At 58.1% G+C, this 56,642-nt stretch carries 56 protein-coding genes and 1 pseudogene (2 of these 57 only partly in view); 28 read left to right on the forward strand and 29 right to left on the reverse strand.

Annotation, left to right across the window (positions count from 1 at the left end; all coding sequences use genetic code 11):
• Positions 1-3,044 carry the 3' portion of an alpha-2-macroglobulin family protein gene (locus BM320_RS04850; protein ID WP_090197128.1) on the forward strand. 2,299 nt of this gene lie to the left of the window's left edge, so only the last 3,044 of its 5,343 coding nucleotides appear in the window; its start codon lies off the left edge, out of view; its stop codon occupies positions 3,042-3,044.
• The gene (pbpC, locus tag BM320_RS04855) at positions 3,044-5,062 is read left to right on the forward strand and encodes a penicillin-binding protein 1C (RefSeq protein ID WP_090197130.1); all 2,019 of its coding nucleotides are present in this window, start codon (positions 3,044-3,046) and stop codon (positions 5,060-5,062) included. Before BM320_RS04850 ends, pbpC begins: the two co-directional genes overlap by 1 nt.
• On the opposite strand, the gene BM320_RS04860 is transcribed toward pbpC, so the two are convergent.
• Positions 5,059-5,610 carry a pseudouridine synthase gene (locus BM320_RS04860; protein ID WP_090200367.1) on the reverse strand — a complete coding sequence of 184 codons (552 nt, stop codon included), beginning with the start codon at positions 5,608-5,610 and terminating at the stop codon, positions 5,059-5,061. The two genes, pbpC and BM320_RS04860, sit on opposite strands and share 4 nt — an antisense overlap.
• Before the next feature lie 254 nt (positions 5,611-5,864).
• Here BM320_RS04860 and BM320_RS04865 point away from each other — a divergent pair, with 254 nt between their 5' ends.
• The gene (locus BM320_RS04865; RefSeq protein ID WP_090197133.1) at positions 5,865-7,142 is read left to right on the forward strand and encodes a DUF3422 family protein; all 1,278 of its coding nucleotides are present in this window, start codon (positions 5,865-5,867) and stop codon (positions 7,140-7,142) included.
• A 60-nt stretch (positions 7,143-7,202) separates the two neighbouring features.
• Complete coding sequence (locus BM320_RS04870) at positions 7,203-8,510, forward strand: cytochrome-c peroxidase (RefSeq protein ID WP_090197136.1); 1,308 nt, start codon at positions 7,203-7,205, stop codon at positions 8,508-8,510.
• Here BM320_RS04870 and BM320_RS04875 read toward each other — a convergent pair.
• A complete protein-coding gene (locus tag BM320_RS04875) occupies positions 8,507-9,748 on the reverse strand; it encodes an ROK family transcriptional regulator (RefSeq protein ID WP_090197139.1) in 1,242 nt (413 codons plus the stop codon). The two genes, BM320_RS04870 and BM320_RS04875, sit on opposite strands and share 4 nt — an antisense overlap.
• 193 nt (positions 9,749-9,941) lie before the next feature.
• On the opposite strand from BM320_RS04875, the gene xylB reads away from it, so the two are divergent.
• From xylB to BM320_RS04915, 8 genes are all read left to right on the forward strand, one after another.
• Positions 9,942-11,381, forward strand: coding sequence for a xylulokinase (gene xylB / locus BM320_RS04880; protein WP_090197142.1), 1,440 nt, complete (start codon positions 9,942-9,944; stop codon positions 11,379-11,381).
• Positions 11,378-12,679, forward strand: coding sequence for a xylose isomerase (gene xylA, locus BM320_RS04885; protein WP_090197144.1), 1,302 nt, complete (start codon positions 11,378-11,380; stop codon positions 12,677-12,679). The genes xylB and xylA overlap by 4 nt, the downstream gene beginning before the upstream one ends.
• Positions 12,680-12,755: 76 nt before the next feature.
• Positions 12,756-13,709: a hypothetical protein gene (locus tag BM320_RS04890; RefSeq protein WP_090197147.1), complete on the forward strand. Its 954-nt coding sequence runs from the start codon at positions 12,756-12,758 to the stop codon at positions 13,707-13,709.
• Complete coding sequence (locus tag BM320_RS04895) at positions 13,706-14,923, forward strand: SLC5/6 family protein (protein ID WP_090197150.1); 1,218 nt, start codon at positions 13,706-13,708, stop codon at positions 14,921-14,923. Before BM320_RS04890 ends, BM320_RS04895 begins: the two co-directional genes overlap by 4 nt.
• Entirely contained in the window at positions 14,916-16,103 is a 1,188-nt protein-coding gene (locus tag BM320_RS04900; protein ID WP_090197152.1) for a glycerate kinase type-2 family protein, read from the forward strand. Before BM320_RS04895 ends, BM320_RS04900 begins: the two co-directional genes overlap by 8 nt.
• Before the next feature lie 20 nt (positions 16,104-16,123).
• Positions 16,124-17,032: an exonuclease/endonuclease/phosphatase family protein gene (locus tag BM320_RS04905; protein ID WP_090197155.1), complete on the forward strand. Its 909-nt coding sequence runs from the start codon at positions 16,124-16,126 to the stop codon at positions 17,030-17,032.
• Between the two features lie 93 nt (positions 17,033-17,125).
• Positions 17,126-18,121: a tRNA dihydrouridine(20/20a) synthase DusA gene (dusA, locus tag BM320_RS04910; RefSeq protein ID WP_090200369.1), complete on the forward strand. Its 996-nt coding sequence runs from the start codon at positions 17,126-17,128 to the stop codon at positions 18,119-18,121.
• An 8-nt stretch (positions 18,122-18,129) separates the two neighbouring features.
• Positions 18,130-18,948, forward strand: a complete 819-nt coding sequence (locus BM320_RS04915; protein ID WP_090197157.1) for a sulfite exporter TauE/SafE family protein — start codon at positions 18,130-18,132, stop codon at positions 18,946-18,948.
• On the opposite strand, the gene BM320_RS04920 is transcribed toward BM320_RS04915, so the two are convergent.
• Together BM320_RS04920 and BM320_RS04925 are read right to left on the reverse strand one after the other, a co-directional pair.
• The gene (locus BM320_RS04920) at positions 18,949-19,977 is read right to left on the reverse strand and encodes a hypothetical protein (protein WP_090197159.1); all 1,029 of its coding nucleotides are present in this window, start codon (positions 19,975-19,977) and stop codon (positions 18,949-18,951) included.
• A 55-nt stretch (positions 19,978-20,032) separates the two neighbouring features.
• On the reverse strand, positions 20,033-20,704 hold the full coding sequence (locus BM320_RS04925) for a helix-turn-helix transcriptional regulator (protein ID WP_090197162.1): 672 nt from the start codon (positions 20,702-20,704) through the stop codon (positions 20,033-20,035).
• 244 nt (positions 20,705-20,948) lie between these two features.
• Between BM320_RS04925 and BM320_RS04930 the strand changes: the two genes are divergently transcribed.
• From BM320_RS04930 to BM320_RS04945, 4 genes are read left to right on the forward strand one after another with little or no spacing between them, the layout of a single operon-like run.
• Positions 20,949-21,161, forward strand: coding sequence for a twin-arginine translocase TatA/TatE family subunit (locus tag BM320_RS04930; protein ID WP_090197163.1), 213 nt, complete (start codon positions 20,949-20,951; stop codon positions 21,159-21,161).
• A 23-nt stretch (positions 21,162-21,184) separates the two neighbouring features.
• A complete protein-coding gene (gene tatB, locus BM320_RS04935; RefSeq protein ID WP_090197166.1) occupies positions 21,185-21,598 on the forward strand; it encodes a Sec-independent protein translocase protein TatB in 414 nt (137 codons plus the stop codon).
• Entirely contained in the window at positions 21,595-22,467 is an 873-nt protein-coding gene (gene tatC / locus BM320_RS04940; RefSeq protein ID WP_090197168.1) for a twin-arginine translocase subunit TatC, read from the forward strand. The genes tatB and tatC overlap by 4 nt, the downstream gene beginning before the upstream one ends.
• A gap of 41 nt (positions 22,468-22,508) precedes the next feature.
• On the forward strand, positions 22,509-23,306 hold the full coding sequence (locus tag BM320_RS04945; RefSeq protein WP_090197171.1) for an ATP-binding protein: 798 nt from the start codon (positions 22,509-22,511) through the stop codon (positions 23,304-23,306).
• A gap of 36 nt (positions 23,307-23,342) precedes the next feature.
• On the opposite strand, the gene BM320_RS04950 is transcribed toward BM320_RS04945, so the two are convergent.
• The 15 genes from BM320_RS04950 to pyrC form a co-directional block, all read right to left on the reverse strand.
• The gene (locus tag BM320_RS04950) at positions 23,343-24,509 is read right to left on the reverse strand and encodes a M23 family metallopeptidase (protein ID WP_090197173.1); all 1,167 of its coding nucleotides are present in this window, start codon (positions 24,507-24,509) and stop codon (positions 23,343-23,345) included.
• Positions 24,510-24,573: 64 nt separating this feature from the next.
• A complete protein-coding gene (locus BM320_RS04955) occupies positions 24,574-25,215 on the reverse strand; it encodes a protein-L-isoaspartate(D-aspartate) O-methyltransferase (protein ID WP_090197177.1) in 642 nt (213 codons plus the stop codon).
• Positions 25,212-25,997 (reverse strand): 5'/3'-nucleotidase SurE, encoded by a 786-nt coding sequence (gene surE, locus BM320_RS04960; RefSeq protein ID WP_090200370.1) that lies wholly within the window; start codon positions 25,995-25,997, stop codon positions 25,212-25,214. The genes BM320_RS04955 and surE overlap by 4 nt, the downstream gene beginning before the upstream one ends.
• 158 nt (positions 25,998-26,155) lie before the next feature.
• Positions 26,156-26,797 (reverse strand): SDR family NAD(P)-dependent oxidoreductase, encoded by a 642-nt coding sequence (locus BM320_RS04965; protein ID WP_090197179.1) that lies wholly within the window; start codon positions 26,795-26,797, stop codon positions 26,156-26,158.
• 38 nt (positions 26,798-26,835) lie between these two features.
• Positions 26,836-27,096, reverse strand: coding sequence for a hypothetical protein (locus tag BM320_RS04970; RefSeq protein ID WP_090197183.1), 261 nt, complete (start codon positions 27,094-27,096; stop codon positions 26,836-26,838).
• A 106-nt stretch (positions 27,097-27,202) separates the two neighbouring features.
• Complete coding sequence (gene arsC / locus BM320_RS04975) at positions 27,203-27,607, reverse strand: arsenate reductase (glutaredoxin) (protein ID WP_090197186.1); 405 nt, start codon at positions 27,605-27,607, stop codon at positions 27,203-27,205.
• A 2-nt stretch (positions 27,608-27,609) separates the two neighbouring features.
• Positions 27,610-29,073 (reverse strand): amidophosphoribosyltransferase, encoded by a 1,464-nt coding sequence (purF, locus tag BM320_RS04980; RefSeq protein WP_090197189.1) that lies wholly within the window; start codon positions 29,071-29,073, stop codon positions 27,610-27,612.
• A gap of 205 nt (positions 29,074-29,278) precedes the next feature.
• Entirely contained in the window at positions 29,279-29,842 is a 564-nt protein-coding gene (locus BM320_RS04985; RefSeq protein WP_090197192.1) for a CvpA family protein, read from the reverse strand.
• A 21-nt stretch (positions 29,843-29,863) separates the two neighbouring features.
• Positions 29,864-31,228, reverse strand: coding sequence for a DNA repair protein RadA (gene radA, locus BM320_RS04990; RefSeq protein WP_090197197.1), 1,365 nt, complete (start codon positions 31,226-31,228; stop codon positions 29,864-29,866).
• A 39-nt stretch (positions 31,229-31,267) separates the two neighbouring features.
• Positions 31,268-31,705 (reverse strand): paraquat-inducible protein A, encoded by a 438-nt coding sequence (locus tag BM320_RS04995; RefSeq protein WP_090197201.1) that lies wholly within the window; start codon positions 31,703-31,705, stop codon positions 31,268-31,270.
• Positions 31,706-32,743: an alanine racemase gene (gene alr / locus BM320_RS05000; RefSeq protein ID WP_090197204.1), complete on the reverse strand. Its 1,038-nt coding sequence runs from the start codon at positions 32,741-32,743 to the stop codon at positions 31,706-31,708.
• A gap of 236 nt (positions 32,744-32,979) precedes the next feature.
• Positions 32,980-33,378 (reverse strand): hypothetical protein, encoded by a 399-nt coding sequence (locus BM320_RS05005; protein ID WP_131802287.1) that lies wholly within the window; start codon positions 33,376-33,378, stop codon positions 32,980-32,982.
• Positions 33,379-33,469: 91 nt separating this feature from the next.
• Entirely contained in the window at positions 33,470-34,957 is a 1,488-nt protein-coding gene (locus BM320_RS05010; RefSeq protein WP_090200372.1) for a replicative DNA helicase, read from the reverse strand.
• 193 nt (positions 34,958-35,150) lie between these two features.
• Positions 35,151-35,819 carry an orotate phosphoribosyltransferase gene (locus tag BM320_RS05015; protein WP_090197210.1) on the reverse strand — a complete coding sequence of 223 codons (669 nt, stop codon included), beginning with the start codon at positions 35,817-35,819 and terminating at the stop codon, positions 35,151-35,153.
• A 57-nt stretch (positions 35,820-35,876) separates the two neighbouring features.
• Positions 35,877-36,929, reverse strand: a complete 1,053-nt coding sequence (pyrC, locus tag BM320_RS05020) for a dihydroorotase (protein WP_090197213.1) — start codon at positions 36,927-36,929, stop codon at positions 35,877-35,879.
• A 118-nt stretch (positions 36,930-37,047) separates the two neighbouring features.
• Here pyrC and BM320_RS05025 point away from each other — a divergent pair, with 118 nt between their 5' ends.
• Both BM320_RS05025 and BM320_RS05030 read left to right on the forward strand, forming a co-directional pair.
• The gene (locus BM320_RS05025; protein WP_090197217.1) at positions 37,048-37,332 is read left to right on the forward strand and encodes a hypothetical protein; all 285 of its coding nucleotides are present in this window, start codon (positions 37,048-37,050) and stop codon (positions 37,330-37,332) included.
• A 104-nt stretch (positions 37,333-37,436) separates the two neighbouring features.
• A complete protein-coding gene (locus BM320_RS05030) occupies positions 37,437-37,661 on the forward strand; it encodes a hypothetical protein (RefSeq protein ID WP_090197220.1) in 225 nt (74 codons plus the stop codon).
• Here BM320_RS05030 and BM320_RS05035 read toward each other — a convergent pair.
• On the reverse strand, positions 37,658-38,587 hold the full coding sequence (locus BM320_RS05035) for a hypothetical protein (RefSeq protein WP_090197223.1): 930 nt from the start codon (positions 38,585-38,587) through the stop codon (positions 37,658-37,660). The two genes, BM320_RS05030 and BM320_RS05035, sit on opposite strands and share 4 nt — an antisense overlap.
• 500 nt (positions 38,588-39,087) lie before the next feature.
• On the opposite strand from BM320_RS05035, the gene BM320_RS05040 reads away from it, so the two are divergent.
• The 3 genes from BM320_RS05040 (at position 39,088) to BM320_RS05050 (ending at position 41,407) form a co-directional block, all read left to right on the forward strand.
• Complete coding sequence (locus tag BM320_RS05040; RefSeq protein WP_090197226.1) at positions 39,088-40,053, forward strand: XdhC family protein; 966 nt, start codon at positions 39,088-39,090, stop codon at positions 40,051-40,053.
• Positions 40,054-40,127: 74 nt separating this feature from the next.
• Entirely contained in the window at positions 40,128-40,613 is a 486-nt protein-coding gene (locus tag BM320_RS05045) for a (2Fe-2S)-binding protein (protein WP_090197228.1), read from the forward strand.
• Between the two features lie 8 nt (positions 40,614-40,621).
• Complete coding sequence (locus tag BM320_RS05050) at positions 40,622-41,407, forward strand: FAD binding domain-containing protein (RefSeq protein WP_090197230.1); 786 nt, start codon at positions 40,622-40,624, stop codon at positions 41,405-41,407.
• Between the two features lie 57 nt (positions 41,408-41,464).
• Here the strand turns inward: BM320_RS05050 and infC are convergent, their stop codons facing one another.
• On the reverse strand, positions 41,465-42,019 hold the full coding sequence (infC, locus tag BM320_RS05055; RefSeq protein WP_311135501.1) for a translation initiation factor IF-3: 555 nt from the start codon (positions 42,017-42,019) through the stop codon (positions 41,465-41,467).
• A gap of 181 nt (positions 42,020-42,200) precedes the next feature.
• Between infC and BM320_RS05060 the strand changes: the two genes are divergently transcribed.
• Positions 42,201-42,944 carry a hypothetical protein gene (locus BM320_RS05060; RefSeq protein ID WP_090197235.1) on the forward strand — a complete coding sequence of 248 codons (744 nt, stop codon included), beginning with the start codon at positions 42,201-42,203 and terminating at the stop codon, positions 42,942-42,944.
• 75 nt (positions 42,945-43,019) lie between these two features.
• Here BM320_RS05060 and BM320_RS05065 read toward each other — a convergent pair whose 3' ends face one another.
• From BM320_RS05065 to cysG, 6 genes are all read right to left on the reverse strand, one after another.
• Entirely contained in the window at positions 43,020-43,868 is an 849-nt protein-coding gene (locus tag BM320_RS05065) for a ferredoxin--NADP reductase (protein WP_090197238.1), read from the reverse strand.
• Between the two features lie 69 nt (positions 43,869-43,937).
• On the reverse strand, positions 43,938-44,345 hold the full coding sequence (locus BM320_RS05070; protein ID WP_090197241.1) for a DUF934 domain-containing protein: 408 nt from the start codon (positions 44,343-44,345) through the stop codon (positions 43,938-43,940).
• The gene (locus BM320_RS05075) at positions 44,342-45,061 is read right to left on the reverse strand and encodes a phosphoadenylyl-sulfate reductase (protein ID WP_090197243.1); all 720 of its coding nucleotides are present in this window, start codon (positions 45,059-45,061) and stop codon (positions 44,342-44,344) included. The genes BM320_RS05070 and BM320_RS05075 overlap by 4 nt, the downstream gene beginning before the upstream one ends.
• Positions 45,051-46,721: a nitrite/sulfite reductase gene (locus BM320_RS05080; RefSeq protein ID WP_090197245.1), complete on the reverse strand. Its 1,671-nt coding sequence runs from the start codon at positions 46,719-46,721 to the stop codon at positions 45,051-45,053. Before BM320_RS05080 ends, BM320_RS05075 begins: the two co-directional genes overlap by 11 nt.
• A 2-nt stretch (positions 46,722-46,723) precedes the next feature.
• A complete protein-coding gene (locus BM320_RS05085; protein ID WP_090197248.1) occupies positions 46,724-47,023 on the reverse strand; it encodes a DUF2849 domain-containing protein in 300 nt (99 codons plus the stop codon).
• Complete coding sequence (gene cysG, locus BM320_RS05090) at positions 47,023-48,414, reverse strand: siroheme synthase CysG (protein WP_090197251.1); 1,392 nt, start codon at positions 48,412-48,414, stop codon at positions 47,023-47,025. Before cysG ends, BM320_RS05085 begins: the two co-directional genes overlap by 1 nt.
• A gap of 135 nt (positions 48,415-48,549) precedes the next feature.
• Here cysG and BM320_RS05095 point away from each other — a divergent pair, with 135 nt between their 5' ends.
• The gene (locus BM320_RS05095) at positions 48,550-49,011 is read left to right on the forward strand and encodes an Lrp/AsnC family transcriptional regulator (RefSeq protein WP_090197252.1); all 462 of its coding nucleotides are present in this window, start codon (positions 48,550-48,552) and stop codon (positions 49,009-49,011) included.
• Positions 49,012-49,085: 74 nt separating this feature from the next.
• Here the strand turns inward: BM320_RS05095 and BM320_RS05100 are convergent, their stop codons facing one another.
• On the reverse strand, positions 49,086-49,811 hold the full coding sequence (locus BM320_RS05100) for a hypothetical protein (RefSeq protein ID WP_090197255.1): 726 nt from the start codon (positions 49,809-49,811) through the stop codon (positions 49,086-49,088).
• A 66-nt stretch (positions 49,812-49,877) separates the two neighbouring features.
• Complete coding sequence (locus BM320_RS05105; RefSeq protein WP_090197257.1) at positions 49,878-51,047, reverse strand: cytochrome P450; 1,170 nt, start codon at positions 51,045-51,047, stop codon at positions 49,878-49,880.
• A 59-nt stretch (positions 51,048-51,106) separates the two neighbouring features.
• Between BM320_RS05105 and BM320_RS05110 the strand changes: the two genes are divergently transcribed.
• The 5 genes and pseudogenes from BM320_RS05110 to BM320_RS16595 all read left to right on the forward strand — a co-directional run.
• Positions 51,107-52,870, forward strand: coding sequence for a sensor histidine kinase (locus BM320_RS05110; protein WP_090197260.1), 1,764 nt, complete (start codon positions 51,107-51,109; stop codon positions 52,868-52,870).
• Positions 52,867-54,096 carry a sigma-54-dependent transcriptional regulator gene (locus BM320_RS05115; RefSeq protein ID WP_090197263.1) on the forward strand — a complete coding sequence of 410 codons (1,230 nt, stop codon included), beginning with the start codon at positions 52,867-52,869 and terminating at the stop codon, positions 54,094-54,096. The genes BM320_RS05110 and BM320_RS05115 overlap by 4 nt, the downstream gene beginning before the upstream one ends.
• 246 nt (positions 54,097-54,342) lie before the next feature.
• Positions 54,343-55,359, forward strand: coding sequence for a DctP family TRAP transporter solute-binding subunit (locus tag BM320_RS05120; RefSeq protein WP_090197266.1), 1,017 nt, complete (start codon positions 54,343-54,345; stop codon positions 55,357-55,359).
• A 96-nt stretch (positions 55,360-55,455) separates the two neighbouring features.
• On the forward strand, positions 55,456-56,136 hold the full coding sequence (locus BM320_RS05125) for a TRAP transporter small permease (protein ID WP_090197269.1): 681 nt from the start codon (positions 55,456-55,458) through the stop codon (positions 56,134-56,136).
• A gap of 3 nt (positions 56,137-56,139) precedes the next feature.
• Positions 56,140-56,642: pseudogene (locus BM320_RS16595) on the forward strand (TRAP transporter large permease); its annotated part runs 304 nt beyond the window's last position; the annotation flags it as partial.

Consider the following 56,642-nt stretch of genomic DNA (forward strand, 5'->3'; position numbering starts at 1 on the left):
TGCGGGTCACGGCGCGGGTCAAGGAAGGCTCCGGTCGCCCTGTTGAGCGCCAGATCACCGCGCCCGTGCTGCCCGATAGCCCGATGATCGGGATCAAGCCGCTGTTTGACGGTGTCATTGGCGAAGGCAGCACAGCGCTGTTTGAGCTGATCGCGCTGAATCCCGATATGACGGGCGCTGATATGCGCGTGCAATGGACCGTCAACAAGGTCACGACCCGCTATCAATGGTATCGCTTGCACGACCGCTGGTATTGGGAGCCCACTACAACCCGCACGCGTGTCGCCACCGGCGAAGCCAAGCTGGGCAGCACGCCGACCCGCGTCGAAGCCGATGTCACATGGGGCCAGCATGAAATTGTGGTCGAAGCAATTGGCGGGGCCTATAATGCGGCTTCTGATGAATTCTACGCAGGCTGGTACGCGCCTGCCTCTGCCGACGATACGCCCGATTTGCTTGAGGCGTCTTTGGATGCGCCCGCCTATGCAGTGGGTGACACGGCAACTTTCCGCATTGTGCCGCGCTACGCTGGGCAAGCGGTGGTGACAGTGATGTCGGATCGTTTGATCAGCCTCAAAACCGTACCCGTGGTTGAGGGCGAAAACCTGATCACCTTGCCCGTAACCGAAGAATGGGGGGCGGGCGCCTATGTCAGCGCCGCCGTCATTCGCCCCATGTCGGTTGCCGAAAACCGCAACCCGAGCCGCGCGCTCGGGCTTGGTTATGCGCAGGTGGATCCGGGCGATAAGGCGTTGCAAGTTTCCTTGCAGGCGCCTGCCACAATGCAACCGCGTGGGCCGATGGATGTGGGTATTCAAATCGACGGGATCGCTGCGGGCGAAACCGCCTATGTCACGCTTGCCGCGGTTGATCTGGGTATTCTGAACCTGACAGGCTTCCAAAGCCCTGATCCACACGCCTATTACTTTGGACAACGCAAGCTCGGGGTCGAGATGCGCGATGTTTACGGCCGGTTGATTGACGGGCTGAACGGCGCGATGGGCACGGTGCGTTCAGGCGGGGATGCGATGGCCAACGCAGGCATGCAAAGCCCGCCACCCACCGAAGAACTGGTCACCTATTTCACAGGTCCTGTGCAGGTGGATGCCCAAGGGCGCGCGCAGGTCCGGTTTGATCTGCCCGCCTTTAACGGAACCATCCGGCTGATGGCGATTGCATGGTCCGACAGTGGTGTCGGCCAAGCCGAACAAGACGTGATCGTGCGCGATCCGGTGGTGCTGACCGCCTCTGTGCCGCGTTTCTTGGCGCCGGGTGATCAAAGCCGCGTGCTGCTGGAAATCGTTCATGCGGACGGGCCAGCAGGGGATATGGGGTTGAGTGTGCAAGCTGCTGGTCTGGCGCTGGTGTCGCAAATTCCGGCGTCTTTCAATTTGGCGCAAGGCGGCAAGCAGGTGTTCGAATTCCCCTTTGCCGCCTTTGACGTGGGCAATCACAGCATTGATATTACCCTGACCACACCTGACGGGCGCGCGCTGGTTAAATCGCTGAACGTGCCTGTTGTGGTCAATGACCCCGCAATCAGCCGGATCAGCCGGTTTACGCTTGGGGCGGGGCGCACGTTTACCTTTGATGATGATGTATTTGCGGGGCTGGTTGCGGGCACCGGGCAGGCCGCGCTTTCGGCGGGGCCGCTGGCGCGGTTTGATGCGCCGGGGCTGCTGAACGCGTTGGATCATTACCCCTATGGCTGCACCGAACAGATCACATCGCGCGCGATGCCGCTTTTGTATTTGGACGGCGTGGCAACGGCGATGGGGCTGGCCACGCGCGACAATATCCAGGACCGGATCACGCAGGCAATTGCCGAAATTACGGCCAATCAAGCCGCCAATGGCGCGTTTGGTCTGTGGCGGCCAAGCTCGGGGGATATGTGGCTTGATGCCTATGTCACCGATTTCCTGACCCGCGCGCGGCTTGCGGGCTATGCGGTGCCCGATGTTGCCTATGACAATGCGGTGGCGAACCTGCGCAATGCGGTGAACTACTATCCCGACTTTGACCAAGGCGGGGCTGATCTGGCCTATGCGCTGTTTGTGCTTGCCCGCGAAGGCGAGGCCGCGTTTGGCGATCTGCGCTATTATGCGGATCAAAAGGCGGATGCGTTTACCTCGCCTTTGGCGCTGGCACAGTTGGGGGCCGCACTTGCGCAATATGGCGACCAACCGCGTGCAGATGCGCTGTTTGGGCGGGCAGGGCGCGTGTTATCCGCCCGCTTTGCCGAAGCCGAAGCCCGCTATTGGCGCAGCGATTACGGCACTTACCGGCGCGACACTGCCGCTGTGCTTGCGCTCGCGGTTGAGGCGGGCAGCACCGCAATTGACCGCGACATGCTGGTGCAGCGGATCGCAAGCGAGGCAAGCCATGCCTCTACCCAAGAAGCGGCGTGGACCTTGCTTGCGGCGAATGCGCTGGTTGATGATCTGCGCCACACGGGGCTGACCATTGACGGGGCATTGCCCGACGGGCCGGTGGTGCAGTTCCGCGATGCGCAAACCCGATCCGCACCCGTGCAGATCACAAACACCAGCGCGCAACCCACTGAGATCACAGTCACAACCTTTGGGGTGCCAAGCACGCCAGAACCCGCCGGCGGCAATGGATACGCAATCGAGCGCATCTATTTGACAACCGAAGGGCAGGCCGTCGATCCGGCGAATGTCGCCGTAGGAACGCGGCTTGTCACGCTGCTGACCGTCATCCCCTTCGGGCGGCAAGAGGCGCGGCTGATGGTCAACGATCCGCTTCCTGCAGGCTTTGAGATCGACAATCCGAACCTGCTGGCAGGAGGTGATATCCGCGCGCTGGATTGGGTGGAATCGACCTATACCGAAAATGCCGAATTCCGGACCGACCGGTTCTTGGCCGCCGTGGACTGGCGGTCGGACGAACCGTTCCAGCTGGCCTATATCGTGCGCGCCGTCTCGCCGGGGTATTTCCATCATCCCGCCGCATCTGTCGAGGATATGTACCGCCCGCAAATGCGTGCGCGCACGGATGCGGGGACTGTGACGATCACCCCGTGATGCGCGCGGTCCTTGCCATTGCATTCTGCCTTTGGGCAGGGGCTGCGGCGCGCGACGGCGTGGACGCTTGGGTGGATGCAACGCAACTGCCGACGCTTGACGCGGATATCAGCACCGAGGTGCGCGATCGCAATGGCGACCTGCTGCGCGTCTACACCAATGCGCAGGGGCGCTGGCGGCTGCCCGTGACGCTGGCAGAGGTCGATCCGACCTATCTGCGGATGCTGATCCGGTTCGAAGACAAGCGGTTTTATGACCACAACGGCGTTGATTTTATTGCCGCTTTGCGCGCGATCGGGCAGGCCGTGCGGCATGGGCAGGTGGTGTCGGGCGGCTCCACGTTGACCATGCAAGTCGCGCGCCTTCTCGAAGACGGCAGCACGGGCCGCTGGCGTGGTAAGCTGCGACAAGTGCGGCTGGCTTGGGCACTTGAGCGGCAGTTCAGCAAGGATGAAATTCTTGCGCTTTACCTGAACCACGCGCCCTTTGGTGGCAATATCGAAGGCGTGCGCGCGGCATCCTATGCCTATTTTGACCGCCCGCCGCGCAGGTTGACTGCAGCGCAATCGGCGCTTTTGGTGGCGATCCCGCAAGCCCCTGAAGCCCGCCGTCCGGACCGCGCCGCAGGTTCTGCAACCGTGGCGCGCGATGCGGTTCTGGCGCGGCTTTTGCGCGACGGTCTTTTTGATCAGGCAACATATGCAAGCGCGGTACGGCTGCCGGTGCCGCCAACCCGCCACCTTTTGCCAGCCAACGCGCCGCAAGTGTCCGACCGTGCCGTGGCTGCGACCCCGCTGCAAAGCCAGCATGACCTGACCCTTGACCGGCGCTTGCAAATCGCGCTGGAGGCGCTGGCCGCTGATGCCATCCGCGGGCGTGACGATGGGGTGCAAATCGCCATGATGGTCGCGGACCACCGAAACGGGCATATATTGGCAAGCGTCGGCTCTGCTGCATTTAGCGCCGATCTGCGCGGCGGCTATATGGACCTGACGCAGGCCATACGCTCGCCCGGGTCAACATTGAAACCGCTGATCTACGGACTTGGCTTTGACCAAGGGCTGATTCACCCCGAAACCATGATCGCCGACCGCCCGACCAATTTCGACGGCTACCAGCCGCAGAATTTTGACGGGCTATTTCGCGGGGAATTGCGGGTGCGCACCGCTTTGCAACATTCGCTGAATATTCCGGCGGTTGCCGTGACCCAATCCTTGGGCCCGCATCATTTGATAGCAGGTTTGCGCCGCGCAGGCACCGCGCCGCAGGTGCCTGGCGGCGCACCGGGTCTGGCGGTGGCGTTGGGGGGCGTGGGGCTGACCTTGCAGGATCTCGTGGCGCTTTATGCCGCGATTGGCAACCACGGTGTCGCGGTGGATCTGCGCTGGCACGATGCGACAAGCACCGGCTTTGCGCCGCATGTGGTGATGAACCGCGCCGCTGCATGGCAGGTCGGGCATATTCTCGAAGAAGCACCACGCCCGCGCGGGGTGCAGGCCACAGGGATCGCGTTCAAGACCGGCACGTCTTATGGTCACCGCGATGCATGGGCGATCGGGTTTGACGGGCAATATGTTGTGGGTGTCTGGATGGGGCGGCCTGATGGCACGCCGGTGCCCGGCGCCTTTGGCGGTGATCTGGCGGCACCGGTGATGTTTGACGCATTCGGGCGGATCGCGCCGACGCCCGTACCACTGGGCGCGCCGCCGCACGAAACGCTGCTGCTTTCGACCGCGCAATTGCCCCAGCATTTGCAGTTTTTCGGCACACGCAACACGGCCCGTTCACACGCGCCGCAAATCGCCTTTCCACCCAACGGGGCAGTGCTCGATGGGTCGTTTTCAACGGTCAAAGTGCAAGACGGGCGCGCGCCGTTTATATGGCTGGTGAACGGCGAACCGGTCGCGCGTAGTTTTCGCAATCAGGTGGATATCGCGCCGCCGGGGCTGGGGTTTTCATCGGTGACGGTGATTGATGCCGACGGCCAATCCGCTCAGGCACAGATCGAAATCCGCTAGACGGTCCCCGCAATCTTCCATTTTCCAGTTTCCAACCCGTCAAGCGACCAGTCGCCGACCCGCCAGCGCACCAGCCGCAATGTCGGAAAGCCGATATGGGCGGTCATCCGGCGCACCTGACGGTTGCGGCCTTCGCTGATGGTGATTTCAACCCAAGTATCAGGCACGGATTTGCGAAACCGTACGGGCGGATCACGTTCCCAAAGCGCAGGGGGATCAACCAGCCGCGCCTTGGCAGGGCGCGTTGGCCCGTCCTTGAGCGTCACGCCATCGCGCAGCGCTTGCAAATCATGGTCGGTTGGTGTGCCTTCGACCTGCACCAGATAGGTCTTGGTCAGCTTGTGTTTCGGATCGGCAATGCGCGCCTGCAGTTTGCCATCATCTGTCAGCACCAGCAGGCCTTCGCTATCACGGTCAAGGCGGCCCGCAGGATAAACCCCGGGCATGTCGATGAACGTCGAAAGCGTCGGCCGCGGCGAAGGGCTGCGCGCGTCGGTGAATTGCGACAGGACGCCAAAAGGTTTGTTGAACAAAACGACATGTACCATGTGCCACATTTGCCCCAGATCGGTGCGCAGGTCCATGCAGTTATGAGAAACGCGCGCATTGCGAGCGCGATAAAAATGTCCAACAACGTCAAAGCTCTAGACATTGCAGGCGCATTTCGAGCGCGGATCCCCATAGGTGGCGGCCAATTGTATGCGGTTGTGTGCTGCTAACATATTGTAAGTTAACGGTTTTTATTTACAATATCGCGGACGTGCATTAGATTGCAGTCAGCTCGGAACACAAAGGTGCGCACATGGCCCAAATCGAAGATCACCCGCAGCGGTTTGCAATGGCCAATGAATTGCACGCGCGCCCGTTTCCGGTTGTCCAGGCCCCGGGTCGTGCCGCTTTCCTTGCAATCAAGCCGGGGCAGAACGCGGCGGGCCGTGATCGTGCCGCTGATATGGCGCATCTGGTGGCATTGCTTGACCGTTTTGCCGCGCCGCACCCTGAACCCGACGCAACGCATTATTTCGGGCAGATTGGCAAGCATCAGCTCAAATGGGAAAGCCATACGGAATTTGTGACCTTTACCATCTGGGGCGAAGGGATTGCCGACACCCCGTTTGATGCGGCGACGTTCAACCTGTTTCCACAAGACTGGCTGCAAGCGGCCCCTGGCACGCGGGTGACTTCTGCGCTGATCCGGATCGAGGTTGCGACGGGCGATGATCACATCGCTGAAAAAGCTGCCGATTGGTTTGTGCCGGAAAGCCTTGCAATCAGCCGTGTGCTGGATGATGCGCTGGTGATTGCCGGCGATTTCCGGATAGATCCGGCGGGGCATATCCGGTTCGCGATTTTTGCGCGCCCCGATGTTGGCGCCCGCCGGATCGGACGGGTCGTGCAGCGGCTGTGCGAAATTGAAACCTATAAGGCGATGTCGATGCTGGGCTTGTCGCGCGCGCGCAGCCTTGGCCTGCAAATGGGCGCGATTGACAGCAAGCTGTCGCAACTGGTTGCGGATATGCGTGAAACGGCCCCCGATGCGACAGCGCAATTGCATGCTTTGCTGGATGTATCTGCCGAACTGGAAAGCATCGCGGCGCAGTCCTCCTACCGTTTCGGGGCGACCACGGCCTATGAAACCATCGTGAACCAGCGCATTGAAATCCTGCGCGAGACCCGATTTGCGGGGCGGCAGACCTTTGGCGAATTTATGATGCGCCGCTATGACCCCGCGATGCGCACGGTTGCCGCGACGCAAGCGCGGCTAAAATCCATGTCCGACAGGGCTTTGCGCGCAGGCGATCTGCTGCGCACCCGCGTCGATGTCGAAAGATCAGCCCAGAACCAGGCCCTGCTGACCAGCATGGACCGCCGCGCGGACTTGCAGTTGCGATTGCAGCATACCGTCGAAGGGCTGTCGATTGTCGCGATCAGCTATTACGCACTGAACCTGCTGCTTTATCTATTGGGGCCACTGCAATATGCGTTTGATATCAGCAAGGTAACGCTGGGGGCGGTTGCAACCCCGATTGTCGTGATCTGTGTCTGGGCGGCCCTGCGCCGCATTCGCAAGCATTTGTAATCGCAGCCACTTGCAAGATGCGCCCGGCGTGATACCCATTTGGTTCTTGGGAGGAACCGGATGAAATACGCACTTGCATTTGCGCTTTTGGGCTTGGCACATGTTGCGCAGGCACAGGAATTGCCGCGCCCCGTGACGGATGCCGATTTTGATGCGATTGATCCGCAAGAGGCTGCGTTGGGGCAGCTGTTGTTCTATGATCCGATCCTATCGGGCAACCAAGAGGTTGCATGCGCGACCTGCCATCATCCGGCGTTTGGCACCAGTGACGGCATATCGCTGGGGATCGGTGACGGCGGGCGCGGTTTGGGAACCCAACGTGTTGTGGACCCGCAAAACCTGCCCGAACAACGCATCCCGCGCAATGCGCCCGCACTTTTTAACCTTGGTGCGCATGAATTCACCACGCTCTTTCACGACGGCCGGATCGAGGTTGACGTGACCCGCCCCGGTGGTATCCGCACGCCGCTTGACGCGGATATGGCCGTCGGGTTTGCCTCGCTTCTTTCGGCGCAAACGATGTTTCCGGTGCTTAGCGGTGATGAAATGGCGGGGCATTACAGTGAAAACGACATCTCTGCCGCTGTCCGCCGCGGAGAGCTGACCGGCCAGGGCGGTGCATGGGATATTATCAGCCGCCGCGTGGCCGCGCTGCCTGCCTATGCAGAGGCATTTGTCGCAACCTATGATCACATTGATCACCCCGACCAAATTGCGTTCACAGATATTTCGAACGCGATTGCGGTCTTCATGGCGTTTGAATGGCGCTCTGATACGGCGCCGTTCGATGCTGTGCTGCGTGGCACGGCGACGCTTTCTGAGCCTGCCGCTGCGGGAATGGCGCTGTTTTACGGCGATGCGGGCTGTGCAAACTGTCACAGCGGCCCGTTTCTGACGGATCACGCATTCCACGCCGTAGGCAGCCCACAAATCGGGCCAGGCAAGGCGGCAAGGTTTGAAAACCATGCGCGCGACGAAGGGCGGTTTCGCGTCACAGGCGACCCTGCCGATCTATATGCGTTCCGGACGCCAAGCCTGCGCAATATTGCGCTGACCGCGCCCTATGGGCATGCGGGTGCCTATGCGGATTTACGTGCATTTCTGGTCGCGCATCTGGATCCGCTCGCGGCGCTTGAAAACTATGATCTGGCGCAGGCGCGGCTGCCCGCGTTTGACACGGATGACCGGCGCGAAACCTTTGCTGCAATCGCCCAAGCGGCACAGCCTGTCGGTCCGGCATTGGATGACGCGCAGATTGACCAGCTATTGGCATTCTTGCAGACATTGACGGATCCAAACGCACCGGTTGGACGGCTGGGCGTGCCTGACCACGTGCCCAGCGGACTAGAGGTGCCAAACCCGCGCTAGGAAATTGCGGCTATCGCCTGATCGGTGACCGCCGATAGGGCAAGCGCCGTGGCGCCGCGCGCCCATACCAGATCACCCCATGCGTGGGTTTCTACGGCGCAGGGCGCGCGCCCGTCATTGAGCGTCAGGCGGTGCATTTCCGACAGGACTTCGTCGGCATAAAGATAGTCATATTGCATCCGCTCGCCCGATATAATGATCAGCGCCGGATCAAAAAGCTGCACAACATTGGCCAACCCGACAGCCAGATAGCGGCCCGCACGGCGAAAAATTGTCTGCGCGGCCTCATTGCCGGATTTGGCTTGCGTGAACAGCGCGTCAAGCAGCGCGTGCGCGCTTTGGCGTTCATGCGGCTGGTGGTGCAGGGCGGTTGCCGCCTCGCGCGCGAGCGCGTAATCGGCCAGATAGGCCTCAAGACAGCCGCGCTGCCCGCAGCGACAAAGGGCGCCATCCAGCTGCACCTTGGTATGTCCCAGTTCCAGCCCCATGCCGCGTGCGCCCCGATACAGCCGGTTGTCGATCACCAGCCCCATGCCGACACCATGTTCGATGGTCACAACCGCAAAGTCTGATTTCGCGCGCCCCGCGCCAAACCACAGTTCGGCCAATGTCAGCATATTCGCATCGTTATCAAGATAAAGCGGCAGCCCGAAACGTGTCTGAAACGCTGTCGAAAAATCGCAATTGCGCTGCGCCAAAAGCGGTGACCATGGCACCGTGCCTGCCTGATGGTCGACAATCCCCGACATGCCGATGCCGACGGCGGCAATGTCACCTGTTGATTTGCCTGCAACATCCAAAACATCGTGCACCAGTGTCGCGACCTCGGTCAGGATCACGTCCAGCGGTTTTGGTCCGGCGGGCGTGCGCAAGGATGCGGTCGCCAAAGTATTGCCTGCAAAATCCGTCAGCACCGCCGAATGCACCGCGTCCGAAAGTTTGATCCCGATCACCAAATGGGTTTGCGGCACGACTTCGATTGCGACAGCCGGTCGCCCGCGCCCTGTTTCGCGCGGGATGCTATCGACCTCGCGCAGCAATCCCGCAGCAATCAGATCCGCCGTCAATGCAGTGGCGGACCCCGCGCTGATCCCAAGCGCGCGGATCACATCGGTGCGCGTCGCACGACCTGCCGCGCGCACATGTTCAAAAATTTGCTGACGCATGGATTTCACATGCGCGCTATCCGGCGGCAAAAGCGGGCCGCAACCAGAGGGCTGCGCGAGATCGTCTAACATAGTTCAGCACCTGAATTATAATAGGGGTCATTCTGGGTTTTGATACAAGAATTGGCAAGCAAATTGTAGCATTTCAGATATTACTTGTGAAATTTTGGCATTTTTAATTCGGTTAATGAATTTAATTTGACGAATCGGCGCGCAATGTTCAGAACTTGGGGCCAAGAGGACAGCAAACATCGGGGGGATGCGCATGTATATCGGGCTTGATTTGGGGACGTCCGGGCTAAAGGCCGTTCTGATCGACGATGCGCAATCCATTCTGGCAGAAGCCACAGCCCCTCTTGAGGCGGTGCGCCCCGAACCTGGGTGGTCAGAGCAGGCACCTGCGACATGGTTAGACGCTGCGGATGCGGCGATCCGCGCTTTGGCGGGACAAAAATCGCTGGAATCGGTGCGCGCCATTGGCTTGTCTGGTCAAATGCACGGGGCGACACTGCTTGATGCCGATGACGAGGTTTTGCGCCCTTGTATATTGTGGAATGACACGCGCGCGGCCGTCGAGGCGGCTGAATTGGACGCTGACCCGCAGTTTCGCGCACTGACAGGAAATATTGTATTTCCTGGCTTTACCGCGCCGAAACTAGTCTGGGTTGCCCGCAACGAGCCCGAGATTTTCGCCCGCGTCAAACGGGTGCTTTTGCCAAAAGATTATTTGCGGCTTTGGCTGACGGGCGAAGCGGTTGCCGAAATGTCCGACGCCGCTGGCACAAGCTGGTTTGATGTGGCCAAACGCGATTGGTCGGATGCATTGCTGGCAGCAACAGGATTATCCCGCGATTACATGCCGCGCCTTGTCGAAGGCTCCGAAGTGTCCGGCACATTGCGCGCAGAACTGGCCAGCCGCTGGGGACTGCCCAAGGGTGTCGTTGTCGCAGGCGGTGGCGGCGATAATGCGGCCAGTGCCGTGGGCGTTGGCATCGTGAATGCGGGGGATGCGTTTGTATCACTTGGAACCTCGGGCGTATTATTTGCGGCCTCTGATGCTTACCAGCCCGATGCCGCAAGCGCCGTGCATACGTTTTGTCACGCCTTGCCTGACACTTGGCACCAGATGGGGGTGATCTTAGCGGCCGCTGATGCACTGAACTGGTACGCCAATTCTGTTAAAACGCCGGCGGCGAAACTGACCGCTTCTTTGGGGGCTTTGCAGGCGCCAGCCCGTCCGCTTTTCCTGCCTTATCTAGGGGGTGAACGTACCCCCCACAATAACGCGGCCATTCGCGGCAGTTTCTTGCACCTTGACCACGCAACCGACCAACAAGCGATGACCCGCGCCGTTCTCGAAGGCGTAACCCACGCATTCCGCGACAATTTTGACGCGCTGACATCGACCGGCACGCAGATCAAACGGTTGATTGCAGTCGGCGGTGGATCGAAATCCGACTATTGGGTGCAGGCGATTGCGACATCGCTGGGCCTGCCTGTTGAACTGCCTGTCGCGGGTGATTTTGGTGGGGCCTTTGGTGCGGCGCGCCTTGGGCTGATGGCCGCAACAGGGGCGGGCGTTGAGATCGCGACCACCCCGAAGATCGACCGCATTATTGAACCTAATCTTGGGCTGGCAGACAGCTTTGCCGAGGCCCACGCACGTTACCGCGCCAGCTATGACGCATTGAAAGGACTGACATGACCGACTTTTTCCGCAATATCCCCGCCATCAAATTCGAGGGGCCCAACACCGACAATGATTTTGCATTCCGGCATTACAATCCGGACGAAGTCATTATGGGCAAACCGATGAAAGACCATCTGCGGTTCGCCGCCGCCTATTGGCATTCATTTGCATGGCCGGGCGGTGACCCGTTTGGCGGGCAGACATTTGATCGCCCATGGTTTGGTGACACGATGGAAGCGGCCAAGCTCAAGGCTGATGTCGCGTTCGAGATGTTCCAGATTTTGAACGTGCCCTATTTCTGTTTCCACGACGCCGACGTGCGCCCCGAAGGCAATAGCTTTGCCGAGAACACGAAGAACCTCGAAGAAATCGTTGATTACTTTGCACAAAAGATGGACGAGACTGGGATAAAATTGCTGTGGGGAACGGCGAACCTGTTTTCGCACCGCCGCTTTATGTCGGGTGCCGCAACCAACCCTGATCCGGAAGTGTTTGCGTTTTCTGCCGCCACGATCAAAACCTGCATGGACGCGACCATGAAACTGGGCGGCGAAAACTATGTTCTTTGGGGTGGCCGCGAAGGGTACGAGACGCTGCTGAACACCGACATGGGCCGCGAACGCCAGCAGGCGGGCCGCATGTTGCAAATGGTTGTCGATTATAAGCATAAGATGGGGTTCAAAGGCGCAATCCTGATCGAGCCAAAGCCACAAGAGCCAACAAAGCACCAGTATGACTATGATGTTGCGACTGTTTACGGGTTCCTTAAGGATTTTGGCCTAGAGGGCGAAGTGAAGATGAATATCGAGCAGGGTCACGCGATTCTGGCAGGGCATTCGTTTGAACATGAACTGGCGGTTGCGCGTGAATTGGGTATTTTCGGTTCCATTGATATGAACCGAAATGATTACCAATCCGGCTGGGACACTGACCAGTTCCCCAACAATGTGCCTGAAATGGCGCTGGCCTATTACGAGGTGCTGCGCGCAGGTGGCTTTACCACTGGCGGCACCAACTTTGACGCCAAACTGCGCCGTCAGTCACTGGATGCCGAAGATCTGATCCTTGCGCATGTTGGCGGGATGGATGCTTGCGCGGCTGGCCTAAAAGCGGCGGCAGCGATGCTGGAAGATGGCAAGTTGGAAGCGGCGCGCGATGCGCGCTACGCGGGCTGGGACACGGATGCGGGCAAGGGCCTGTTGAACAGTGATCTGGATAGCATTACCGCGTCCGTTCAGGCCAATAACATCAACCCCGAACCTATCTCGGGCCGTCAGGAACGGCTTGAAAACCTTGTGAACCGCTACCTTTAAGCGGTGTCAAAAAACGGCGCTTGCCCCTTTGGGGCAGGCTGCCTAACCTGTGGCGCAAAACCACAGGTTTCCTTTCGTGATCAGCACCCTTTTCAAGACAATTGGCCGGCCGTATCTGGATGTGACCCTGAGGTCGGGGCCGGATATGCGCGTGCGGATCATTGAACGGCCCGGTCGCTGGATGGATGACGCGCAGCTTGCGGCGTTGTCAGCGGATTTGCGCCACATTGCCGCGCGCACGTTAGACGCGGGCAGCCTGACATATGGCGTTTTTGCGGGCGATGCCGAGCGGATGAAACAGGTGGTGATCACCCTTGTCAGCCGCGCCGACGGCACCCCTATCGCGTTCAACGCGCTGGCGATCATGACGCTTGCGACAAAACCCGCCCCGACCGAAGTATTGCACCTTGGGCTTGTCATGGTTGACCCCATTGAGCGGTCAAAAAATCTGTCTTGGGTGCTGTATGGGCTGACCTGTTTTCTGATCTTTTTCCGGCGGCAGTTTCGGCCAATCTGGATTTCAAACGTGACCCAAGTGCCTGCCGTTGTGGGCATGGTCGCGCAGATGTTTTCCAACGTCTGGCCGCAACCGGATGGGGGGCGGCGGACGCTGAACCATCTGTTGTTTGCGCGCCAGATCATGGCGCGCCATCGTGACGTGTTCGGGGTCGGGCCAGATGCTGGTTTTGACGAAGAAAGATTTGTGATTACAGGTGCTTATACGGGCGGTTCCGATGATCTGAAAAAAACATGGGATGCAGCCCCCAAGCATCGCGATGCGCGGTTCAACGACTTTTGCGCCGCCACATTGGATTACGAACGCGGCGATGATGTGATCCAGCTGGGGCAGATGGATCTGGCCGCGATGCGCAAATATTTGCGCCGTGAAGTTCCGAAATCGGCGGTCTTTGCACTGCTTTTGACAGGTGGGTTGGTGGCGCTGCGGCGGATCATTCTGCCCGCTGTTCATTGGGCGGATAGCGGCAGACAGTGGAAAACCTTGCGCCCCTATAAGGGGGCGGGTCAATGACCCAATCCGCCACAGATCTGACGCAGCTTTGCATGTCACTGGCCGCGATCTTGGGGCTTGTGACCTTGCAGATGGTCCTGCTGCGCCGCGATCGGCATGACCCGATCAACCGGCGGTTTTTGTTTTGCCTGCGCATCACGATGCTCTTGTTTATCGGGCGGGTGGCTGTGGCCGTGACAGGCGTGCAGGGCTTTCGGGTGCTTGTGCTTTTGGGGGCGGCGTTTATCCCGCTCGCGGCCTTGCTATTGACCGAAGGGCTGCTGCGCCGCCACGCGCCCCCCATCGCCAAAACGATTGTCGGTGCGGGCACCGCCATCTTTGTTGTTAGTGCATTCTGGTACGGCAGCGGGATTGATCCGCTGCGGCTTTACCTGCTGTTGGGGTTTCAGCTTTGCGGGTTCTTTATCGCGGGTTGGTTGATTATGCGGCGCGACCGCGCCAGCCTGTCGGCCAGTGAAAACACAACCGCCACGCGGATAGCACTGTCGCTTTTGCTGTTTATCCCCTTGGCCACAAGCGATTTTTTGATGGGTGTGCTGGGCCTGCCGATCCAGTTTTCGGCGCTTGGTGTGCTGATCATGTGCTGGCTTGCGATCGGGCTGGGCCGGTCACAAATCGGGCACCGTGTGGTGATTGTGAATTTTGTGGTCATGGTGCTGGCTGCCGGTCTTGTTGCCGCATTGGTCGGCGCAATTGCGCAGCTTGACCGCGACGGGGTGTTGCTGTGCGGGGCCGTGATGATGACGGCGCTGTTGCTCGTGGCGATCCTGAACGACGCGCGCAGCCTGCGCTCCGAAGAGCAATCTTTGGGCTTGCTGCAGTATCTGGCCAAATCGCAAACCAATGATCCGATTGCGTTTTTGCGTGACCTGCGCCTGCATCCGCTTGTGGAGGGGGCGGCGATGATCAGCCGCAAAAGCCTTGCGCAATTGCAGGACGCCACGCTGGACCAGATATTCGCGGCGGCACCGGTACTGCGCCGCGCCGATCCGCCCGCTCTTGGGGCCTTGGCGGATGATCATATTGCACATCTATTTGACAGCTATAGCGCCACGCATGTGATTATGGTCGCAAAATCGCCGCGCGTGTTGATTGCGCTTGCGATGCCATCGCTGCATGCCTCACCTTTGGCGGAAACGGAACTGCAGGTCGTGCAGCGAATGGCCGCGCTGATGGCCGAACAGACAGACCAAAGGGGCAGGGACCATGAATGAAACACGCGCACAGGCGCAGGGCATTTTTCAAGCAGGCGTTGCCGCCGCTGACCCCTATGCGGCCGTTGCAGGCGCGCTGGACGGCATCACGCACCCCGCGCTGATCATCGCGGTGGGTAAGGCTGCACGCAAAATGGCCAAGGCGGCATTGGACCGCTTTGCGGATGTGCCATGCATGGTCGTGACCAACTATGAAAACGCGGGCGAATTGCGGGGCGCGCAGGTTTTTCCCGCGGGTCATCCCGTGCCCGATCAAAACGGCGCAGATGCGGCACAGGCAGTGATTACAGCGCTTCATGCATCGGACGGTCCGGTGCTTGCGCTGATATCAGGTGGCGGCTCCGCGCTGTTGCCTGCACCTGCGGCTGGGGTTTCCTTGGCGGAAAAGGCACAGGTCAATGCGGCACTGCTGGGTGCGGGGCTTGATATTACGGCGATGAATTTGGTGCGCCAGCAGTTGTCAGACTTGAAAGGCGGCGGTTTTTTGCGCCATGCAAGCCCGCAAAATGTAACCGCGCTGATCCTGTCGGATGTGATTGGCGATGATCTGGCGGCCATTGCCAGCGGCCCCACGGTCGGCCCGATTGGCACCGCAGCACAAGCCGTTGCAACGCTGAAATCCGCAAATATCTGGGATGCGATGCCGCAAAGCGTGCGCGCGCATCTGTTGCGCGACGGCGCGCCGGACAGCCTGCCAGAGGCGCGTAATATCCTTGTCGGTTCAAACGCGCAGAGCGTGGCCGCAATGGCGCTCGCCGCGCCTGGCGCCCATGTGATCGCCACACCAGTTGAAGGCGATGTCGCGGACGCGGCGCAGCTGATCTGCGACAATGTCAAAAAAGGCGTCACCGTCTGGGGCGGCGAGACAACCGTGGTGATCAAAGGCACAGGATCCGGCGGGCGCAATCAAGAACTGGCGCTGCGTATCGCGCAAGAGGCGGCCAAGCGTGGCTGGAAAGATTTCACATGCCTGCAAGGCGGCAGCGACGGGCGCGACGGGCCGACAGATGCCGCGGGCGGCATCGTAGATCAGGATACATTGGCGAAAATCGACGGGCTGTCACAGCTTCTTGATAATAACGACAGCTATGCCGCCCTTGCGCAGGCGGGTGATTTGCTGCTGACTGAGGCCACGGGCACCAATGTCGCCGATCTCGGGGTGATGATCTGGCGCGATTGACGCGCAACAAAGGATGCAATGTGAAACGGGTTTTTGGGATATGCGCGACCGTTCTTTTGCTGCTGGCGACAACAGCTTGCGTGCAAATTCTGCGCAACTCCGGCGAGGAAACGGCGGCACGCGGCCCCGCAGATAGTCTGCGATTTGCCACGTTGAATGTGCATTATATTATCCTTGGCCGTGAAACAGGTGCCTGGTCGGTCGGCGATTGGGAACGGCGCAAAGCCCCGCTTGATGCCGCGTTCAAGGATGTCGCGGCGGATGTGTTTGCGTTTCAAGAAATGGAAAGCTTTGCGCGGGGCAGTGACGGCGACACCAATCTTGCGCGCGATTGGCTGCTGGACCAGAACCCTGCATACCGCGCCGCTGCGGTCGGCGACTGGCGCGCATTTCCGTCGACGCAGCCGATCTTTTTCCGCGCGGACCGGCTGGCGGTTGTGGATCAAGGCTGGTTCTTTTTCTCGGACACGCCGGATGTGATCTATTCGCGCACGTTTAACGGATCATGGCCCGCTTTTGCGTCATGGGCACAGTTTGAAACCCGTGACGGGCAGCGGTTTCGTGTGATCAACGTGCATTTCGAATATAAAAGTCGCAGCAACCGGATACTGTCGGCAGAACTGGTCGTAGACCGGATGGCGCCGTGGATTGAAGCGGGCGAAAATATAGTGCTGATCGGTGATATCAATGCCCGTCACGGCGCACGCACCCAAGACATATTGGCAGCCGCTGGGTTGCAGTTTGCACCGGTTGCGGGCGCGACATACCACTTTAACCGCGGATTAAACCTGTTTGGGGCGATTGATCACATCGGGGTCACGCAAAACATGAATATCGTCGGTCATCCTGTTGTTTTACGAAATAAATACTTGAATGAATGGCCCTCTGATCACTATCCGGTTTACGCGGATTTCAGGTTTGCAGAATGACAAATTGACTGCGCGTCTGGCGTTGATCCGAACAAATTGATAAGAGCACGACACCTTTCAATGATCGCGGTGTGAATGAACATGGGTAACAAAATGACAGCGGCAAATTTGCGCCGTGCAGGTCGCCTTTCTGTCGCGCCGATGATGGACTGGACGGATCGGCATTGCCGCTATTTGCACAGGCTGATGTCGCGCCATGCCCTGCTTTATACGGAAATGGTAACGGCCCCTGCGGTGATCCACGGGGATCGCGACCGGCTGTTGGGCTTTGATCCGGCCGAGCATCCGGTCGCGTTGCAATTGGGCGGGTCGGACCCTGCCCAATTGGCCGAGGCCGCGCGGATCGCGGCGGATTACGGTTATGACGAGATTAACCTAAACTGTGGCTGCCCGTCAGACCGCGTGCAATCGGGACGTTTTGGCGCTGTTTTGATGGAAGATCCGGCGCTAGTGGCTGACTGCTGCGCTGCGATGATGCGGGCGGTCGACGTGCCCGTTACGGTAAAATGCCGGATCGGCGTCGATGATCAAGAGCCGGCAATGATCCTGCCCGATTTTCTGGCGCGGGTTTCGGCGGCAGGTGTCGACCATTTCATCATTCATGCGCGCAAAGCATGGCTGCAAGGGCTGAGCCCCAAAGAAAACCGCGATATTCCGCCGCTGGATTATGATCTTGTTGTGGAAATGAAGGGCATGTTTCCAGGGCTGAATTTGGCAATCAACGGCGGCATTGCAACCTTGGATGACGCGCAGGCGCTGCTGGATAGGGGGCTAGACGGGGCGATGATCGGGCGCGCCGCCTATCACACGCCTAGTGATATCCTGCTGGACGCGGATGCGCGGATTTTTGGGTCAGGCATGGCCCGCAATCCCTCAGAGATCGTGCATCTGATGCTCCCCTATATTGAAGCGCATCTGGTCAACGGTGGTCGCTTGGGACAGGTAACGCGGCACATGCTGGGCCTGTTTCAGGGACGCCCCGGCGCGCGCGGCTGGCGAAGGCATCTGTCAGAAAACGTTCATGAAAACGGGGCAGGGCCGCAGGTTGTACTTGACGCGCTTGCCCATGTGACCGCGCAGGCGGCTTAGGAAATCCCATGCATGATATGACACTTTTGCTAAGCCTTGGCGCGCTTTTGCTTGTGGTTGGTGCCTTTGCCGGTGTTCTGGCAGGACTATTGGGCGTTGGCGGCGGGATTATTCTGGTGCCGGCGTTCTATTATGTCTTTGGTGTGATGGGTTATGACAGCCCGCAGTTGATGCAGCTTTGCCTTGGCACGTCGCTGGCGACGATCATTGTCACCTCTGTCCGGTCGGTTATGTCGCACAACAAGAAGGGCGCGGTCGATTGGGAAATTCTTAAGACATGGGCGCCTGGCATCGTTGTCGGGGCCTTGATTGGCGTGACGGTTGCGGCGTCGCTGCGATCAACCGCGTTGCAAGGCATCTTTGGCGTTCTGGCGATTATTGTCGGGCTTTACATGACCTTTGGGCAAAGCCATTGGCGGCTTGGCCCGCAGATGCCGACAGGCGCCAAGCGCGCGGGTCTTTCCCCTGTACTGGGTTTTTTGTCGGTGTTGATGGGCATTGGTGGCGGATCATTCGGGGTGCCGGTGATGTCGCTGTTCGGGGTACAAATCCATCGGGCGGTGGCAACCGCGGCGGGCTTTGGCGTTTTGATAGCTGTGCCTTCCGTTGCGGGGTTTTTGCTGGTTGATCAACAGGTTGCGCCACCGTTTACAATCGGGGCCGTCAATTTTGTGGCGTTTTTCCTGATCATCGCGATGACATTGATCACGGCCCCATGGGGGGCAGCGCTGGCGCATCGGCTTGATCCGAAACCGCTCAAGCGGACATTCGGCATTTTTCTGACATTGGTTGCGCTGAACATGTTGCGCAAGGCGCTTGGCTGGTAGCTACCAGATCGTCAATAACCGCTGTGCCAGACGTGGCATGCGCGCCCGCGCCCGTGCTTTTTCATAAAGCGCATCTTTGCGGTCGCGATCATAGGCGCAGATTTGCGCCGCATCGGTAAAGTGGATGACGCTAAGATCGACATCATCGCCATCGACATCCAGATAGCCGTGTTCGGGGAATACTATCCCGTATTGCTGATGCAACCACGCAAGATCAGGCGCCGCCCAATTGCGCAACGAACGCGCCGCATGCGGATGCAAGACCACGGGTGTCGCACCTGCAAGCCGCGCATCCAGATGGATAATCTGCCTGACCAGAACATCCGGATCAATCGTATCGTCCAGCCGACCATGCTGGCGGTCAACTAGCAGGGCGATTGCCTCTGCGGACAATGGGTGGCGGGCAGAGCTGCGCGGCCGCAGCAAGCGCTGCTTGTCAAATCGCGGCAGGTGATGTGCAAAGAAGTCGTCAACAATGCTGTTTTGGGTCAGTACGGTTTCGGAAAATACCGCGAGCGAGATCGCCCCGCTCCAGCCTTGCGAAAGCGGGGCAATACGTTCCTTGATCCGCGTGCGCGAGGGGGCGATCATATCGCGGTTGTGCGACAAGCGGTGTTGCAACAACTGCACGAAATAGGCGTCTGGCGCGCGCAAATAGGCGACGATTTTTTTGTTGCCCGCGATAAAGCTGGTCATGGCATCAAAATGCGCCACGGTCTGCGGGGTTAGCTGTTTGAAATAATGGCGGTTGCTGACAACAACTGTTTGGCAAGGTAGGGCGTTTAGGCGCGATGCGATCCGGTCCCAATGGTCGGGCTTGGGCAGGCTTTGGGGGGCGCTTGTATCGCTGGGCGCAACCATTTTGGTTTCATAGCCAAGCATGAATTTTTCGCGGTTTTCGGATGCAAATTTTGGGAAATAGATGTCGCTATCGCTCAGAACCTTGCGTGATGCGATCAATGTGTCTTGCAATAAAACAGCGTCGGTGTACCTGTGCCCGATGTGGATCAAGAGTTCATCCGCTGTCATTTGAAACGCCAAAAAGATATTTCGTTAAGGACTCGTAGTGTGGCGCAAGCCTGCGCTAACTACCAGCGTTAACGCGCCGTGCGTTAAAATCGGCAAGTGATTTTCCGTGTTCATCGACAAAGAGACTGGGCAAAATGCGCAGCTCTGTGATTTGATCAACACGTAATTCGCTAAAGTTTTTTGCCTTTTCGCACCACACGATGCAGGTCCAAAGACGCCCCCAATAGTCAAGCTGCAACGGGCGGACCGTGCGTTCGATCCGGGCGATGGTGATCGACAGTTTCTGTCGGGCCCTGATCGCTTGCCTTATGGTTGGCAGGTGCTGGAACCCGCGCGCCGCATCGGCAAAAGGATAGATCGCAAACCCGTATCCCGTTGGCGCCCGCGACCTGTCTTCGGGCATGACCGCGTCAATCTTGGCCAAAAGTGCGCGCGCCGCCACAGAAAGCTGCGTATCTTCGGATTGCCCGACAGCGCTCAACCCCAGATGCAGGGCTTCGACTTCGGTCATAGTCAGGTTCAGGGGCGGCAAGGTTATGGCGGCGGTGACGCGGTATCCGACCCCGCGCTCGCCTTCGATGGGAACACCGGAGGCGGCCAATGTCTCCATGTCGCGGTAGATCGTGCGCAACGAGACGCCGACAGTGGCAGAAAGATGCGCCGCCTTATGCAGGTTGCCATCGCGCAGGATCTGGACCAGCTGCATCAATCGGTCGGCACGTTTCATATGATCCCTTACCTGCGTTGCGCAACGGCGGCACAACCCTTGGCCGCGTCGATTCGTACGCTATTGTGCCAATTTTCTGGCAACTGACAACTATATGTCACAAAATCGCTTTGCCCCTTGCAAAAAAGGGTGTTGATCGGGGCAAAATTGGTGAATCCGGCTTCCCTTGCCGCAAAATGAGGCCTATGCGTAGACCATAGAATGCAAGGCGCCCTTCATTTGTGGCGCATAAGAGGAGACTACCATGCTTAACAATATCGGCCTTCCGGGCCTTCTGCTGATCGCTGTCGTTGTTCTGGTTCTGTTTGGCCGCGGCAAGATTTCCAGCCTGATGGGCGAAGTGGGCAAGGGCATCACAGCGTTCAAAAAAGGCGTCGATGACGGCAAGAAAGAAATCGAAGACAGCGTCGAAGCTGCACGCGATGTGACACCGGCTGACGAAAAAGACAAAGCCTGATTATCCAATAAGGAAGCGCTTTTATGTTTGGTTTAGGCTGGAGCGAAATGGTGCTTGTCGGCATCGTGGCCCTGATAGTGATCGGGCCAAAGGATTTGCCGGGCATGTTCCGCACTTTGGGGCAGTTCACGGGTAAGGCCCGCGGCATGGCACGCGAATTTTCGCGCGCCATGGAGGCCGCCGCCGACGAGGCGGGCGTGAACGAGATCCAGAAGACTGTGCGCGCAGCAGCCAATCCGCAAAAGTTTGGCGTGGATAAGATCAAGGAAGCGACCGGCATGACGCAGGCCCCCGAGAAGCCCGCGCTGTCGCCTGAACGTCAGGCCATGAAAGAAAAGATGAGCGAAGCAATGGGCAAAGCCGCCACCGAACGCCAAACCCGCGAGGCCGAGGCCGCAGCCCAAGCCGCCCAAACGCCCGAAAGCGAAAGCAAATGAGCGCCTCAGACGATATCGAAAGCAGTGCAGCGCCGCTGATCGAACATCTTGCCGAATTGCGGTCGCGGATGATCAAATCTCTGCTCGCGTTTATCGTGGGGATGGTGATCTGTTTTACGATCTGGAATCCGGTCTTCAACTTTTTGACCCATCCCTTGTGCGATGCGTTGACTTCGCGCGGACAGGGGTGTGATCTGCAATTCATCGCGCTCGAAGAAGGTTTCTTTGTCGCGATCTCGATCTCGCTTCTGGGTGGTTTGATGCTGTCTTTCCCTGTGATCAGCTATCAAATGTGGCGCTTTGTGGCGCCGGGGCTGTACAAAAGCGAGCAGGGCGCGTTTTTGCCATTCCTGATTGCGTCGCCTTTTATGTTCTTTTTGGGCGCGGCCTTTGCCTATTACGTCATCACACCGCTGGCCTTCGGGTTTTTCCTTGGGTTCCAACAACCTGGCGTATTGGAAGCGGGCGCAGAGAGCGCCACGCAAGCCGCCGGTATCCTGTTTCAGGGGTCGGCCAAAGCCTATTTGAACCTGACCATAAAATTCATCGTGGCCTTTGGTCTGTGCTTCCAATTGCCTGTGCTGCTTACGCTTATGGGTAAGGCAGGTTTGGTGTCTGCGCGCGGTCTGCGCGGCACCCGCAAATACGCGATGGTCGGAATTTTGATTGTGGCCGCGCTTGCCACCCCACCCGATGTGATCAGCCAGGTGATCTTGTTCGTGGTGGTTTACGGGCTTTACGAAGTGTCCATTCAACTGGTCGCCCGCGTGGAACGCAAACGCGAGGCCAAGCTGCGCGCCGAGGGGCTTTGGGATGATGATATCCACGGTCAGGGTGGATTTGCGGATGATGACGGGGACAAGGCGTGAGTAAGAAAGCACTGCGCCGCATAGCGGATGCGTTAGAGCGTATGTCGCCGCCACCTGCGGCAGCGCCCGATTTCACGCAGGCCGCCGCCTTTGTCTGGCACCCCGATCCGGACCGGTTGGTGCCCGTGCCGCAGGTGAACCGTATGCCGGTTGAATTGTTGATCGGGGTAAACCGCGCGCGCGATACGCTGATGGCCAACACGGCGCAATTTGCGGCCGGTATGCCCGCAAATAACGCCCTGCTTTGGGGTGCGCGCGGAATGGGAAAATCAAGCCTTGTAAAGGCCGTACACGGCGCACTGCAGGCAGATTATCCGCAGCTGAAAGTCGTCGAAGTCCAACGCGAAGACCTGCCCAGTATTGGCCGCTGCCTGAACATGCTGCGCGGTGCCTCTGAACGGTTTATCATGTTTTGCGATGATCTGTCCTTTGGTCATGATGACGCGCATTACAAATCGCTCAAGGCGGTTCTGGACGGCGGAATAGAAGGGCGGCCTGAAAACGTGGTGCTATACGCGACGTCAAACCGCCGCCACCTGATGCCCCGCGACATGATCGAAAACGAACGCTCAAGCGCGATTTCGCCCTCGGAAGCAGTCGAGGAGAAAGTATCGCTATCGGATCGTTTCGGGCTGTGGCTCGGGTTTCATCCTTGTGATCAGGATGACTATCTGGCGATGATCCGCGGCTATTGCGATGCCTATGGTGTTGATATCGACGCGGATACGCTGCGCGCAGAGGCGATTGAATGGCAAGCCACACGTGGCAGCCGGTCAGGCCGGGTGGCGTGGCAGTATTTTACAGATCTGGCAGGGCGGCGTGGTGTAAGGTTGTCGTAAGGTGGATCTTGATCCACCCTACGTTTCTTTGCCGCGTTACGGCAGATAGCTTGCTGGATCGACGCTTTGCAATCCGCGTCGCACTTCAAAGTGCAAGAAGCTCGGATCGCCTGCGCGGACCTTCCCGATTGTCTGGCCACGGCTGACGTTATCGCCTTTTTCAATCGTCAGGCTGTCGAGATGGGTGTAAAGCGTCAGCAACCCGTCGCTGTGTTTGATCACAACCACCGATCCGCCGCTGGTATCGGCTGTTACCGCCGCGACATTGCCCGCATCTGCGGCCTTTACATCGGTGCCGGCAGGCGCGCCGATGTCGATCCCCTCGTTCCGGCCAGCCGCATATTCACGGATGATTGTGCCGGGGACCGGCTGCACCATGCGTGCGTCTGATGCCGCAGGGGCAGGGGCTGGCGTGCCAAGATCAGGCGCTGCCGGCTGTGCCACTGGCGCGGTTGGGGTTGCGTCGGGCAGTGGGGTTGCAGCGCTTGGCGGGACAGGGGTCTGCGTGCCTTCACCCGGCGCCGAAACGGGCGCCACAGGGCGGCTGCCGCCTTGGGGCACCAGCAGGAATTGCCCTTGGCGAATGGTAAACGCGCTGTCCAGCCCGTTCCATTCCGCAATTGCCGTCACCGGCACGTTATAAAGCCGCGAGATCGAATAAGCGGTTTCACCGCGCACAACCTGATGGCGGATCGGTTCTGCACCCGCAGTGGCCGCTGGGGCAGGTGTCGCCGCAGGGGCAGGGTCAAGCGGTGTTGTTGTCACCCCGCCCGATGCTTCGGCGCGGTCAAGCGCGGTGGTTGCCACCGCGGCCACGTCAAACCCTTGCGCGCTTGCGCCCCCGATTTGCTGCGTCGGCTCTGCCACACGCCCCGGCAGGGCGACGATCTCGTCACGCCGCAAGATCACATCGGGTTCTAGCCCGTTATAGGCGGCCAGCTCATTTGCATCGAGCCCGAGCCGGATCGCGATGCCGCGAATGGTGTCATCCTGGCGCGCAACCGCAACCTGATAGGTCGGATAGGAAATCACGCCACGATCATCCGGACGGGGCCGGTTTGGCAGGTTGATTACCGAATTAGAGGTGTCAAACCCGTTGCCGATATCCCTGACATCCGGATCAAACCCTTCGCATGCCGTTAATGCCGCCACTGCGGCGCCGGTCATCAAAAATCGTTTTACTGTGCGTTGCCCATAGGTCATCCGTACCGCTCCTTTTGCCAAGCCGCCCCTTATAGCCGGGGTCGTGCCTTAATTTAGTCTATGTTTACTCTTGTCCGAGCCCTTCAAGCAAGGGCACAAACCGGACAGCGCGCAATTCGTCGTATTCATAGCCCGTTTCATGCCGCGTCACGCGGATCAGGCTTTGCACGGTATCGGACTGCCCGACGGGCAAAACCATGATCCCGCCCACGCGCAACTGCGCGAGCAGCGGGCCGGGGGGGTCTTCGGCGGCGGCGGTCAACAGAATGCGGTCAAACGGGGCCTGTTCGGGCAAACCAAAGCTGCCATCGGCGGTGAATGTCGTGATATTGCTGATGCCCTGTTCATCAAACGTGGCGCGCGCCGCATGCACGAGGCTGCGAAACCGTTCCACCGTATAGACCCTGCGCGCCAGTTTTGACAGGATCGCGGCCTGATAGCCCGACCCTGTGCCGATTTCCAACACCTTGTCGCGCGGCCCGACCTTCAGCGCCTGCGTCATCAGCCCGACCACCGAAGGCTGGCTGATTGTCTGGCCACTCGCAATTGGCAGCGGCATATCCTCATAGGCGCGATCCGCAAAGATGCCCTTGACATAAGCGGCGCGGTCGACCTGTTCCATTGCCGTCAAAACGCGCGCATCCGTGACGCCTTTGCTACGCAGCGTATAGACAAATTGCATCTTTGTGGGGGCGTCAAAGGTCACGTGAACACTTCCTCGAGCGTGGCGACCATATCGTAATCTGTCAGATCCGCGCGCATCGGCGTGACTGAAATATAGCCGTCTAGGTTCGCGGCTGCATCCGTTCCAGGTGCGGTGGGTGTGTGTTGCGGCCCGCCGCGCACCCACAGGAATTTGCGCCCCGTGGGGGATGTCTGCGCCTCGGCGGTGAAATGCGTGTCCTTGCGAAACCCTTGTGACGCGGCTTTCACGCCTTTGACATCCGCTGCCGCAACGGGCGGGAAATTCACGTTGTAAAAAAGCCGGTAATTTTCTTGATCCCAAAGCGAGGGATTAAGCAAGATATTGATCACGCTGGCACCATGTTTTGCGGCCGCTTCAAACGGGTCCGGCAATTGCGCGTTACCAACGCCAAAATATTGCGACAGCGCAATCGCGGGGATGCCTTGCAGTGCCGCTTCCATCGCGGCACCGATTGTGCCGGAATAAAGCGTATTTTCAGCGGCATTATTGCCACGGTTGACGCCCGAGAGCACCAGATCAGGCCGCGCGTCTTTCATCACGTCATACAGCCCCGCGATCACGCAATCGGCGGGCGACCCTTCGGCGGCAAAGCGGCGCGGTTCAAGCTGGGCGATCATGGTGGGGTGGGTGTAGCTGATGCAATGGCCCACGCCGGATTGTTCAAAGGCGGGGGCAACCGTCCAGACTTCACCGCTTGGGCCGGCAATATCCTGCGCAATCTTGGTCAAGACCTGCAATCCCGGCGCGTTGATCCCGTCATCATTGGTAATAAGAATGCGCATGCCGCTGCCCTTCGTGTCATAACACGTTCCTAGGCCAGCATGCATGGGTCGGCAAGCGGTGCGATGCCAGCTGCGCTTGCGAATTATCGGTTGTGGCGCAAAGGACTCAGAAATGGGCAAAACCGGTGACGGTTTCCCGAATGAGCGGCTCTACCGCATTACGCCAAAATAGCCGGCAACAACCTTGCAGCTTCATCCGAAATGCTTGCCAGTGGGGTGCGGTCTTCGCCGGGGTAAAACCTTGCGCGGGTGCCGGTGGGCATGGGGTTGGGCGTCAGGATTTCGACGCGCGGGCCGGTTTTCACGGTTTCTGCCTGCCAGCTGCGCGCCAATGCGATTTGCGCGGCTTTGGTGGCGCCGTATGAGCCAAAGAACTGCTGCCCACCGCGCGGGTCATCGAAAAACACAGCCTTGCCAGTCGCGCCGAGCAGCGGCCCGACATAGCGCATCAACCGTGCCGTGGCTTCGATATTCACAGCCATGGATTTGGCCAGATCTTTGGGGCCGATATGGCCGGTGGGGGCCAAGGGCGCCGCGTGAATGGCCGTATGCAACCACAGGTCCAGCTTGCCCCAGCGGTCAAAAATCCCGCGGCACAATTGCTGCATGGCCTCATCGACGGTGATATCCATCGGGGCCAGTGTGGCTTGCCCGCCCGCCGCCTGAATGGCGTCGTCCAGCTCTTCGAGGCCGCCGACGGTTTTGCCAACGGCGATGATGTGATGTGTCGGCGCGAGCGCCTTGGCCAATGCTGTGCCAAGACCGCGTGACGCGCCAGTGATAAGAGCAATTTTTGTCATAGCGGTGGTTTGCTGCGATTGCGCAGCCGCGTCAAGACCTAGCTGTGCGGCACGGCCAGCACATGCACGGTTCCGGCGTGATCCGTTAGCACGACCTGCGCGGCGTCAATTGCCGCAATCGTGATCCCGAACACGGATTCGCCCGGGCTGACCCGTGCGATTTGCCCCTGACCCGAACGAATAAGCGCGGCAGGCTGTTCGGTCCCGATAAAGACACCGATCACAATCAGATTATCAAGCGCGACCACATCAACCAGCGTCGCAGAAGCCGCCACATTGGCGGGTGTATTCGTCGTCATGTTTATGAAAACCTGTCACCAAGGCATGATCGCAGCGCTATGCCCGAAAGCCGCAGCAAAGCAAAGCCCTTATACGTAACGTTATCGTGGGGTTTTGCGCGCGGCCCTAGGGCTCCAAGATCACCTTGCCCGCGCGATCAAAAACCGGACCGGAAAGCGGATTTTCGAGCAGCTTTAACAAGGTGTTAAGCGGGCGGCACAGCGCTGTACCTTTGGCGGTGGATACAAACGGGCGTTCAACCAGCACAGGATGTGCGACCATTGCATCCAAAATCCGGTCGTCAGTTGCCCCCGAATCAAGCAGCCCCAATTCGGCTGCGCGCACGTCTTTTGTGCGCAGTGCGGCGCGTGGCGTCATCCCCGCTGCGGCAAATAACCCTACCAGTTGCGGGCGGGTCCAGCCGGCATCAAGATAGCGCACGATCTGGGGTTCCGTGCCTGTTGCGCGGATCACTGCCAATGCCTTGCGCGATGTGCCGCAGGCGGGATTGTGAAAGATGGTTGTTGCCACAGCTATTCAGCGGCGACCTTGTTTGCCTTAAAGCCTTTGGAGATCATATCTCGCGGGGGCACCGGATATTCCCCCGAGAAACATGCATCACAATAGGCCGGTGACGCGTTGTCGCGGCCGTTCTCTTCGCCGACCGCGCGGTAAAGCCCGTCCAGCGAGATGAATTTCAGACTGTCGACGCCCAGATGGACGCGCATTTCTTCGGCGCTCATGTTCGCGGCAAGAAGTTTTTCGCGCTCCGGTGTGTCGACCCCGTAAAAACAAGGCCAAGCGGTAGGCGGTGAGGCAATCCGGAAGTGCACTTCGGCGGCACCTGCATCAAGGATCATATCCTTGATCTTGCGGCTGGTAGTGCCGCGCACAACGCTGTCGTCGACCAAAATTACACGTTTGCCTTTGATCAGCGCGCGGTTCACGTTCAGTTTCAGGCGCACCCCCATGTTGCGGATGCTTTCCGAGGGTTCAATAAATGTGCGCCCCATATACTGGTTGCGGATGATCCCCATCGCATAGGGAATGCCCGATTGCAGGCTATAGCCGATCGCGGCTGGGGTGCCGCTGTCAGGAACCGGGCAGACCAGATCCGCGTCTACAGGCGCTTCCTTGGCCAGTTCGCGGCCGATATTTTCGCGGGTTTCATAAACAGACCGCCCGCCCAAGATGCTGTCGGGACGGCTGAAATACACATGTTCAAAGATGCAGAACCGCGATTTTGCACGGCGGAATGGGAAATGGCTTTGCACGCCATCGGCGCTAATCACAACCATTTCACCCGGTTCGATTTCGCGCACCAGTTCGGCGCCGATAATATCCAGCGCACAGGTTTCCGACGAAAGCACCCAACCATCACCGACCTTGCCCAAGACAAGCGGGCGCACGCCCAGCGGGTCGCGGCAACCGATCAGCTTGGTGCGGGTCATGGCGACGATGGAAAACGCGCCTTCGACCTTGCGCAGGGCTTCTTCCATCCGGTCAGGGATCGTGCGCCCCATGGACCGCGCCATCAGGTGGATGATGCATTCGCTGTCGGATGAGGACTGAAAGATCGACCCGCGTTCGATCAGTTCCTTGCGCAGGGCCAGCGCGTTGGTGATATTGCCGTTGTGGGCAATCGCCGCACCGCCCATAGAAAATTCACCAAAGAACGGCTGCACATCGCGGATCGCGGTTTGCTGGCTTTTGTTGCCGGCTGTTGAATAGCGCACGTGTCCAATACCGATCGGGCCAGGCAGGCTGGCCATCATATTGGCAGAGGTAAAGTTATCGCGCACCAACCCCATGCGGCGGGCCTGATTGAACCCTGTTTCAAAGTCGTGGGTGACAATACCGCCCGCTTCTTGGCCGCGGTGTTGCAGCGCGTGCAGGCCGAGCGCGACAAAGTTTGAAGCGTCGCTTACGCCGACAACGCCAAAGACGCCACATTCCTCCCGCAGTTTATCATCGTCAAAAGGATGGGCGGGGGGCATTTGTCTGGACAAGGGGCGGCTCCGAATCCGAATAAGGTTTGATTGCCCCTCCCTTAGTCGATCAGGGCGGCGGTGTCACGAAACGATCACAAAAGGCGGCACTGAAACCTGTGGATCGCGCAGGCGATGCGGTTTTTCGGGCAGTTTGAAGCAAAAAGCCACCGCAAGTTGCGGTGGCTTTGTAAAATGCGTGCTATTGTTCGCGTTACTCGGCGGGGGCGCCACAGGACCCGACAAGCTGCTGGTACTGTTCCTTGATCCAGCCAAGTGCCTCTTCGGGGTTTTGCGCCTCGATCTTGCCGGTCAACTGGTCAAACACCTGTGCGGAACGGCTGTCGTCGATGACAACGATTTCCTGTGCGGCAAACACGGTGTCATAGACAAAGAAGGCCACCGCAACCAAAAGAATCCCGCGCAGCACGCCAAAGAAGAACCCGAGCGCCTGATCAACGCCGCCAAGTGACGAACGCTGCACCACCGTCGAGAACAGCGGCGTGAAGATCGCAAAAACAACAAGCGCCACGGCAAAGACCGCCGCAAAGGCCGCGATGATCGCCAGTTCGCAGCTATCGCCGATGAAATCGCCCAGCACAGGAATTTGCTGCACCAGCGGTTCGACCTGATCTGCGAATATGAATGCGACAATCGTCGCGCCAACCCAACCCAAGATCGCCATCGCCTCGCGGACCAGACCACGGCTGTAAGCCAATACGCCTGATAAGAGGATGATAACGGCGACACCTGCGTCGATGAGTGTAAAGCCTTCCATGGTCCGTCTCCTGCCATGACGCTATCTTGCGCCAAATACGTCTTCTACAAATCCGGCCAAATCGTCAGCATGACGCATTTGCAAACCGGCCACGGCAGGCTGCTTGGCCTGTTGTGGAACTATTGCCGTTGTAAAACCAAGTTTTTGCGCTTCTTTCAATCTATTTTCCGTCTGTACCACAGGACGCAGCGCCCCCGATAGGCTGATTTCCCCGAAAATCACCGCCTCGGCGGGCAGGGCTGCGTCTTCGCGGGCGGAAACAAGTGCTGCCGCAACCGCCAGATCCGCAGCCGGTTCAGAGATGCGCAAACCCCCTGCTACATTGAGGTAAACGTCCAATCCGGTGAAGGGCACAGCGCAGCGCGATTCCAGTACCGCAAGGATCATGGCAAGCCGTCCGGCATCCCATCCGACGACGGATCTGCGCGGTTGGCTGTGTGGCGAAGGTGCCACAAGTGCCTGTATCTCGCAAAGCATGGGTCGCGATCCTTCGATCCCTGCAAAAACCACCGAACCCGGTGCAGGTTTGCCGCGTTCGGATAAAAACAGGGCCGAAGGGTTCTTGACCTCGGCCAATCCTTTGCCGGTCATCTCAAAGACGCCGATTTCGTCCGCGGGGCCAAAACGGTTTTTCACCGATCGCAAAATGCGGAACTGATGGCCGCGCTCGCCTTCGAAATAAAGCACTGTGTCGACCATATGTTCGACCACGCGCGGGCCTGCGATACTGCCGTCTTTGGTGACATGGCCAACCATGACAACGGACATGCCATTGCGTTTGGCAAATGTTGTCAATTCATGCGCCGATGATCGCACCTGCGACACGGACCCCGGCGCGCTATCGACATTATCGGCCCACATGGTCTGGATGGAATCGATGATCGCAAGATCGGGTTTCTCGGCCTCAAGCGTGGTCAGAATATCGCGCAGGTTGGTTTCCGAGGCGAGCTTAACAGGGCTTTTTTCAAGCCCCAACCGCCGCGCGCGCATTTGCACCTGCGCATTTGATTCCTCGCCCGAGATATAGATCACCTTTAGCCCGTTACGCGCAAACCGCGCGGCGGCTTGCAATAGCAGGGTCGATTTGCCGATACCGGGATCACCGCCTACCAAAAGCGCCGAAGCCTTGACCAGCCCGCCGCCCAACACGCGGTCCAACTCGCCGACCCCTGCTTGGGTGCGCGGCGGTTCCTTTTCTTGGGTGTCAAGATCGGTGAGCGGGATCGTCTTGCCGCGGATCGCGCCCAGCGATTTGCCTTTGGGGCCACTGGACAGCGCCTTGCTTTGGGTGATTGTGTTCCATGCCTGACAGGCGTCACATTGCCCCGACCATTTGCCAAAGGACGCGCCACATTCGGAACATGAGAAACTAAGATCTTTTGCCATGTTCACCTTTTGGACTATTCTTGCAACCGCGACAAGCCGCTAGCTGCGTTTCGCCGTCAGCGTTGAAATCACGATCGAGGCCAGAATGCAGGCGGTAAACAGATAAAGCCCCCATGCGGTTTCGACCTTGCCGATGCCCACGCCTTTGACCACGACGATATATAGCGCGACCAGAAACACATCCGCCATCGCCAGTTTGCCCAGCCACGCGAGGATCGGCAGCACCTTTCGGCGCAGCAGGTTGAAATGGATCAACGCAAGCCCGATGGTTTTCATATAAGGGGCAAAAAGCGCAAAGAAAGTCACCAATAGCGCCAGCGCCACATCGCTTTCCCACAGTGATTGCATGCCCGTGATGACGCTGATTTCGCTCAGCCCGAAAAGCGGCAGCAGCCCTGCGCGCATCAATGGCGCAAACCAAGCAATAGGGAATAGTACCAGCAGGGCCAGATTGGCGATCCGCAGTGCGTTCAGCATCTATTTACCATAGGTGCGACGGTTATAGCGCGCACCCAGTTGGGTCAGGATTTCATAGCCGATGGTGCCTGCTTTGGTCGCCAGCGCGTCCAGCGTCTGTTGCGGCCCGATCAGCGTCAGACGCTCGGGGTCCTCGGGCAGGTCGGTGATATCAATGGTCAACAGGTCCATCGACACGCGGCCAATCAGCGGGCAGGGGATGTTGCCATGGTATAGCTTTGCCTTATCCGACAGATAGCGGGTGATCCCATCAGCATAACCGCCCGAAACAGTCGCCACACGGGACGGGCGTTCGGCCTGCCAGCTATTGCCGTAACCGACAACTTCGCCTTCGGCCACATCGCGGATTTGCACGACGGGCAGTTCCAGCTCAATCACGGGCGTAGCCTGATCAAACGGCATCCCGCCATAAAGCCCGATCCCCGGACGGGTCAGATCAAAATGGTATTCGGGGCCAAGCAATATGCCGCCCGTTGCAGCCAATGAACGCGGCACATTAATACCGTCAGTCAACTGCTTGAAAACATCCAATTGATGCGGGTTCATCGGGTGGTCGGGTTCGTCCGCGCAGGCAAGGTGGCTCATCACCAGTTTCGGGCCTTGTGACAGGATCAGTTCGGCCAGCGCGCCCCATTCCTGCGGTTCCATCCCCAGACGGTTCATGCCCGTGTCGATCTGCACGCCAAACGGATGACCGGGCAGGGTTTCAAAATGCTGGGTCATCTGTTCAACAGAATTGAGCATGGGCGTCAGGTTCAATTCGCGGATCAGATCGGTGTCGCCACGCATATGACCGGAAAAGACCGAAATCTCGGGACCGGGGCCAAGCGCCTCGCGGAGCGGCACGGCCTCTTCGGCGACAGCGACAAAAAACTTGCGCGCACCCGCCTTGAACAGGGCTTTGGATACGTTTTGCGCACCTATGCCATAGGCGTCAGCCTTGACCACGGCAGCGGTTTTGCAATTTGTCATACCGTCCAACGCGCGCCAGTTGGCGACGACGGCGTCAAGATCGATTGTCAGGCGTCCAGTACTCATGGCGTCCTTTTGGCAGGGGGCGCGCGACACGGCAAGAGGTTTAAGCCGCGCGGTCAGTCACAACCGAGATGATTTGTGTTTTTCAGGTTACGCGAGTGAATTTCGGCGGAAAATTGCTTCTTTGGCGTTGGTGCTGGGGGCGTTCGGTTAAGAGCTTTCAACAGGCATGTTTATCAGATTCGTTGATTGAGCAAGGGCGGGATCGAGGAGCACCAATCGACAGGTTTTTCCCGCGCCTATATCAATCCACGATCTTTCGCCGCGGCTATTCTGCGTTGTGTCTCTGCGGCGCGTTCAAGCTGTGCTTGAGTGTCCGCAATCGCAACTTCCGCTGCAAGCTTGGCACCGCTTCGGCGGATGATGAAATGGTCGATGACAAGTAATACAACAGGCCAGATAAAAATGCCGTGAACTGTCAAGATCGCAATGCCCATTTCACGCATCCCTTCCCATGAATTCAAAGGAAAGCCGGGATGATCCGGGTCCGAGATCAATAGATTTTCAAAGAATGGGCTGGAATGATACCCAATCAACCCGCCCAGCATGACAGCTGCTACAAGCCGGTATTTGGTCTGTTTGCGGTGTCGTTCTACCCGTGTTGCCAAAGAGAGGCGTGTTTCAACAGTATTTTTCATATGTGCCCACGCAATACTTCAGGTTGTATAAAGGTTGTCTTCTCTTCCTAAGGGTATTGGCCTGGCCGGTCTTGGGCAACTACTTATTCGTTCAATATTCCTCAATCGCGCCGCTTTGCCATGGTTTCACAAGATCGCCAAAGCGGGTGAATTCGGCGGTGAACGACAGCTCGATCGTGCCAATCGGGCCGTGGCGCTGTTTGCCGACGATCACTTCGGCTTTACCGTGTAGGCTCGACATTTTTTCCTGCCACGCTGCGATGGCTTCCATGTTGGAATCGTCGGGTTTTTCGCGTTCGGTATAGTATTCGCCACGGTAGACGAACATGACCACATCGGCGTCTTGCTCGATCGATCCGGATTCGCGCAGATCCGATAGTTGCGGGCGTTTATCTTCGCGGCTTTCGACCTGACGTGACAGCTGCGACAGGGCAATCACGGGGATGTTCAACTCCTTGGCGATGGCCTTGAGACCCATCGAGATTTCGCCGATTTCCTGCACACGGTTATCGGATGTCCCGCGCACCAGCTGCAAATAATCCACGATCAACAGATCAAGCCCGTGTGTCCGTTTCAGCCGCCGCGCCCGTGCAGAAAGCTGCGAAATCGGGATCGCGGCGGTATCGTCGATAAACAAAGGGCAGGATTCAAGGCTTTTAGCCGCATCAACAAAGCGGCGGAATTCGCCTTCGGTCATGTCGCCTTGGCGGATTTTATGCGATGAAATCTCGGATGCTTCGGCCAGAATACGGCCCGCAAGCTGCTCGGCGCTCATCTCGAGCGAAAAGAAACCGACAACGCCGCCATCAACCGCCCCTTCGGACCCATCGGCCAGTTTGCCCTTTTGATAGGCTTTGGCGACATTATAGGCGATGTTGGTCGCGAGCGATGTTTTCCCCATCGACGGGCGTCCGGCAAGGATCAACAGATCGGATTTATGCAAACCGCCCAGTTTTCCGTCCAGATCGACCAGACCGGTTGAAATCCCCGCAAGCCCGCCTTCGCGTTGATAGGCGGTATTGGCGACATTCACGGCCTCTGTCACAGCGCGCAAGAAGGATTGAAAACCGCTGTCGGAACTGCCCTGTTCGGCCAGATTATACAGCGCCTGTTCAGCCTCGACGATCTGTTCTTTGGGTTCGGAATCAACCGAGACGCGGCTGGCCTTATCCGCGATATCGCGCCCCACTTTGATCAATTCACGGCGCACCGACAGATCATAGATCATCTGCGCATAATCACGCGCGGCAAAGGCGGAAATCGCAGCCCCCGCAAGACGCGCCAGATAAGCCGGACCACCAAGCTCTTTAAGCCCCTCGTCATCCTCCAGAAACGCCTTGAGCGTCACAGGGCTGGCCAGCGCATTCTTGGCAATCCGTGCAGCGGCAGTTTCAAAAATACGCGCATGCACGGGGTCATAAAAATGCTGCGGGCCGACAACAGATGCAACGCGGTCGAAAATATCGTTATTGGTCAGGATCGCGCCCAAAAGCTGCTGCTCTGCCTCGGTGGAATGCGGCATCAACTCTTGCGTGGTTTCTTCCACGCCGGTGGCATTGAATGTCGTAATCTCGTTCATCATCGCATCTCACCAATTCTTCACGAGGGTCATAACGCGCGCCGCGCGTCAGCGGAAGCGTCCAAAACTGTGGACCGCAGGGGATAAGTCGCGCCATTCAGGGCGCCCCCCCCCGCTATCCACTAAATCTAGCGGCAGACGATGGCTCGCCCGCCACAATTAGCAGATTCCGCCCACAGGCTGTGGATAAGTTTTAGGCTGGCTTCCACCCGGCAGGGTCGCGCAAGTAGGCTTCGACCGTGGCCAGCGTGTCCGCGTCATATGCACCGCGCGCCTTGGCCTCGGCCAGAACGTCCCACCATGTGCACAGGCTGATCAATTGCACGCCGTGATCGGCCAGCGTTTTTTCGACGCCTTCAAAAATGCCGTAATAGAAAATCACCGCGGTCGCGTTACATGTTGCGCCCGTGTCGCGGATCGCATCGACAAACGACAATTTCGATCCGCCATCGGTGGTCAGATCCTCGACCAAAAGCACACGCTGGCCTTCGGTCATCACGCCTTCAATGCGGGCGTTGCGCCCGTAACCTTTGGGTTTTTTGCGCACATAAGTCATTGGCAGGGCCAGCCTTTCGGCCACAAGCGCGCTGAACGGGATGCCGGCTGTTTCGCCGCCCGCGATATTGTCAAAGGCTTCGAACCCCGCTTCGCGCATCACGGTGACAGACAGAAAATCCATCAATGTGGCCCGGATACGCGGAAAGGAAATCAGTTTGCGGCAATCGACATAGGTCGGCGCCTGCTTGCCCGAGGCATGGGTAAACGGCTCTGCCGCATTAAAATCAATCGCGCCGATTTCGATCAACATGCCGGCGGTCAGACGGGCGATTTCTTCTTTGCTGGGGAATGAGGTCGGGATCATAGCGCGGGCCTTTGGCTTCTTTTTTCTAGTAAATACTCCCCCCGGAGGGGCCGGGGGTCAGGTTTCAACCCGCCAGTGCAGGTCAAACCCGGGGTCGAATACAGTTACCGGACCGTCATCCGTTTCGATTTTTGCCGGATATGTAATAGGGTCGCCCTTGCGCAGGGTGATGGTTTGCTCGCTGGGGGGAAGCCCGTAAAAACGCGGCCCGTTGAGCGAGGCAAAAGCCTCCAGCTTTTTCAACTGGCCCGCGGCCTCAAAGACTTCGGCAAGGCAGGACATTGTATTGGTGGCAGAAAACACGCCCGCGCAGCCGCAGGCTTGCAATTTCAGCGGGTCCAAGTGCGGCGCGCTGTCAGTGCCCAAAAAGAACCGTTTGTCGCCCGATACCGCCGCCTGCACCAATGCAACGCGGTGCGCTTCGCGTTTGGCGACGGGAAGGCAGTAATAATGCGGTTTGATGCCGCCCGCCAGAATATGGTTGCGGTTGATAATCAGGTGGTGCGTTGTGATCGTCGCGGCAAGGTTCTTGGGGTTATCGCGCACATAATCGACCGCATCTTCGGTCGTGACATGTTCCATCACGACTTTCAGGTCGGGCACTTTTTTGCGCAGCGGTTTAAGCACCTTGTCGATAAACACTGCCTCGCGGTCGAAAATATCGATCTCGCTATTGGTGACCTCGCCATGCACACAAAGCGGCATGCCGATTTCTGCCATCATATCCAGCACCGGCCGCACCTTTTCAAAGTCGCGCACGCCAGAGGCGGAATTCGTCGTCGCCCCCGCGGGGTACAGCTTTACCGCCGTTGCAATCCCGTTTTCAAAGGCTGCCCGCACATCTTCAGGATCAGTGGTTTCGGTCAGATAAAGCGTCATTAACGGCTCAAACGCCATATCCGCGGGCAGGGCGGCCATGATCCGGTCGCGGTAGGCGCTGGCCTGCGCGCCCGTCACTACAGGGGGCACAAGATTGGGCATGATGATCGCGCGGCCAAAATGGCGGGCGGTTTCTGGCAGCACGGCGCGCAGCATATTGCCGTCACGCAGGTGCAGATGCCAATCGTCAGGGCGGCGGATCGTCAGGGATGTCAGGTCTTTATCGGGCATGTTGCTGGGTTACACCGTTGCGCAGTTCAAGACCAGTAGAGAAGTGATAACCCTTGCACAGTGGGCAGGGGATACTGATATAAACCCTTAACTTTTCTGAATGAATTGGAGAGACCACATGTTTGGTTTTATCATCGCCGTGGGCTTCGGGTTTCTGACGCCACAAATCGAAACCATGATTGCGCCGCTGATCAAGGGAATCACCGCCCATATTCCCATTGCGGACACCGAAAAGCGGCTGGTTGCCTTTATGGTCGCTTTACTGGCAGCAGGGATCGCCTCCGCCATTCTTTATAGCGGAACAGCGTTCTGGGTCATCGCAGGTGGCGTCTTGGGATATTTTGGCACACGCATCGTCGCCGTGATCAAAAAGCAGATCGACGCGCGCAAATCCGCTGACTAGGGCCATGCGCGGGGCGCATTGCGGCAATGCAGCATTGGCAGTTTTAGGTCAGGAAATGTGACGTATATTGGGTGCATAGGAAACGCACCCAATAGGAAAACAACATGGCCTTCTTTACTGATACTGCCGCCGACGCCCAATCCCAGCCTGGCCTTCTGTCCAGAATCGGCACCGGTTTTGTTGCTGCGATGATCCGCATCATGGACGCCCAAGACCGCAGCCCCGAAGTCCGCCGGCTCGAAGCACTAAGCGACAGCGAACTGGCCGCGATGGGCCTGCGCCGCGACGATATTATCCGCTACGTCTTCCGTGACGTTTACGGCCGCTAAGCGGATTTCTTTAACGCAAACGCGGCAAGAGTCCTTGAATAAAAAGGGTTCGTGCTGCGCGTTTGCTTGTAGGCGCAAAGCATTTGTGCCGTGCGTGGACGCCCGATCTTGAGCATCCGCGAAATCAAACACATCGCGTATTTGTCATCATAACGCCGCGCCCGCAAAAGCTGGGCAAAACGTTTTGCATCCAGATCGCCCGACATGGCCAGCTTGAGCATGATATCGCTGATGCCCAGCCGGTCAAACGTCTGATCCAGTTCAGCGCCCAGCAACGGGCAGCGCACAAGCGTCACATGTGGTTTGCGAAACAGCGCCGCATGGCCGGCATCAAGCCGTCTATATGGATCAAACGCAATAAACACATCGCGAGCGCCATCAATCATATCAGGCGCATAGCCGTAGCGACCGGTGAAATCCTGCCGCCGGTATTTGCGGTATCTTGTGTCCCAGCCCGTATGCGCCACCTCGAGCGTTGCTTGCGGGCGCAAGGCAAGCACTGTCGCGCCGGGGGCTGCAACAGAATAGGCCGTCGCCGCATAGCCACCGCCGCCAGCGCCATAAAACACAATGTTTTCGAAATCCTCAAAAAACGCGTCATCGGACATGCGGTCAAAGAAATCGATCACCGCATCGTCACGAAACCAGCTTTCTTCATAAGAAAGAATTGCCAGATGTGACCAACCTTCATGGCGCACATAGGCAAATCCGCGCGGTTCGGCCAACGCATTATTGTCGCGCACGTCCTGGATATTTTCGAACGTTACCAGCAGGTTATTACCTGCCTCCAGAAAACCGGCGCAATGGCTTTTGCCAAGCTGTTCAAAGAATCCGAATTCGTCGCAGATTTCGTCGATTTGGGCGAGCCAGGCATTCTTGCTTGCCTTGGTCAAATTTGTCTCAAACACGAGCTGTTTGTCGTCCATAGTCAGTTCCTTTGCCCGAACTGGGCGTCCATCGTGACACTGCGCGGCCCAAACAACGGGTCGCGGTCTTTTATACTCGCTATACAATATGGCAATTTTGCGTAGCCCGCCCTGCATAATTCGACCGCGCGCTGATATATACTTGTAGTTTTGCGACATGCGGTCGCAACGCGACCCCCGTGTGCTGTTGACCACTAGCGCAGCAAAATCGCGAGTACGCGCTATCAATTTGTGAAACAACGTATTTTTGGAATGACTGCATTGACGGGCAGTCGGGTTTGACTGCGTTCAAATTTATTTGCGCGGTAAAGAAAAAAATTTGACGAGCGTAAATAATGGCAACCTATAAGAGAATTTCGGGTAGCTTATTCGGCAATTACGGGAGAAATTTTTTTCTGGTGATTCTTTGGCGCAATACCGGCCCCGCCAATCAAGGTTGCGCAAGACAGCAAACCCCTGTTTGATCGTAAAAACCCCATGATCCGTGGCGAAAGATAATAATGAAAACCGACCAGCCAAAAATTGCCCGCGATTGGCACCGTGCCGGGCGCGGGGTTGCGTTGGTGACGGTTGTTCAAACATGGGGCTCCGCGCCGCGCCCAGTCGGCAGCCAGATGGTGGTTGATGCGGCGGGGGCGATCGAAGGGTCGGTCTCGGGGGGCTGTGTCGAAGGTGCGGTGATCGTCGAAAGCATCGATGCAATCGCCGACGGCAAACCGCGCGTTCTGACCTTCGGGGTCAGCGACGATGATGCCTTTGCCGTGGGGCTGGCCTGTGGCGGTGAAATCAGGGTTCTGATCGAACCTGTTGGCACCGCAATCCCGATCGCGCTGTTGGACCAGCTTGTCAGATTGCGCGACCGCGCCGAACCTGTCGCCTATGTGACCGACCTTGAAACGGGCGGGCCTGCCCTGTTCGGCCCGCCGGAGTTTGCAGAGCGCTTCAGGCGCGACCAATCGGGTGTCGAACAAGACGGCCGCCGGTTTATCGCAATTCACAACGCCCCGCTGCGCATGGTGATTATTGGCGCGGTGCATATTGCGCAGTATTTGGTCGGCTTGGCGCGCGACTGCGGTTATTCACCGATTGTGATTGATCCGCGCAGCGCGTTTGCCAGCGCCGCACGTTTTCCCGCAACAACCTTGCTGGATGAATGGCCGGATGCCGCCTTGCGCGGGCTTCATCTTGACAGGCGCACTGCCGTTGTGACCCTGTCGCATGATCCCAAAATTGATGATCCGGCTTTGATTGCAGCCTTGCAAAGCGATGTCTTTTATATCGGCGCGCTTGGATCAAAACGCACCCATGCAAAACGTGTCGCTCGGCTGGCGCAAGGCGGGTTCACGGGCGCTGAAATTGACAGGATTCACGGGCCTGTCGGGCTTGATCTGGGGGGGCGCCACCCCGCCGAGATTGCCATAAGTATCATGGCGCAAATCACGCAGGTCTTGCGCAAGCAGACCTGATATCCCGCAAGTTTTGGGTTCTCAAACAGTGGCGCGCATGGTTAACATGCAAGACCATTCCCGCAGAGGCGCAGATGACACAGATTTCGATGATCGTGAACGGTGACAAGGTGACAGATGATGTTGCCGACCAGCTGTTGCTGGTTGAGTTCCTGCGCAACAATCTGGGTCTGACGGGCACCCATGTTGGCTGCGATACATCGCAATGCGGGGCTTGCGTGGTGCATGTGGACGGGCAGCTGGTGAAATCTTGCGCGATGTTTGCTGTCGAAGCCGCGGATGCACAAGTTGCAACAATCGAAGGACAGGCCGCGCCGGACGGCACTTTGAACGCAATCCAGCAGGCGTTCCAGACCCATCACGGGCTACAATGCGGCTTTTGCACACCAGGGATGGTGATGGCGGCAGCCGCGCTTTTGCACGAGGTGCCAAAACCGACCGAATCCCAGATACGCACCTATCTTGAGGGAAATTTTTGCCGCTGCACAGGCTATCAGAACATCGTCAAAGCCGTTTTCGCGGCCTCTGGCCAAGATGTTAACCTGATTGCGGGGCAATAGGGGGCACGATGTATCCTTTTGAAATCAAAAAACCTTTGAGTGTTGATGATGCTGTTGCCGCGCTCGGGGATGAAGAGGCGCAGCCATTGGCAGGTGGTCAGACGCTTATCCCGACGCTCAAGGCGCGGCTTGCCATGCCGCAGGTGCTTGTTTCGCTTTCGCGGATTGCGGAATTACAAGAGATTGAGGTTGCGAACGGGCAGCTTCTGGTCGGGGCGGGTGTGACCCATGCGGATTTGTCGAAACAGACAGGCAGCTATCCGGCGCTGGCGGATCTGGCTGCACATATCGGGGATCCGGCCGTGCGCAATCGCGGAACCGTTGGCGGATCAATCGCAAATAATGATCCGTCCGCGTGCTATCCTGCTGCGGTTTTGGCTTCGGGGGCGACGATTGTCACCAATTTGCGCAGGATTGCGGCGGACGATTATTTCTGCGGTATGTTCGAAACCGCGCTCGGGCAGGGCGAACTGATTACCGGCCTGCGTTTTCCGGTCCCGCTTGCAGCGCACTATGAAAAGTTTGTGCAGCCGGCATCGCGGTTCGCGCTTGTCGGTGTGTTTGTGGCGCGGTTTGCGCAAGACGTGCGCGTTGCTGTGACCGGCGCATCCGAAGAAGGCGTGTTTCGCTGGCGTGAAGCCGAGGCCGCGCTGGCTGACGCATTTTCACCGGATGCTTTGGCGGGGTTGACTGTTTCCGCTGCGGGCATGATCGATGATATGCACGCAAGCCCCGCGTACCGCGCAGGGCTTGTCGCGACGCTGACAAAACGCGCCGTGATCGCAGCGGGTTAACCAAAGCAAAACGCGCGCCCTGACAGGACGCGCGTAATTCTGGCGCAAGTTTTCTGCTTACTTGGGCAGTGGTCCGATCAGCATCACCATTTGACGACCTTCCATTTTCGGAAAGTTTTCAACGCGGCCTGTCTCTTTGGTGTCTTCGGCAACACGTTCAAGCAGCTTGCGCCCCAATTCCTGGTGCGCCATTTCGCGGCCACGGAAACGCAGTGTGATTTTTACTTTGTCGCCGTTTTCAAGGAACTTGAACACGTTGCGCATTTTCACATCGTAATCATTGTTATCCGTGTTGGGACGGAATTTGATTTCCTTGATTTCGATGATCTTTTGCTTCTTACGGGCCTCAGCTTCTTTTTTCTGGGTCTCGTATTTGAATTTGCCATAGTCCATGATCTTGCAAACCGGCGGCGTCGCATTTGGCGAAATTTCTACCAGGTCAAGCCCGGCTTCCTCTGCCATTGCCATGGCGCGCTGTGGGGTAACAACGCCCACGTTTTCGCCCTCCGCCCCGATAAGGCGGATTTCGCTTGCGCGAATGCGGTCGTTGATCCGTGGCCCCGTTTCACGTTGAGGAGGGGCATTATGCGGTCTGCGTGCTATGGTCTTTATCCTTTAATTGTTCCGTATAGGTGATACGCAAAGTAAACTGTGACGCGGCGGTCTTCAACCCGCAAAACCATGTCGCCCGCATAGATAATCTGCTTGTTTTTGCTTCACCTTAAGTGCGCCTTCTGACATATCGTCGTTAAGAGCCGCTTGGTTCGTCAATTTGATCTGAAAGGATAATAGAATGAGAGCAATCGCAATCTTGGTCATCGTGGCCGTGCTTGGCTTTTTTGGCTATCAATATGCAGCGAACGGGCGTGGCCCAAGTGCCGCGATTGGTGTTCTGACCGGCGCAACCGCCGCTGCCGAAGCTGCTGCTGCTGAAGCCGAAGCTACTGCTGCCGCAGAAGCCGAAGCCGCTGCTGCCGCTGAAGCCGAAGCTGCTGCTGCCGCTGAAGCCGAAGCTGCTGCTGCCGCAGAAGCCGAAGCCGCTGCTGCCGCTGAAGCCGAAGCTGCTGCTGCCGCTGAAGCCGAAGCTGCTGCTGCCGCAGAAGCCGAAGCCGCTGCTGCCGCAGAAGCCGAAGCCGCTGCTGCCGCCGAAGCAGAAGCCGCTGCTGCCACAGAAGCCGAAGCCGCTGCTGCCGCTGAAGCCGAAGCCGCTGCTGCCGCTGAAGCCGAAGCCGCTGCTGCCACAGAAGCCGAAGCCGCTGCTGCCGCTGAAGCCGAGGCTGCTGCCGCCGCAGAAGCTGAAGCTGCTGCCGCCGCAGAAGCCGAAGCCGCTGCCGCCGAAACTGCAGAAGAAACAACAGTTGCAGATCTTTTGACAACTGACGGCTTTGATGCCGACAAGGTTATGGAACTGGTTGAAGGGTCTGATCTGTCTGTAATCCAGAAAACCACCATCACCACTGCATTGGAAGCTGCAAAAGAAAATCCGGAGCTTCTCGAAGCCGCGCTTGAACAGCTTAAGGGTATGTTGGGCATGTAAGCCCCGCCCCGTGTCACAAATAAAAAGGGCCGCGTCGGTGATGACGCGGCCCTTTTTTCATGTGCTGTGAACAGCCTAGCCGACAAAGGCCTTTTCGATCACAAATTCACCCGGCTCTGAATTGGCACCTTCGTTCAGGCCCGCCTTTTCAAGAAGCGCCTTGATATCAAGGTTGAACGCCAGTGATCCACAGACCATCGCGCGATCGGTCGCTGGGTCCAGCGCAGGCACGCCGAGGTCCGCAAATAGTTCACCGTTTTCGATCAATGTGGTGATGCGGCCCATCTTGGGGCTCTCTTCGCGGGTGGTGGTCGGGTAGTATTTGATCTTTTTCCAGAAACCTTCGCCGATGACCTCGTTCAGCAACTCGTCTGATTTCAGGCCTTCGATCAAATCGCGACCATAGGTCAGCTCTGCGACTTCGCGGCAGGTATGGGTCATGATGATTTCGTCGTAATCTTCATAGGTCTGCGGTTCACGCAGCAGGCTGGCGAAGGGCGCAAAGCCGGTGCCGGTGGCAAAGAAATACATGCGTTTGCCGGGCAGAACCGCGTCATGCACCAATGTGCCGACAGGCTTGGGCTTGAGGATTACCTGATCGCCAACCTTGATGTGCTGGAGTTTTGATGTCAGCGGGCCGTTGGCCACTTTGATCGAATAGAATTCCATTTCCTCGTCCCAAGACGGGGAGGCAATCGAATAGGCGCGCAACAGTGGGCGCTGCTTGCCAGTCTTTGGGTCAGGATCGCCCATCAAGCCGATCATCACAAATTCACCAGACCGGAACCGCAGTGATGCGGGGCGGGTGGTGCGGAATGAAAACAGGCTATCGGTATAGTGTTTTACTTCGGTCACGGTTTGCGCATCCGGTAGGACGGGCACCGCTTTGGCTGTCGTTTCGGTCAATGGTCTTTGCTCGGTCATAATGAATATTGGCGACCCTTATCGGGCCGCCCTCCGGTGTAGTCGTTGATATGGATCAGGGAAAGGGGATTAACCGCGCATGCGGGCCTGATAGTTGTGGTTTTGCCAATCCGCGCGGAAAAGCCATTGGTCCTCGGGTTGGCGTGCGGCGAGCGCGTCGTCGATTTCCACCTCGTCAAAGCCGGACCGGCGCGCCATCGCATATTGGTCGGCAATCACATGCCCCTTGGCACGCAGGCGGCCTTTGAAACCGGTGCGGCGCAACATGGCCGCCAATGTAAACCCGCGCCCGTCCGCAAAAGACGGGAAATCAATGCGGATCATAGGTGCATCGACAAGCTGGGCCAGACTGTCCGGCGCAGTGTCAGAGGCAATATCGACGCAATAGACGCCATTGGCCGGCGCGTCATCACGCGCGATGAAACCAGCAGTCCAGTCATCGCTGCGAAACCCGTTGTCAGTAACTATCACGCTCATGCTGCTTGTCCTCTGCGAACCATTTTTCCGTTTTCAAAGTGGATACCACATTCTTCTTTTTCGCTGTTGCGCCAGCGGCCTGCGCGTGGATCTTCGCCTGCGTTGACGCGGCTGGTGCAGGGCATGCAGCCAATGGATGGATACCCTTGCGCGACCAGCGGGTGACGCGGCAGATTGTGCTTTTCGATATAGGCTTTGAGATCCGCAGGCCCCCAGTTTGCAAGCGGGTTCACCTTGATCTTGTCGCCGTCCTTTTCGAACAGCGGCAAGGCGGCGCGCTGGCCATTCTGGTAACGCTTGCGTCCGGTAATCCAGCCATCAAAATCCTTGAGCGCCGCGGCCAGTGGTCGCGTCTTGCGCAGATCACAGCAGGCATCTGTATCCGCCTGATGCAGCAACCCGTCCACGTCCTCGGCCAGCACGGCCGCGCGTGAAGGTGTCACGACGCGCACATCTGTCAGCCCCAATTTTTTGGCGACATCTTTCTGATATTGCAGCGTTTCCGGAAACAGCATTTCCGTGTCCAGAAAGATCACCGGCGTGGCCGGATTGATTTGCGAAATCATGTGCAACAGCACGACGCTTTCTGCCCCGAACGAGGAAACCATCGCGACCTTGCCCAGTTGTATATCGTCCAACGCATGACGCAGCACGGTTTGCGCATCGCTATCGCGGTGCAGCAAATTCCGGCGCTCGGCGAATTCGTTAAGCGGCATTTGCTTTATCCTCGGCTGGGTAAAGGATGGCCTTGAACGGCTCCATCCCTAGGCGGCGGTAGGCTTGCAGAAAGGTTTCACCCGCATCTTGGCGCAGGTCCAGATAGCCGGTTACAAGACGTTCAATCGCAGGCACGATGTCATCGGCGCTAAAGCCGGGGCCAGCGCGGGTACCAATCGTGGTGGTTTCCGTACCGTCGCCGCCCAGCGTGATCTGGTAGTTTTCCACGCCAGCACGGTCCAGCCCCAAAATCCCGATATGGCCTACATGGTGGTGGCCACAGGCGTTGATGCAGCCCGAGATCTTGATTTTCAGCTCGCCGATTTCATGTTCGATTTTCAGTTCGTCAAAACGGGTTGCGATTTCTTGCGCGACAGGGATCGACCGTGCAGTCGCCAGCGCGCAATAATCCATGCCAGGGCAGGCGATGATATCGCTGACCAGACCAATATTCGCGGTGGCCAGATCAGCCGCGCGCAGCGCGGCATAGACGGCGGGCAGATCGGCCTGATGCACATGTGGCAGGATCACGTTTTGCTCGTGGCTGATGCGCAATTCGCTGTGTCCGTATTTTTCGGCCAGATCAGCCATCACGCGCATCTGGTCTGACGTTGCATCGCCCGGTGTTTGTCCGTGCTTTTTGATACTGATCGACACAATCGCATAACCAGGCGCCTTATGCGCTGCCAGATTTGTATCGGCCCAAGACCGGAACGCCGGATTGGCAAGCCGCGCGGCCTCAAAGCTTGCAGTTGATTTGCTGACAAAGGCAGGGGCCGCAAATGCGCGTTCAATCTGCTGAAGCAGTTCTTGATCAAAACCGGTAAAGCCTTTGCGGATCTCGGCAAAGCGCGCTTCGACCAGTTCTTGCATCTTTTCAAGGCCGTTTTCATGGACCGTGATCTTGATGCGGGCCTTATATTTATTGTCGCGACGCCCCAGCAGGTTGTATACGCTGACGATGGCCTCGCAATAGGCCAGCAATTCTTCACGCGGCAAGAACGCGCGCAGCACTTTGCCCACCATCGGTGTGCGGCCAAGACCACCACCTACAATGATCTCATAGCCCGCTTCGCCCGCGTCATTGTGGACCATACGCACGCCAATATCATGTGCCTTGGTCACGGCGCGGTCGTGTTTGGCACCGCTCACGGCGATCTTGAACTTGCGCGGCAGGAACTGAAATTCAGGGTGGTCAGTGGACCATTGGCGCAGCAATTCGGCAACGGGGCGCGGGTCTTCGATTTCATCGGCGGATGCACCGGCGAAATGGTCGGCTGTCACGTTGCGGATCGTGTTGCCGGATGTCTGCAGCGCGTGCATTTCAACATCTGCCAAAGCCTCAAGCATATCGGGCACATCGTCCAGCTTTGGCCAGTTGTACTGGATATTCTGGCGGGTGGTGAAATGGCCGTAACCCTTGTCCCAGCGGTCGGCGATATAGGCGAGCTGGCGCATTTGCGCGGGGTTCAGCGTACCGTAAGGCACAGCCACGCGCAGCATATAGGCGTGCAATTGCAGGTACAGACCGTTCATCAGGCGCAGCGGCTTGAATTCGTCTTCGGTTAGCGACCCGTCAATACGGCGTTCTACCTGACCACGGAATTGCGCAACGCGCGTGCGGACAAATGCTTCGTCAAAGTCGTTATATGCATACATGATTAAAGCTCTACCTGTTTGCCGTGGGCATAGTTTGAAGGACCGCGCGTGCGGAATGCCTCGCGAAAATGGGTGGGTTCGGGGCCGTTGGCGCCCTCTTTGGCGTCTGCCAGATAGGCGCCTGCAATTTCATGCTGATGGGCTTGGGCCTCGAGCAGACGCAGATCGGCGTGGGCCTCATCTGTGATCAGCTCGGCCTCGCTGATGCGCGGGCTCCAGGTGTTGTCAGCGGTGAACCAAACGGCATCACCTGCGATCAGCGCATTGGCTGTGATGACTTTGGGGGTAAAATTGCGGGGCATTATGCGAACTCCTTGAGGCGCGAAGCGTGGGCGACAGCGTCGCGCGGAGCGAGGCCGTAAAACGTGATGGCGGGGCCGGTTAATGCGGCGTTTGTCATTGTAGGTTCCAGCGCAGCCAAAGTGGTCGCGATGATGCGTTGATCCGCGCGGCTGGCGTTTTCGATGATTGTTACGGGCGTTGCGGGGGCAGCGCCGTGCATCAGCAGGCGACCTTGGATAAAGCGGGCGGATTTCTTGCCCATATAGATGGCAGCAACTTCGCCAGGCGCAGCCAGCGCGGCCCAATCATGATCGGCATAGCCTTTGGTGTCATGGCCCGTGATCAGGCGCACCGCAGAATTGCGGCCGCGTTTTGTCAGGCTTTGGCCGATACTTGCCACAGCGGCAGAGGCGGCCGTGATGCCCGGAATAATGCGGTAGCTGATTTCAGCGGATTCAAGCGCGGCGATTTCTTCGTCCAGACGGCCAAACACGGTTGGATCACCTGCCTTAAGGCGCACAACATGGTGTCCGTTTTGCGCATGCGCGACGATCAGCGCGTCAATATCGGCTTGCGCCATCGCGGGGCCAAAACCCTCTTTGCCGGCATCAACGATGATCGCTTCGCGGCGGGCAAGTTCCAGAATTTCGGACGCGACCAGACGGTCGTGGATCACAACATCGGCCTTATCAAGCGCATTGCGCGCCTTGAGCGTCAAAAGTTCCGGATCACCCGGACCTGCGCCAACAAGGTCAACATGGCCGCGCGTATTTGTCGCCATGATCTGGCGGTCAAGCAAGGTTTCCAATGTGGAAATAACACCTGCTTCGCCGTTTGCGTCCAATGCCTTGGGGCCGACACCAAAATAGAACGCAGCCCAGAAATCGCGGCGTTTGCGGCCTAAGGGCAGCACATCAACCGCATGGCGGAAGGTCTTGCCGATGCGCGCAAGCGTACCCAATGCGCGGGGCAGGCGGGCTTCGATATCGGCCTTGATTGCGCGGGCCAGCACAGGGGCAGCACCTTCGGTGCCGATGGCGATAGTGACTGGGTCGCGGTCGACAATGGCGGGGGTGATGAACTGGCTGTCGGCAAGGTTATCAACGATATTGACCAACGCGCCGTCTGCTTTGGCAATCGCGGCAACGCGGGCGTCTTCAATATCGTCTTCGTTTGCGGCATAAAACAGCGCAGCGCCTGCAGTATCGCCTGCCTGCATTGCGCGGGTGACCAGTGCCAGCTTGCCAGTGGCTGCCCAGCGGATAATTTCGGGGGCTGCATTTGCGGTGAACACGACCAGTTTGGCTTCGGTCTTGAACAGCAGGCGCAGCTTTGCCATAGCCGCATCACCACCGCCCGAAAGGACAATGGTTTGGCCGGCAACGGCAAGGAAGATAGGAAAGTGCTGCATAGCGAACCTCTGATTTCTTGGGTTTAATATAGAATATTGTTCTGCTATTTACGCCCCCCAAAGGGCAGTTAAGGAAACTTGTTCCGGTTGCCTGTGAATTTGGACCGCCCGTCCTCTGAATGCGGAGAAATAAGAATGCCGGTACGGATAGATGCGACAGATCGGAAAATTTTAGCGGCATTGCAGGCCGATGCGGCGCAGTCTCTGGACGAAATTGCCAAAAATGTGGGGTCCTCCAAGACCCCTGTCTGGAATCGCATTCGCAAGATGCGCGAGGCCGGAATCATCGGGCACCAGACCGTTGTCCTGGACGCCGAAGCATTGGGTTTCGAGGCCTGTTTTTTCGTGCTGATCCGGACGTCAGAGCATGACGCGGACTGGCAGGGGCGGTTCCTCAAGGCGCTTAAATCGCGCCCCGAGGTGCAAGAGGCGCACCGTCTGGCAGGCGATATCGATTATATCCTCAAGGTGCGGGTAAAGAATGCGCGCGCCTATGATATTTTCTATCAGGCGCTGATTTCAGAGGTGAAGGTACATAACGTGACCGCGCTCTTGTCGATGGAGGAAATTAAATCAACAGTGGCCCTGCCACTTTAGCGGCAGGGTGGCCAAACCCTTGGTAAGGGTTTGGGCCAATTTCTTTTCAAGAAATTGTCAGCCCAACCGGTATTTCAGAACCAAAAACGCGTGCCGATCAGCACATATTGCGAACCGCCGCCGGTATTGTTGAAAATGCTGTTGGGGCCAAACATATCGCTGCCGCCAGAGCGGTGGTGAAAGCGCGCGACCACTTCGATGTCTGGGTATTGTGGCAGCGACAACGTGATTTCGGGCGAAAGGTAATGCAGCAACTGCGATCCTTCGTCATTGCCACTGCGGTGCACTTCGAAGTCGGAAATGCCTGTCGCCCAGTTGAGCCCTGTCGAAATGCCCACGCTGGTGTCCACCCAACGGTTCCAAGGAAAAAGATGCCAGTAGATATAACCTGCGCCCCAGATTTCGGTCTCGGTCTGGCTGCCGGTACGTTGGCCGATGCCGACTTCGGCTTTGATCGAGATCACCTCGCCCACGCGCGCGTGCCCGAATGACGCGATGCGCCGCGAATAGGTCGCAGCGATCATCCGGCTGTCGGTCCAGGGCCAGTCGCGAAACGGAATGGCAGGCACAAAGCCGAATTCGCCTTGGGTAAAATCCGCAATGCCAAAGGCCGGAGACATGGCAACCGTGGTTTGTCGTCCGCCCAGAATGGATAGCGCACAGTCACCGCCGCAATCGCGTGTGAACGATCCCCAATCCCAGTAAAACCCGCTGGCACCGGTCCCGTCCTTGTCACCCGCAACCACATTTGAAGGCACGCAAAGCGCAATGGCAGTCAGAAATAGCCAGCGTTGCAGCATTATAAACCTAACAAATCGTTAATTTATGCCGCCGCACTACGCGAAAATCCGCGCGCGTTCAATCTTTCAGATGCCGCGTTGGACCAAGAGCCGCTCCAGGCCGTGAAAATGGAACACATCCCCGTATTGCGGTTTGCCGGTCAGGCGAAGATCGGGGCAGCGTTCAAAAAGCACCTCTAGTGCGATGCGCAATTCCAGCCGCGCCAGCGGTGCGCCGACACAAAAATGGATACCGCCGCCAAAGCTGGTGTTTTGCGGCCCCTTGCGGGCCGGATCAAACCTGTTGGGGTCGTCATAAGCCGCAGGATCACGGTTTGCAGCCCCGAGCAGGCAAGCGATCTGATCGCCGCGTTTGAATGCCTGATCGCCAATTGTCACATCCTCATAGACCCAGCGCGTAAACATATGCAGCGGCGGGTCGTAGCGGATGATTTCTTCGACGCAAGATTCTGAAATGTCACGTATATTTCGTTCAAGCAGGGTTTTGACGCCATTGCCAAGCGTGTGCACGGTGGCTTCGTGTCCGGCGTTGAGCAGCAGGATGCAGGTCGTGATTAATTCTTCTTCTGACAGTTTCGCGCCGTCCTCTTCGGCGGCGATCAGTGTGGAAATCAGATCATCGGTCGGGCTGGCGCGCCGCTGCGCGATATAGCCGCGCATAAAGGCGGTGAAATCATTGGTGGCAGCAATGGCTGCGGCCTCAATTTCAGGCGTGCGGCGGGCCTGATACATGGCCACCATCGCATTGGACCAGCGCAACAGATCATCGGCGCGATCCTCGGGGACACCAAGCAAGCGCGCGATCACCACCACCGGCACGGGCTGCGCATAGGCGGTCAGCAAATCAAAGGGTTCATCGGGGAATTGATCAATCAGATCATGGCACAATTGGCGCATATCGGGGGCCAGCGCCGCAATCGTGCGGCTGGTAAAGGCGCGCAAGACAAGCGCACGCAGGCGTTTGTGTTTTTCGCCTTCAAGTTCCAGCATGGAATGGGCTTCGACATCGTAAAACGGCTGTAAGGCGGGTGGGATATCCGGTGCCAGCTCTGCCGGACATTCGCGCCCCATTTTGCGATTGCGTAAAACCGCGTGCACGGCGCTGTGGGACACGGCGCAGATCATCTTATAGTCGTCCCACCAAAAGAAATCACCGCCAGCGCGGGTTTGGTCATAAAACGGGTAGGGGTTCTGGACAAAGGCGGGGTCGGTTGGCGACTGGGAATAGTGTTGCATAGGCAAGCTTTGCCGTGCCCGTCTGGCCTTTGCAAGAGGCTCTGGCTAAGTTGCACCCCATGAGAGTTTTTCGGCGCGCACAGTTTATCATGATTACTGCCTTTTTGGTGGCTGTGACAGGATTTGCCGGTGCCGTTTGGTGGTATGGTTACGGCGCGGCGCTTGGGCCGCTTGAACAGCGCGCGCGCGCCGACCTTGCGCTTGCCTCTGACAGTCTGACCGGAGAATTGCGCCGGTTTCGCGAATTGGCAGTGCTGACTGCGGATCACCCGCAGGTGCGCGCGGTTGTGGCAGGCGATGCACGGGCCATGGATGTGCAGGATGTCATTCAGGAAATCGCGGACAAGACAGGGGCGCTGGATATCTTGCTGATTAGCGCGTCCGGTAGCGGATTGATGGCAACGCAGGGTGCGCCGTTTGGCGGGCACCGTGGCACCGCGCATTTTGAAAGGGCGATGGACGGGGCTGTCGGGTTCAGTTTTGCCTATAGCCCTGCCTATGCGCGCCGCACATTTACCTTTGCGGCCCCTGTATTTTCGGATGCAGGGCCGGTGGTGGGGGTCCTGTTGATCTATGCCGATGCAGACGCGGTTGAATCTGTCTGGCGGGGCGCACGTCCGGCATTGTTTTTTAGCGATGATCAAGGGGTAGTCTTTTTGTCGAACCGGTCCGAACTGGTTTTTCGCGCGCGCGGCGCAATGCCCGAACAGCGCGGGCGCTATCCGGATGTTTCCCCTTTTGTGGATTACCGTGCCCAAGCGATTGGCGAAATAGAGGTCTGGCAGGTTGATGGGGGTCGCTATCTGCCCAAACATGCACTGCATGTTGCGCTTGATTTGCCTGTGATCGGTATGACGGGCGAGGTTCTGGTTGATGTCGCACCCGCACGCCAGCTTGCGGCTTTGCAGGCAGCGGTGGTGGCGACCGTATGTCTGGCTTTTGGCTTGCTCTTGTTTTTTGCGACGCTGCGGCGGCGGACATTGGCGGCGTTGAATGTGCGGCTTGAACGGCGGGTGCGCGTCCGCACGGCTGAATTGCGCGCGGTCAACGCGGATTTGCGCAATGAAATCGCCGAGCGTACCGCAGCAGAGGCGCGTTTGCAAAAGGCCCAGGACGATCTTGTTCAGGCTGGAAAGCTTGCCGCGCTCGGGCAGATGTCGGCGGGGATCAGCCATGAGTTGAACCAGCCATTAACCGCCATCCGGTCATTCGCGGAAAACGCCCAAGGTTTTCTGGCGCGTGGCAAAACGGATGTGGCGGCGCAAAATCTGGGCCGTATTTCGGAACTGGCCCGACGCATGGGGCGGATCATCAGCAACCTGCGCGCCTTTGCCCGCCAAGAGGTAGAGCCACCCAAGGATGTTGATATTGTTGCCGTGGTCGATGCGGTTCTGGAAATTGTCGGCCCACGCGCAAGTCAGGACGGCATAAGCCTGATCTGGGACCGCCCCGCCAGCCCGCTGATGGTGCGCGGTGGTGAAGTCCGGCTGCAACAGGTGATTTTGAACCTTGTGTCCAACGGGATGGACGCGATGGAAGACAGTACTTTGAAAAGGATCACAATTGCCGTGACACCCCAAGGCGCGCGCACATCCGTATCCGTGCATGACACCGGACCGGGAATTACGGAGCCCGAAAAGATTTTTGACCCCTTTTACACCACCAAAGCCGTGGGTGCCGCCGAAGGTATGGGGTTGGGGCTGTCCATTTCTTATGGGCTGGTGCAAAGCTTTGGCGGGATGATCAGGGGCCGCAACGACCCGCAAGGGGGCGCCGTGTTTACTGTGGAACTGGATAGCGTAAGCCAAAAGGAACCCGCATGACCAAACGTGTCCTACTTGTCGATGACGACCGCGATATCCGCGAGGCTTTGGGCCAGACGCTTGAACTGGCGGATCTCGAGCCGACCCTTGCAGGGTCTTTCGTTGAGGCCAAAGACCATATGACCCGCAGTTTTGACGGGGTGATTGTGTCCGATATCCGGATGCCGGGGCGTGACGGGTTCCATCTGCTGGACTACGTGCGCGAAGCCGACCCCGAACTGCCTGTTATTCTTTTGACCGGAGAGGCGGATATTCCCATGGCGGTGCGCGCCATGTCGGCGGGGGCTTATGATTTTTTGGAAAAACCTTGTGCGCCGCAGGATTTTGTTGCCGTCGTTTTACGGGCGCAGATGGCGCGGCGGCTGGTGCTGGAAAACCGGCGGCTGAAAACAGAGCTTGAGGCCGGTGACGCCGCATCGCGTATGCTGGTGGGACGATCAAAGATTTCCGAAGAATTGCGCGCCGCCGCCCGTGCCGCTGCCCGCGCCGGCACCGAAGTGTTGATCATGGGTGAGCCGGGTTCAGGCACGCCCAAAATGGCCGAGGTGATCCATCTTTTGTCCGATGCAGCTTCGCGCCCGTTTGTGAAACGCGCAGCCTCCTCACTTGATGCCGAAGCGCTTGCCGCTGCGATTGCAGAGGCGGGTGCGGGCACATTGTATCTGGACGAAATCACCGGATTGAACCCCGCTTTGCAACTGACCTTGCTTGACCGGCTCGAAGAGGGGGGGGTCGCGCGGGTCTTGGCAGGCACCACGCGCAACCTGTCCGATGCGATGGCCGCAGGGCAGTTTAACGCAGAGCTGTTTTACCGGCTTGATCTGATGCGGGTGCGGATCGCGTCACTGCGCGAACGCCCCGAAGACATACCCGTCTTGTTCGAACATTATGTTTCGCTGGCCTGCGAGCAAGCCAATCTGGCCAAGCGCGACATAACCGCCGATGTGACCGCGCGGCTTATGGCCCAAGACTGGCCAGGCAATGCGCGGGCGCTGATGAATGCGGCGATGCGCTTTGCGCTCGGGCTTGATGATGATGAAGCCCAGGTCGCAGGCGGGCTATCTGCACAAATGGCCCAAGTCGAACGTTCGCTTTTGATTGCGGCGTTACAGCGGCACAGCGGGCGGGTGACCGATGTTGCCAAAGACCTGAAACTGCCGCGCAAAACCTTTTATGACAAGCTTACCAAACACGGGCTGCGCGCCGAAGATTACCGGCCTGCATAGATTCTTTTTCCGTTAGCGCAAACCTGTGCGGATTTTCGCACGGCGCCCCGAATTTTCTGTGTGGAATTCCGCTCACGTAAACGTGAGCGGCTTCTAAATTGCCTAAAAATGCTGCAATTTCAGAAATTTACGTTTCAATCTTGGTGCTGCGTGAAACAGGCTTGCACGCTATGCGGTTGGCGGCTTTGGTATCCGCGATCGCCCTGAACCTGCTGGGCGACGGATATTCTCTAGGGAGGAGAAACAATGACATTTTTGAAATCCGCAGCCGTACTGGCTGCGATGTCCATTATCGCAACTTCTGCATCTGCTGACCCGATGGGCTGTGACGACGGTGAAATCGTCGTAAAATTCAGCCACGTCACCAACACCGACCGCCACCCAAAAGGCATCGCCGCGACATTGCTCGCAGAGCGCGTGAATGCCGAAATGGACGGCACGATGTGCATGGAAGTGTTCCCGAACTCGACCCTGTATAACGATGACCAGGTTCTCGAAGCAATGCTGCAAGGCGATGTGCAACTTGCCGCGCCTTCACTGTCAAAATTCGAAACATTCACCAAGCAATTCCGCATTTTCGACCTGCCATTCATGTTCTCAAACATGGAAGCGGTTGACGCGTTCCAAGGGTCCGAAACCGGCGTGGCAATGATGGATTCGATGCAGCGCCGCGGCCTGCAAGGTCTGGGTTTCTGGCACAATGGCCTGAAACAGTTTTCGGCGAACGTACCGCTGGTTTCACCAACAGACGCCGAAGGTCTGAAATTCCGCGTGCAAACATCTGACGTGCTTGTCGCGCAAATGGAAGCGCTGGGCGCATCACCACAGCCGATGGCCTTCTCCGAAGTATATGGCGCGCTGCAAACCGGCGTTGTTGACGGGCAGGAAAACACTTGGTCCAACATCTATGGTCAAAAGTTCTTTGAGGTCCAAGACGGCACCACAGAAACCAACCACGGTGTGCTGGATTACCTTGTTGTTGCTTCCGTTGACTGGCTTGACAGCCTTGACGCCGACACACGCGACCAGTTCATGACCATCTTCACAGAAGTCACCGCTGAGCGTAACGCAGCCGTTGGCGAAGTTGACGCAAACAACCGTCAGGCGGTTCTGGACGCAGGCGGCGTGATCCGTGAACTGACACCAGAGCAGCGTGCAGAATGGGTCACCGCGATGCAGCCAGTTTGGGCGCAGTTCCTTGAAGATGTGGGTCAAGAAAACATTGATGCCGCACAAGCGATCAACGCGGCAGTCGCAAACTAAGCAATCCGGGGCCGGAACCAACCGGCCCCTACGCTTGAACTGGCGGGCGCATGCGTGCCCGCCGTTTTTACATCCACTGATGTAGGGGGGCATGTGATGTCCAGTAAATACACGCCGTCCGGTCCGGTCTCACGCGTGATCCACGAAATCGAAGAAACCATGATCGCCCTTCTATTGGGGCTGATGACGCTGGTCACATTTGCCAATGTGGTCCTGCGCTATGTGTTCAATTCCCAGCTGATCTGGGGGCTTGAACTGACGCTGATCCTTTTTGCATGGCTGGTCATTTTTGGCATTTCATACGGGTTCAAGGTCACGATGCACCTTGGCGTTGATGCCGTTCTGGCCCTTGTGAGCAAGCCTGCGCAATTTGTGATGGCCCTGATCGGGGTCGCAATTACATTGGCCTATGTTTTGCTTTTGCTCAAAGGCGCTTGGGATTATTGGGCGCCGTTTGCAGGGTTCAACGCCACATCGGGCCATTGGTTCCCCACAGGCTTTGCCAATAGCCGTGATCAGGGCTGGTACGAGACTGAACAAATTCCGATTCCGTTCCTGCAAGGCTGGCTGGAAGCCACGTTCAACATGGGCGAAGCCTATGAGAAAATGCCCCGCTTTGTGCCTTACTTCATCCTGCCGTTTGGCGTTCTTTTGATGGTCATTCGCGTGATCGAAGCCGGTGTGCGGATCATCCGCGCGGGCGAAGGATCGTTGATTGTCAGCCACGAAGCCGAAGACGCTGTCGAACAGGTCGCCGCACTGAATAAGGAAGATTAAGACATGGAAGTCGCACTTCTTTTTATTATGATCATCGGGTTGCTAATGCTGGGCGTGCCGATTGCGGTTGCGCTCGGGTTCTCGTCGATCATGTTCCAGCTGATGTTTTCGGATACGTCGCTCGCGCAGGTCGCGCAGACGATGTATCAGGCGATGGCGGGGCACTATACGCTGCTGGCGATCCCGTTCTTCATTCTGGCATCGTCGTTTATGTCGACGGGGGGCGTGGCGAAACGGATCATCCGCTTTGCGATTGCCTGCGTGGGGCATTTGCAGGGGGGGCTCGCGATTGCGGGCGTTCTGGCCTGTATGATGTTTGCAGCCCTGTCAGGGTCATCACCCGCGACCGTTGTGGCCATCGGGTCGATCGTGATCGCCGCGATGCGGCAGGTTGGTTATTCCAAGGAATTCGCCGCCGGTGTGATCTGTAACGCGGGCACATTGGGCATCCTGATCCCGCCGTCCATCGTGATGGTTGTTTACGCATCTGCCACGGACGTATCCGT

Source organism: Yoonia tamlensis (assembly GCF_900115105.1).
Lineage (GTDB): Bacteria > Pseudomonadota > Alphaproteobacteria > Rhodobacterales > Rhodobacteraceae > Yoonia > Yoonia tamlensis.

What these genes read in the sequence shown, in the direction of transcription:
- pbpC (WP_090197130.1), top strand. Translation starts at nt 3,044, where the DNA reads ATGCGCGCGGTCCTTGCCATTGCATTCTGCCTTTGGGCAGGGGCTGCG.
- BM320_RS04860 (WP_090200367.1), bottom strand. Translation starts at nt 5,610, where the DNA reads ATGGTACATGTCGTTTTGTTCAACAAACCTTTTGGCGTCCTGTCGCAA.
- BM320_RS04865 (WP_090197133.1), top strand. Translation starts at nt 5,865, where the DNA reads ATGGCCCAAATCGAAGATCACCCGCAGCGGTTTGCAATGGCCAATGAA.
- BM320_RS04870 (WP_090197136.1), top strand. Translation starts at nt 7,203, where the DNA reads ATGAAATACGCACTTGCATTTGCGCTTTTGGGCTTGGCACATGTTGCG.
- BM320_RS04875 (WP_090197139.1), bottom strand. Translation starts at nt 9,748, where the DNA reads ATGTTAGACGATCTCGCGCAGCCCTCTGGTTGCGGCCCGCTTTTGCCG.
- xylB (WP_090197142.1), top strand. Translation starts at nt 9,942, where the DNA reads ATGTATATCGGGCTTGATTTGGGGACGTCCGGGCTAAAGGCCGTTCTG.
- xylA (WP_090197144.1), top strand. Translation starts at nt 11,378, where the DNA reads ATGACCGACTTTTTCCGCAATATCCCCGCCATCAAATTCGAGGGGCCC.
- BM320_RS04895 (WP_090197150.1), top strand. Translation starts at nt 13,706, where the DNA reads ATGACCCAATCCGCCACAGATCTGACGCAGCTTTGCATGTCACTGGCC.
- BM320_RS04900 (WP_090197152.1), top strand. Translation starts at nt 14,916, where the DNA reads ATGAATGAAACACGCGCACAGGCGCAGGGCATTTTTCAAGCAGGCGTT.
- dusA (WP_090200369.1), top strand. Translation starts at nt 17,126, where the DNA reads ATGACAGCGGCAAATTTGCGCCGTGCAGGTCGCCTTTCTGTCGCGCCG.
- BM320_RS04915 (WP_090197157.1), top strand. Translation starts at nt 18,130, where the DNA reads ATGCATGATATGACACTTTTGCTAAGCCTTGGCGCGCTTTTGCTTGTG.
- BM320_RS04920 (WP_090197159.1), bottom strand. Translation starts at nt 19,977, where the DNA reads ATGACAGCGGATGAACTCTTGATCCACATCGGGCACAGGTACACCGAC.
- BM320_RS04925 (WP_090197162.1), bottom strand. Translation starts at nt 20,704, where the DNA reads ATGAAACGTGCCGACCGATTGATGCAGCTGGTCCAGATCCTGCGCGAT.
- BM320_RS04930 (WP_090197163.1), top strand. Translation starts at nt 20,949, where the DNA reads ATGCTTAACAATATCGGCCTTCCGGGCCTTCTGCTGATCGCTGTCGTT.
- tatB (WP_090197166.1), top strand. Translation starts at nt 21,185, where the DNA reads ATGTTTGGTTTAGGCTGGAGCGAAATGGTGCTTGTCGGCATCGTGGCC.
- tatC (WP_090197168.1), top strand. Translation starts at nt 21,595, where the DNA reads ATGAGCGCCTCAGACGATATCGAAAGCAGTGCAGCGCCGCTGATCGAA.
- BM320_RS04945 (WP_090197171.1), top strand. Translation starts at nt 22,509, where the DNA reads ATGTCGCCGCCACCTGCGGCAGCGCCCGATTTCACGCAGGCCGCCGCC.
- BM320_RS04950 (WP_090197173.1), bottom strand. Translation starts at nt 24,509, where the DNA reads ATGACCTATGGGCAACGCACAGTAAAACGATTTTTGATGACCGGCGCC.
- surE (WP_090200370.1), bottom strand. Translation starts at nt 25,997, where the DNA reads ATGCGCATTCTTATTACCAATGATGACGGGATCAACGCGCCGGGATTG.
- BM320_RS04965 (WP_090197179.1), bottom strand. Translation starts at nt 26,797, where the DNA reads ATGACAAAAATTGCTCTTATCACTGGCGCGTCACGCGGTCTTGGCACA.
- BM320_RS04970 (WP_090197183.1), bottom strand. Translation starts at nt 27,096, where the DNA reads ATGACGACGAATACACCCGCCAATGTGGCGGCTTCTGCGACGCTGGTT.
- purF (WP_090197189.1), bottom strand. Translation starts at nt 29,073, where the DNA reads ATGCCCCCCGCCCATCCTTTTGACGATGATAAACTGCGGGAGGAATGT.
- BM320_RS04985 (WP_090197192.1), bottom strand. Translation starts at nt 29,842, where the DNA reads ATGGAAGGCTTTACACTCATCGACGCAGGTGTCGCCGTTATCATCCTC.
- radA (WP_090197197.1), bottom strand. Translation starts at nt 31,228, where the DNA reads ATGGCAAAAGATCTTAGTTTCTCATGTTCCGAATGTGGCGCGTCCTTT.
- BM320_RS04995 (WP_090197201.1), bottom strand. Translation starts at nt 31,705, where the DNA reads ATGCTGAACGCACTGCGGATCGCCAATCTGGCCCTGCTGGTACTATTC.
- alr (WP_090197204.1), bottom strand. Translation starts at nt 32,743, where the DNA reads ATGAGTACTGGACGCCTGACAATCGATCTTGACGCCGTCGTCGCCAAC.
- BM320_RS05005 (WP_131802287.1), bottom strand. Translation starts at nt 33,378, where the DNA reads ATGAAAAATACTGTTGAAACACGCCTCTCTTTGGCAACACGGGTAGAA.
- BM320_RS05010 (WP_090200372.1), bottom strand. Translation starts at nt 34,957, where the DNA reads ATGAACGAGATTACGACATTCAATGCCACCGGCGTGGAAGAAACCACG.
- BM320_RS05015 (WP_090197210.1), bottom strand. Translation starts at nt 35,819, where the DNA reads ATGATCCCGACCTCATTCCCCAGCAAAGAAGAAATCGCCCGTCTGACC.
- pyrC (WP_090197213.1), bottom strand. Translation starts at nt 36,929, where the DNA reads ATGCCCGATAAAGACCTGACATCCCTGACGATCCGCCGCCCTGACGAT.
- BM320_RS05025 (WP_090197217.1), top strand. Translation starts at nt 37,048, where the DNA reads ATGTTTGGTTTTATCATCGCCGTGGGCTTCGGGTTTCTGACGCCACAA.
- BM320_RS05030 (WP_090197220.1), top strand. Translation starts at nt 37,437, where the DNA reads ATGGCCTTCTTTACTGATACTGCCGCCGACGCCCAATCCCAGCCTGGC.
- BM320_RS05035 (WP_090197223.1), bottom strand. Translation starts at nt 38,587, where the DNA reads ATGGACGACAAACAGCTCGTGTTTGAGACAAATTTGACCAAGGCAAGC.
- BM320_RS05040 (WP_090197226.1), top strand. Translation starts at nt 39,088, where the DNA reads ATGAAAACCGACCAGCCAAAAATTGCCCGCGATTGGCACCGTGCCGGG.
- BM320_RS05045 (WP_090197228.1), top strand. Translation starts at nt 40,128, where the DNA reads ATGACACAGATTTCGATGATCGTGAACGGTGACAAGGTGACAGATGAT.
- BM320_RS05050 (WP_090197230.1), top strand. Translation starts at nt 40,622, where the DNA reads ATGTATCCTTTTGAAATCAAAAAACCTTTGAGTGTTGATGATGCTGTT.
- BM320_RS05060 (WP_090197235.1), top strand. Translation starts at nt 42,201, where the DNA reads ATGAGAGCAATCGCAATCTTGGTCATCGTGGCCGTGCTTGGCTTTTTT.
- BM320_RS05065 (WP_090197238.1), bottom strand. Translation starts at nt 43,868, where the DNA reads ATGACCGAGCAAAGACCATTGACCGAAACGACAGCCAAAGCGGTGCCC.
- BM320_RS05070 (WP_090197241.1), bottom strand. Translation starts at nt 44,345, where the DNA reads ATGAGCGTGATAGTTACTGACAACGGGTTTCGCAGCGATGACTGGACT.
- BM320_RS05075 (WP_090197243.1), bottom strand. Translation starts at nt 45,061, where the DNA reads ATGCCGCTTAACGAATTCGCCGAGCGCCGGAATTTGCTGCACCGCGAT.
- BM320_RS05080 (WP_090197245.1), bottom strand. Translation starts at nt 46,721, where the DNA reads ATGTATGCATATAACGACTTTGACGAAGCATTTGTCCGCACGCGCGTT.
- BM320_RS05085 (WP_090197248.1), bottom strand. Translation starts at nt 47,023, where the DNA reads ATGCCCCGCAATTTTACCCCCAAAGTCATCACAGCCAATGCGCTGATC.
- cysG (WP_090197251.1), bottom strand. Translation starts at nt 48,414, where the DNA reads ATGCAGCACTTTCCTATCTTCCTTGCCGTTGCCGGCCAAACCATTGTC.
- BM320_RS05095 (WP_090197252.1), top strand. Translation starts at nt 48,550, where the DNA reads ATGCCGGTACGGATAGATGCGACAGATCGGAAAATTTTAGCGGCATTG.
- BM320_RS05100 (WP_090197255.1), bottom strand. Translation starts at nt 49,811, where the DNA reads ATGCTGCAACGCTGGCTATTTCTGACTGCCATTGCGCTTTGCGTGCCT.
- BM320_RS05105 (WP_090197257.1), bottom strand. Translation starts at nt 51,047, where the DNA reads ATGCAACACTATTCCCAGTCGCCAACCGACCCCGCCTTTGTCCAGAAC.
- BM320_RS05110 (WP_090197260.1), top strand. Translation starts at nt 51,107, where the DNA reads ATGAGAGTTTTTCGGCGCGCACAGTTTATCATGATTACTGCCTTTTTG.
- BM320_RS05115 (WP_090197263.1), top strand. Translation starts at nt 52,867, where the DNA reads ATGACCAAACGTGTCCTACTTGTCGATGACGACCGCGATATCCGCGAG.
- BM320_RS05120 (WP_090197266.1), top strand. Translation starts at nt 54,343, where the DNA reads ATGACATTTTTGAAATCCGCAGCCGTACTGGCTGCGATGTCCATTATC.
- BM320_RS05125 (WP_090197269.1), top strand. Translation starts at nt 55,456, where the DNA reads ATGTCCAGTAAATACACGCCGTCCGGTCCGGTCTCACGCGTGATCCAC.